The 56785-nt window shown below is 70.8% G+C and carries 50 protein-coding genes and 1 pseudogene (1 of these 51 cut by a window edge); 25 read left to right on the plus strand and 26 right to left on the minus strand.

Annotated features, from left to right (window positions below; genetic code table 11):
* Positions 1–160 precede the first annotated feature (160 nt).
* From stbB to EOINJALH_RS22030, 4 genes are all read left to right on the plus strand, one after another.
* On the plus strand, positions 161–871 hold the full coding sequence (stbB, locus tag EOINJALH_RS22015; RefSeq protein ID WP_088284152.1) for a StbB family protein: 711 nt from the start codon (positions 161–163) through the stop codon (positions 869–871).
* Positions 868–1338, plus strand: a complete 471-nt coding sequence (locus tag EOINJALH_RS22020) for a hypothetical protein (protein ID WP_088284154.1) — start codon at positions 868–870, stop codon at positions 1336–1338. Before stbB ends, EOINJALH_RS22020 begins: the two co-directional genes overlap by 4 nt.
* A 93-nt stretch (positions 1339–1431) precedes the next feature.
* A complete protein-coding gene (locus tag EOINJALH_RS22025; RefSeq protein ID WP_088284156.1) occupies positions 1432–1722 on the plus strand; it encodes a type II toxin-antitoxin system ParD family antitoxin in 291 nt (96 codons plus the stop codon).
* Positions 1719–2042: a type II toxin-antitoxin system RelE/ParE family toxin gene (locus tag EOINJALH_RS22030; RefSeq protein WP_088284244.1), complete on the plus strand. Its 324-nt coding sequence runs from the start codon at positions 1719–1721 to the stop codon at positions 2040–2042. The genes EOINJALH_RS22025 and EOINJALH_RS22030 overlap by 4 nt, the downstream gene beginning before the upstream one ends.
* Before the next feature lie 175 nt (positions 2043–2217).
* Here EOINJALH_RS22030 and EOINJALH_RS22035 read toward each other — a convergent pair whose 3' ends face one another.
* The 3 genes from EOINJALH_RS22035 to EOINJALH_RS22045 form a co-directional block, all read right to left on the minus strand.
* The gene (locus EOINJALH_RS22035; RefSeq protein ID WP_088284158.1) at positions 2218–2574 is read right to left on the minus strand and encodes a hypothetical protein; all 357 of its coding nucleotides are present in this window, start codon (positions 2572–2574) and stop codon (positions 2218–2220) included.
* 113 nt (positions 2575–2687) lie between these two features.
* Positions 2688–3578, minus strand: a complete 891-nt coding sequence (locus EOINJALH_RS22040) for a DUF932 domain-containing protein (RefSeq protein ID WP_088284160.1) — start codon at positions 3576–3578, stop codon at positions 2688–2690.
* A 79-nt stretch (positions 3579–3657) separates the two neighbouring features.
* The gene (locus EOINJALH_RS22045; protein WP_088284162.1) at positions 3658–4140 is read right to left on the minus strand and encodes a single-stranded DNA-binding protein; all 483 of its coding nucleotides are present in this window, start codon (positions 4138–4140) and stop codon (positions 3658–3660) included.
* Positions 4141–5224: 1084 nt separating this feature from the next.
* On the opposite strand from EOINJALH_RS22045, the gene EOINJALH_RS22050 reads away from it, so the two are divergent.
* Positions 5225–5437 (plus strand): hypothetical protein, encoded by a 213-nt coding sequence (locus tag EOINJALH_RS22050; protein ID WP_088284164.1) that lies wholly within the window; start codon positions 5225–5227, stop codon positions 5435–5437.
* Between the two features lie 149 nt (positions 5438–5586).
* On the opposite strand, the gene radC is transcribed toward EOINJALH_RS22050, so the two are convergent.
* From radC to EOINJALH_RS22085, 7 genes and pseudogenes are all read right to left on the minus strand, one after another.
* On the minus strand, positions 5587–6102 hold the full coding sequence (gene radC, locus EOINJALH_RS22055) for a DNA repair protein RadC (protein WP_088284166.1): 516 nt from the start codon (positions 6100–6102) through the stop codon (positions 5587–5589).
* A gap of 922 nt (positions 6103–7024) precedes the next feature.
* Positions 7025–7857 (minus strand): annotated as a pseudogene (locus tag EOINJALH_RS22060) (transporter substrate-binding protein); the annotation flags it as partial.
* 155 nt (positions 7858–8012) lie between these two features.
* Positions 8013–9065: a DMT family transporter gene (locus EOINJALH_RS22065; RefSeq protein WP_234413984.1), complete on the minus strand. Its 1053-nt coding sequence runs from the start codon at positions 9063–9065 to the stop codon at positions 8013–8015.
* A 4-nt stretch (positions 9066–9069) separates the two neighbouring features.
* Positions 9070–9423: a DUF6488 family protein gene (locus EOINJALH_RS22070; protein WP_088284168.1), complete on the minus strand. Its 354-nt coding sequence runs from the start codon at positions 9421–9423 to the stop codon at positions 9070–9072.
* A gap of 40 nt (positions 9424–9463) precedes the next feature.
* Positions 9464–10255, minus strand: coding sequence for a HupE/UreJ family protein (locus EOINJALH_RS22075; protein ID WP_088284170.1), 792 nt, complete (start codon positions 10253–10255; stop codon positions 9464–9466).
* Between the two features lie 158 nt (positions 10256–10413).
* Positions 10414–10767, minus strand: a complete 354-nt coding sequence (locus EOINJALH_RS22080; protein WP_088284172.1) for a hypothetical protein — start codon at positions 10765–10767, stop codon at positions 10414–10416.
* A 76-nt stretch (positions 10768–10843) separates the two neighbouring features.
* Positions 10844–12220, minus strand: a complete 1377-nt coding sequence (locus EOINJALH_RS22085; RefSeq protein WP_088284174.1) for a sigma-54-dependent Fis family transcriptional regulator — start codon at positions 12218–12220, stop codon at positions 10844–10846.
* Between the two features lie 191 nt (positions 12221–12411).
* On the opposite strand from EOINJALH_RS22085, the gene petA reads away from it, so the two are divergent.
* The gene (gene petA, locus EOINJALH_RS22090; protein WP_088284176.1) at positions 12412–13023 is read left to right on the plus strand and encodes a ubiquinol-cytochrome c reductase iron-sulfur subunit; all 612 of its coding nucleotides are present in this window, start codon (positions 12412–12414) and stop codon (positions 13021–13023) included.
* Between the two features lie 67 nt (positions 13024–13090).
* On the opposite strand, the gene EOINJALH_RS22095 is transcribed toward petA, so the two are convergent.
* On the minus strand, positions 13091–14080 hold the full coding sequence (locus EOINJALH_RS22095) for a response regulator transcription factor (RefSeq protein ID WP_088284178.1): 990 nt from the start codon (positions 14078–14080) through the stop codon (positions 13091–13093).
* The gene (locus EOINJALH_RS22100; RefSeq protein ID WP_088284180.1) at positions 14061–17486 is read right to left on the minus strand and encodes an ATP-binding protein; all 3426 of its coding nucleotides are present in this window, start codon (positions 17484–17486) and stop codon (positions 14061–14063) included. The genes EOINJALH_RS22095 and EOINJALH_RS22100 overlap by 20 nt, the downstream gene beginning before the upstream one ends.
* Before the next feature lie 135 nt (positions 17487–17621).
* On the opposite strand from EOINJALH_RS22100, the gene EOINJALH_RS22105 reads away from it, so the two are divergent.
* The 4 genes from EOINJALH_RS22105 to ureC all read left to right on the plus strand — a co-directional run bounded on the left by EOINJALH_RS22105 (position 17622) and on the right by ureC (position 20735).
* On the plus strand, positions 17622–17924 hold the full coding sequence (locus EOINJALH_RS22105) for an urease subunit gamma (protein WP_088284182.1): 303 nt from the start codon (positions 17622–17624) through the stop codon (positions 17922–17924).
* A 32-nt stretch (positions 17925–17956) separates the two neighbouring features.
* Positions 17957–18592: a HupE/UreJ family protein gene (locus EOINJALH_RS22110; protein WP_088284184.1), complete on the plus strand. Its 636-nt coding sequence runs from the start codon at positions 17957–17959 to the stop codon at positions 18590–18592.
* 2 nt (positions 18593–18594) lie between these two features.
* Positions 18595–18900: an urease subunit beta gene (locus tag EOINJALH_RS22115; RefSeq protein ID WP_088284186.1), complete on the plus strand. Its 306-nt coding sequence runs from the start codon at positions 18595–18597 to the stop codon at positions 18898–18900.
* An 80-nt stretch (positions 18901–18980) separates the two neighbouring features.
* Positions 18981–20735 (plus strand): urease subunit alpha, encoded by a 1755-nt coding sequence (ureC, locus tag EOINJALH_RS22120; protein ID WP_088284188.1) that lies wholly within the window; start codon positions 18981–18983, stop codon positions 20733–20735.
* Between the two features lie 22 nt (positions 20736–20757).
* Here the strand turns inward: ureC and EOINJALH_RS22125 are convergent, their stop codons facing one another.
* Positions 20758–22860, minus strand: a complete 2103-nt coding sequence (locus EOINJALH_RS22125; protein ID WP_088284190.1) for an EAL domain-containing protein — start codon at positions 22858–22860, stop codon at positions 20758–20760.
* Positions 22861–23126: 266 nt separating this feature from the next.
* Here EOINJALH_RS22125 and EOINJALH_RS22130 point away from each other — a divergent pair, with 266 nt between their 5' ends.
* A complete protein-coding gene (locus EOINJALH_RS22130) occupies positions 23127–23864 on the plus strand; it encodes an urease accessory protein UreF (RefSeq protein WP_088284192.1) in 738 nt (245 codons plus the stop codon).
* Between the two features lie 93 nt (positions 23865–23957).
* Here the strand turns inward: EOINJALH_RS22130 and EOINJALH_RS22135 are convergent, their stop codons facing one another.
* The gene (locus tag EOINJALH_RS22135; RefSeq protein ID WP_088284194.1) at positions 23958–25418 is read right to left on the minus strand and encodes an Ig-like domain-containing protein; all 1461 of its coding nucleotides are present in this window, start codon (positions 25416–25418) and stop codon (positions 23958–23960) included.
* A gap of 142 nt (positions 25419–25560) precedes the next feature.
* Here EOINJALH_RS22135 and ureG point away from each other — a divergent pair, with 142 nt between their 5' ends.
* The 5 genes from ureG to EOINJALH_RS22155 all read left to right on the plus strand — a co-directional run bounded on the left by ureG (position 25561) and on the right by EOINJALH_RS22155 (position 34619).
* Positions 25561–26226 (plus strand): urease accessory protein UreG, encoded by a 666-nt coding sequence (gene ureG, locus EOINJALH_RS22140; RefSeq protein ID WP_088284196.1) that lies wholly within the window; start codon positions 25561–25563, stop codon positions 26224–26226.
* Positions 26227–26353: 127 nt separating this feature from the next.
* Positions 26354–27259 carry a hypothetical protein gene (locus EOINJALH_RS31915; protein WP_158219848.1) on the plus strand — a complete coding sequence of 302 codons (906 nt, stop codon included), beginning with the start codon at positions 26354–26356 and terminating at the stop codon, positions 27257–27259.
* A 22-nt stretch (positions 27260–27281) separates the two neighbouring features.
* Positions 27282–28835, plus strand: a complete 1554-nt coding sequence (locus EOINJALH_RS22145) for a CHAT domain-containing protein (RefSeq protein ID WP_158219849.1) — start codon at positions 27282–27284, stop codon at positions 28833–28835.
* Between the two features lie 14 nt (positions 28836–28849).
* A complete protein-coding gene (locus EOINJALH_RS22150; RefSeq protein ID WP_144290128.1) occupies positions 28850–32830 on the plus strand; it encodes an FHIPEP family type III secretion protein in 3981 nt (1326 codons plus the stop codon).
* A 79-nt stretch (positions 32831–32909) separates the two neighbouring features.
* Positions 32910–34619, plus strand: a complete 1710-nt coding sequence (locus tag EOINJALH_RS22155; protein WP_088284202.1) for an FHIPEP family type III secretion protein — start codon at positions 32910–32912, stop codon at positions 34617–34619.
* A gap of 84 nt (positions 34620–34703) precedes the next feature.
* Here EOINJALH_RS22155 and apbC read toward each other — a convergent pair whose 3' ends face one another.
* The 8 genes from apbC to EOINJALH_RS31370 all read right to left on the minus strand — a co-directional run bounded on the left by apbC (position 34704) and on the right by EOINJALH_RS31370 (position 42492).
* Complete coding sequence (gene apbC / locus EOINJALH_RS22160; RefSeq protein WP_088284204.1) at positions 34704–35798, minus strand: iron-sulfur cluster carrier protein ApbC; 1095 nt, start codon at positions 35796–35798, stop codon at positions 34704–34706.
* 196 nt (positions 35799–35994) lie between these two features.
* Positions 35995–36987 (minus strand): GGDEF domain-containing protein, encoded by a 993-nt coding sequence (locus EOINJALH_RS22165; RefSeq protein ID WP_158219850.1) that lies wholly within the window; start codon positions 36985–36987, stop codon positions 35995–35997.
* An 85-nt stretch (positions 36988–37072) separates the two neighbouring features.
* On the minus strand, positions 37073–38224 hold the full coding sequence (locus EOINJALH_RS22170; RefSeq protein WP_158219851.1) for a cytochrome-c peroxidase: 1152 nt from the start codon (positions 38222–38224) through the stop codon (positions 37073–37075).
* A gap of 99 nt (positions 38225–38323) precedes the next feature.
* Complete coding sequence (locus tag EOINJALH_RS22175; protein WP_088284210.1) at positions 38324–39058, minus strand: SCO family protein; 735 nt, start codon at positions 39056–39058, stop codon at positions 38324–38326.
* 38 nt (positions 39059–39096) lie between these two features.
* The gene (locus EOINJALH_RS22180; RefSeq protein WP_088284212.1) at positions 39097–40431 is read right to left on the minus strand and encodes a selenium-binding protein SBP56-related protein; all 1335 of its coding nucleotides are present in this window, start codon (positions 40429–40431) and stop codon (positions 39097–39099) included.
* 108 nt (positions 40432–40539) lie between these two features.
* Complete coding sequence (locus EOINJALH_RS31365) at positions 40540–41136, minus strand: TetR/AcrR family transcriptional regulator (RefSeq protein ID WP_144290129.1); 597 nt, start codon at positions 41134–41136, stop codon at positions 40540–40542.
* A gap of 610 nt (positions 41137–41746) precedes the next feature.
* On the minus strand, positions 41747–42178 hold the full coding sequence (gene mscL / locus EOINJALH_RS22190) for a large conductance mechanosensitive channel protein MscL (RefSeq protein ID WP_088284216.1): 432 nt from the start codon (positions 42176–42178) through the stop codon (positions 41747–41749).
* Positions 42179–42270: 92 nt separating this feature from the next.
* On the minus strand, positions 42271–42492 hold the full coding sequence (locus EOINJALH_RS31370; RefSeq protein ID WP_144290130.1) for a hypothetical protein: 222 nt from the start codon (positions 42490–42492) through the stop codon (positions 42271–42273).
* A gap of 317 nt (positions 42493–42809) precedes the next feature.
* On the opposite strand from EOINJALH_RS31370, the gene EOINJALH_RS22195 reads away from it, so the two are divergent.
* Both EOINJALH_RS22195 and EOINJALH_RS22200 read left to right on the plus strand, forming a co-directional pair.
* Positions 42810–43421 carry a chalcone isomerase family protein gene (locus tag EOINJALH_RS22195; RefSeq protein WP_088284218.1) on the plus strand — a complete coding sequence of 204 codons (612 nt, stop codon included), beginning with the start codon at positions 42810–42812 and terminating at the stop codon, positions 43419–43421.
* Between the two features lie 316 nt (positions 43422–43737).
* On the plus strand, positions 43738–45639 hold the full coding sequence (locus EOINJALH_RS22200) for a PAS domain S-box protein (RefSeq protein ID WP_088284220.1): 1902 nt from the start codon (positions 43738–43740) through the stop codon (positions 45637–45639).
* Here EOINJALH_RS22200 and EOINJALH_RS33360 read toward each other — a convergent pair.
* From EOINJALH_RS33360 to EOINJALH_RS22215, 4 genes are all read right to left on the minus strand, one after another.
* A complete protein-coding gene (locus EOINJALH_RS33360) occupies positions 45636–47366 on the minus strand; it encodes a GGDEF domain-containing protein (protein ID WP_088284222.1) in 1731 nt (576 codons plus the stop codon). The two genes, EOINJALH_RS22200 and EOINJALH_RS33360, sit on opposite strands and share 4 nt — an antisense overlap.
* Before the next feature lie 149 nt (positions 47367–47515).
* A complete protein-coding gene (locus EOINJALH_RS22210; RefSeq protein WP_158219853.1) occupies positions 47516–49027 on the minus strand; it encodes a sensor histidine kinase in 1512 nt (503 codons plus the stop codon).
* Positions 49028–49089: 62 nt separating this feature from the next.
* Positions 49090–49467: a hypothetical protein gene (locus EOINJALH_RS31375; protein WP_158219854.1), complete on the minus strand. Its 378-nt coding sequence runs from the start codon at positions 49465–49467 to the stop codon at positions 49090–49092.
* Between the two features lie 42 nt (positions 49468–49509).
* A complete protein-coding gene (locus EOINJALH_RS22215) occupies positions 49510–50328 on the minus strand; it encodes an IclR family transcriptional regulator (protein WP_088284226.1) in 819 nt (272 codons plus the stop codon).
* A 151-nt stretch (positions 50329–50479) separates the two neighbouring features.
* Here EOINJALH_RS22215 and EOINJALH_RS22220 point away from each other — a divergent pair, with 151 nt between their 5' ends.
* The 7 genes from EOINJALH_RS22220 to EOINJALH_RS22250 all read left to right on the plus strand — a co-directional run.
* A complete protein-coding gene (locus EOINJALH_RS22220) occupies positions 50480–51535 on the plus strand; it encodes an ABC transporter ATP-binding protein (RefSeq protein ID WP_088284228.1) in 1056 nt (351 codons plus the stop codon).
* The gene (locus tag EOINJALH_RS22225) at positions 51532–52386 is read left to right on the plus strand and encodes an ABC transporter permease (protein ID WP_404872787.1); all 855 of its coding nucleotides are present in this window, start codon (positions 51532–51534) and stop codon (positions 52384–52386) included. Before EOINJALH_RS22220 ends, EOINJALH_RS22225 begins: the two co-directional genes overlap by 4 nt.
* A gap of 156 nt (positions 52387–52542) precedes the next feature.
* Positions 52543–53334: an ABC transporter permease gene (locus EOINJALH_RS22230; protein ID WP_088284230.1), complete on the plus strand. Its 792-nt coding sequence runs from the start codon at positions 52543–52545 to the stop codon at positions 53332–53334.
* Between the two features lie 73 nt (positions 53335–53407).
* Entirely contained in the window at positions 53408–53698 is a 291-nt protein-coding gene (locus EOINJALH_RS22235; protein WP_088284232.1) for a (2Fe-2S)-binding protein, read from the plus strand.
* Positions 53695–55086 (plus strand): NAD(P)/FAD-dependent oxidoreductase, encoded by a 1392-nt coding sequence (locus tag EOINJALH_RS22240; RefSeq protein ID WP_088284234.1) that lies wholly within the window; start codon positions 53695–53697, stop codon positions 55084–55086. Before EOINJALH_RS22235 ends, EOINJALH_RS22240 begins: the two co-directional genes overlap by 4 nt.
* Positions 55079–56257 carry an FAD-binding oxidoreductase gene (locus EOINJALH_RS22245; RefSeq protein WP_088284236.1) on the plus strand — a complete coding sequence of 393 codons (1179 nt, stop codon included), beginning with the start codon at positions 55079–55081 and terminating at the stop codon, positions 56255–56257. The genes EOINJALH_RS22240 and EOINJALH_RS22245 overlap by 8 nt, the downstream gene beginning before the upstream one ends.
* A gap of 12 nt (positions 56258–56269) precedes the next feature.
* A protein-coding gene (locus EOINJALH_RS22250) for an ABC transporter substrate-binding protein (RefSeq protein ID WP_088284238.1) crosses the window boundary here: on the plus strand, positions 56270–56785 show its 5' end (the start). It continues 537 nt past the right edge of the window; only the first 516 of its 1053 coding nucleotides appear in the window; it begins with the start codon at positions 56270–56272; the stop codon falls past the right edge of the window.

Genomic DNA, 56785 nt, shown 5'->3' on the forward strand with positions numbered 1-56785 from the left:
CCCTGCCCGCCCTGCCAGATTCGACACCGCCGTCGCGCGTCTCGCTCGACGGCCGATCCCCCGGCGACACGCGCAGCGCCAGGGAAGTTGCCGAGGCGTTCATGAGCAGTCAGATCACCAACCCCCTGGTCCGCGCCAGGCACCTCCGAAAGGACCTCAAATGAAGATCGCCGTCATCAACTTCTCGGGCAACGTGGGCAAGACCACGCTGGCCAGGCACCTGCTGGTCCCCCGCATCGACGGCGCGGAACTGGTCGTCGTCGAGAGCCTGAACGCCGACGAGGGTCAGGGGCAGGCCTTGCGCGGCCGGCAGTTCGGGGAGCTGCAGGAGTACCTGCAGACCGTCCACAGTGCGGTGGTCGACATCGGCGCCAGCAATGTCGAGGACCTGCTCGGCCTGATGCAGCGCTACCGGGGCAGCCACGAGGACTTCGATGGCTTCGTCGTGCCGACTGTACCGGCCCTCAAGCAGCAGCAGGACACCATTGCCACGCTGGTCGCGCTGGCGCGGCTGGGTGTGCCGCCGTCCAAGGTGAGGCTCGTCTTCAACATGCTCGAAGACGGCGTTGACGTCCAGCCGACCTTCTTCCTCGTGCTGGCCTTCCTGCAGCAGCAGCCCGTCGCCATCGCGAACCCGGCGTGCCGCCTGGGCGCGAACGAGATCTACGCGCGGATCCGATGCAGCGAAGCCGATCTCGCCACGCTGGCGCGCGACGACACCAATTACAAGTCCCTGATTGTCCAGGCCCCGGACACCGCCACGAAGCTCGACCTGGCCCACAAGCTGGCCACCCGCAGGCTGGCCTGCGGCGTGGTGCCGGAGCTCGATGCGTGCTTTGCCGCGCTCGCGCTGGAGGCGGTGCCAGCATGAACGGCCCGAGCACCGCCCGCGAGGCATTCATCGTCGAGACCCTCGGCGAGGTGGCGGCGCTCGTCGATCGCGTGGAGGCCGTGACCCCCGTGATGGATGCCAGCCGCCACGCACTGGTCAATGCGAGCACGGAGCTCGCAGGCCAGATCATCGCGTTCGAGAACCGCATGGCCGGCATCACCGAGAACGCGAAGGTCCTGGCGGTCAAGCACATCGCCCGCCGCACTGACGAGATGGCCCGCAGTTCATTGGACACACAGGCACGGGCGATGGAAGAGGCGGCACGGACACTGTTCCGGGCCGAGATCGGCCCGTCCATGGCCCGACTCGCCGTCCCATTGCATCACCTGGTGGATCTGGCCGAGCGGGGCGCCCGCCCCTGGGATGTCTGGCTGACGCACGCGGCGACGGCGGTACTTGCCTCTGCCCTGACCTGGGCGCTGGCGGCCTGGCTGTGGGCACGGTGATCGCGGGCGCGCCAGGTGGCACCGGGTTCGCAAAGCCAACGAGCGGGGCGGCCCGGTGTAGGATTGAATCCTACGCAAGCCGCGAGGATCGCCGTGCGCTCGACGCAACAGTTCAGCATCACCCTGCCCCACGAGATGGCCGAGGCCGTGCGGGCGAAGGTCGCGGCCGGCGAGTACGCCACGGAAAGCGAAGTGATCCGCGACGGCCTGCGCGTGCTGCTGGCGCGCGACCGTGCCGTCGACGACTGGCTGCGCAGGGACGTGGCCGCCGCCTGCGACGCGTTGAAGCGCGACCCCTCGCGTGCGGTCGGGGTCGGCGCCGTCAAGGCTCGCCTGGCCGCCGCACACAAGAAGCTGTCGACGAAGGCACCGGCGAAGGCCTGACGTCGTCCCAGGTCGGCTACGCCCCTGAGGCGATCGACCAACTCGAAGCGCTGCTCCTGTACATCGCCGGGCGCTCGTCACTGAAGATCGCGGAGCGCTACACCGGCGCGGTGGTCGAGACCTGCGAAGGCCTGGCGCGGTTCCCGCAGCGTGGCGTGGCGCGGAACGACATTCGGCCAGGCCTGCGGCTCACCCACCACAAGGGGCGGACCGTGATCGCCTATGCCGTGGACGCCGGGGCGCGGACCGTTGCCGTCGTCGGCGTGTTCCATGGCGGCCAGGACCACGAGGCCGCCTTGTCGATCGACGGGGAGGACTGACGCCGAGCGCGACCGCCGACGACACAGAATCTGGAGCGACGGCGGCCTTCACGAACTGCGCGCAGCGCATCGGTGCCGTGCGGCCGAAGGCCAGCGCGGCGCCAGGCATTGCGCGGGCCGGCGAAAGCCGGCCCGCGCGAGACTTCACCCTCCCCGCAGCACCGCGGCCCGGCGCTCAGGCCTCGCTCGGCCAGCGCAGTCCCCAGCGGTCGATCACGGCGCGCAAGCGGGCGTCACCGTCGGGAATCAACGTGTGCAGGTCGGCCCGGCCCCAGCGAAGGGCGTCCAGGCAGCACAGCATGTCGTCGCTGATGGCAATGTCGACGGCGCGCAGCTCGAACAGGTCGAGTTGGAAGGCCTGGCCGTTGTAGGTGGCGGCCAGGAAACGGGCGATGCGCGGGATCTGGCCGGAGTCGCGGGTCTCGGCAAGCTGCAGCAGGCGGGCAAACGCCGCGGCGCCCTTGCGCGTGGCGTCGTCGGACCGGGTCACGAAGGTATCCAGGTCGCCGAGCGGGTCGGGGGACGGGTTCACCTCATCACCTCCGTGCGGTGCGCCCGCGGCGGGCGCTGACTCAATGGTCGGGCTGGTGCGAGGACGTCGGAGCGCAGGATTCGAGGCCGAATCCTGCGCGCAGGGCCAGTAGGTCAGGCCTTGAGCCTGCGCATCTCCTCGGCCAGCATCCACAGCGCACGGTTCAGGCTCACATTGCGGTCGATGCTGCCGACCGGGCGGGTCTGCAGGCGGCGCCCCTGCGCACTGCGCCCGGGCTGTCCACCACGGATCGAGTTCTCCTGCACTCTCATGAATGAGGCCCACAGGCTTCGGCCAAGGTCCTCGGGTCGCCGGGCCTGGGTCAGCTGTTCGGCAGTGATCGGTGCCGCGCTGTGACCACCGCCCTCCTCGACCGCGCGTTCGCCGAAGCGCAGCGCCAGCGCCGCCGTCGCAAACGCGATCTCCTCGGGCGGCTCGAGCTGCAGTGCCTTCATCGCCTCGGTGTGCTCGTCCACCTTCTGGAACTCGTCGAGCACGCGGAAGGCACCGTCGATCACGTCGTGTTGGACACTGCCTTTGTGCGGGATGCGGAGGTCCTCTACCACGTCGCCGACCACCAGGCCGTTGTGACAGACGAAGCGGAGCTTGCCGGCCAACATTTGGTAGCTGCTGGCACCGTCGTGGCTGTTGATCAGGATGATCTCGTTCGCCTCCGGCCGCGTCTGCACCTGGCCGCTGGTGCCACGGTGGTGGCGCATGCGGATCATGTGCTTGGTGAACGCCGCCTTGCCCTCCACGCGGCTGGCGCCCTGCGCGACCATGAAGGGCTCGAAGCCTTCGCGGCGCAGGCCGCGCAGGACGTTGATGGTCGGGATGTAGGTGTAGCGCTCGGAGCGGCTCGCGTGCTTGCCCTCGGCAAAGATCGACGGTGCGGCGTGGCGCATCTGGTCTTCGCTCAGGGGCTGGTCACTGCGCAGCACCCGCGTGCTGGGCGCGAAGCGGGTGGCCAGATTCGGGGTCGTGTGGGTTGGGGTCGCGTACATGATGGGTTCCTTCGGTCGTTGGGTTCGATGCGAAGGGCGGGCGCCAGGCCGTGCCGGGGTTGCCCGCCCTGCTCTGGTGTCAGGCGCCAGCGTGCGCCGGCTGACGGCCATTGCGGGCCCGGTTGCGGTTCGGGTTGCCGGTGGGCGCAGTGCCGGGCCTCGCCTGGCCGGCGGTGTCGTCCGGACTGGTGCCGCGGCCGCGGCGCGCCTCGGACTCCGCCCGGCTGTCGAGGTAGTCGATCTCCTCGGCGGTGAAGGCCATGCCGTAGACGGTCTCGCCGTCCTTCTCGAAGTTGTTGTTGCGCAGCCGCCCGATGATGTTGACGTGGCTGCCCTTGCCCAGGTACTCGGCGGCGTTCTCGGCCTGCTTGCCCCACAGCGTCCACTGGATCGCGGTGGACTCCTCCTCGCGGGCGTCGCCGGAACCCTTGCTCGCGCGCCGGGTGTTGCTGATGGCGGTCAGCACCGCGCGGGCGATCTGGCCTTCGCGGCCGTTGACGAACTCGAGCTTGACGGCGCTGGCCAGGTGGGCGTGGCGCTGGGTGACTTGAACATGGGCCATGACGATCTCCTTGCAGGAGGCCTCAGCCGGGTCCCGGTCCGGGTGTCCCTGGAAACTGATCCTCTCGCTCGGACTCCCTCGCTCCCGCCCTGGGGCGGGCGGGGGGTGGGGACAGCCCCTTCCCTCACGGGAAGGGGTTCGGGATGGGTGGGGTTGCCGGCAGCCGAAGCAGTGAGCCGGTTTCCCGGCCCACCGCATCTGGATCCCCCCACAAGTCCCCCTCACTCGTGGATGGGGGCGCCGTGGGGGGAGCGCGGTGGGACGACCGGCTCACGCGCTGCCTCCTCGGGCGGGCGGCACAGCATGGCGAAGCCGCCCGCCAGGTCACGAGCCGCGGCGGCTCTGCGGCCGACGTGCCACCAAGCGGCCGAAGGCGGCGACTGGCGCGGCGGTCGAGCCGCGGCGAGCACATCACAGAAGTTCAGCGGCCCGGCATCGGGTTCGGCGGGTGACCGGGGCGACGATCTGGCCGGCGCGCAGCGATCGAAGCGCAGCGCCGCGAGCGAAGCGCCGGCCAGTTCGTCGAGCGGGCGTCGTTCACGCGCAGCGTGAAGGAACCCAGGCCCGCGATCCCCGGGCACGGGAACGGGCCGCTGTCGTCATGTTTGCCGGCATCGCCGGCCTGACCGGGTTGCGTAAGGGATGGCAGCCCGTCAGGGGCGAGACGCTGGGCCTTTGCCAGCGGCTCGACGCGCAGCGCAACAGCCCGGCCCCGCGCAGCGGGGACACGCCCAGACCTGACTGCCCAGCCAGTCGAATAACACGCCTACCACTAGGGCCAAACTGAACCGCGCTGCAATCGTGGCGAGTGCCATCGGTGTCCGACAGCAGGACAAACCGTCAACGGCCATTCAATCGCCGCCTCCGCCAGTCAACCCGGTCAATAGACAAATCCTCCGCACGGCTCGCTCAAAGTTCCTCGACGTCCGGCAACCACTGGGCGTGCCTGGTACCCCCACGAACAGACCGCACTTCGGCGACGCCAGCAGGCCATGCTTCGAGCCGCACCGACAGGTCCAGTCGCACTGGAGATACGCGACCCGGACGGCGCTCGCCCGCCTGCCGGACAGGCTACGTCGGCTGAGTGGACTGGGGTGCGAACGGCGCCGATGCCGCGGCCTGCAACGCGGTGACGGTCGACGGTCGCAAGGGTGTGATCGGCGACGACGATCCCACCGGAACATCGTCGCCACCTTCACGCCAAGCCTTGGGATCCGCGAAGACGACGCTGCAGCTCGAGCACTGGTACAGCCCGGTCGGCTTCATGGCGCCGCTGTCGTCGCGCGCGATCACATGACGGTAGCTGGTGGCGCCGCACATTCGGCAGCAGTTCTGAGGCGATGAAGACTTCATGGCTGGTTATTTATACAGCAATCTGCCATGACCCGCCAAGCGCATCACGAGCGGACTGGCAGCGTGCCGCTCGTGAAGGCTGCAACCCAAGCGTCAAAGCAGTCCCATCTCCGCGAAGGATCGCACCTCGGCACCGGCCACCACCATGTGATCGAGCACCCGCACGTCGACCAGCGCGAGCGCGGACTTCAGTGCCTGCGTCAGGTACTCGTCCGAGCGGCTCGGGTCGGCCACTCCCGAAGGGTGGTTGTGCGCCAGGATCACGGCCGCCGCATTCAGCGACAACGCCTTCTTGACGATCTCGCGCGGATAGACCGACGTCTGCGACACCGTGCCCCGAAACATCTCCTCGAACGACAGCATGCGATGCTGCGCATCCAGGAACATGATGCTGAACACCTCGTGCTCCAGGCCGCCGAAGTTCACTCGCAGGTAGTCCTTCACCGCCTGCGGCGAGGATATCGCGGCACCGCGCCTGACCTGCCGCGACAGCACGCACCGCGCCTGGTGCAGCACCTCGTCGGCACGGGCGGGACGGTACTGGCCATCGACATCGCGCACCAGCAGTGCATCGGCTGTGCGGACGGACGGAAGAGTTGACGGCGACATGACGGGCTCCGGTCTGTGTCGGGCGGGATTGCCCGGGACCGGGCCACCACGGCGCAGCGCAAGCCGTCAGGGTTCGCAGACGGCCGAAGGCCGCAAGCGCTCGCCCAGGCGAGCGCGCAGACCTTGACGGCGAGAACGCTGTGGTAGCGTGGACCGACACGGCAAACCCCCAGCGACCATCAACGTCCCATTCACCGCGTCCATCGGCCGCGCCTCGCGCGAGCGACGGCCTGGCCCAAGGCGGTTCTCCGCACGCGGTACAGCGTCCATGGATCTGGCGATCGGCCTGCCGAATCCTGAACGGTGTCGGTCCCGACTCGACAACAAGGCGTCGTCAGCCGTCCTGAATTCAGACCGCCGGACATCGGCCGTGACTGATTCCAGCTTTGGACCATCGCAGCCAGCGACGTTCGTGCAGGCGACCCGGCAGCATCGATTCGGCATGGCGTCATCCTCATCTCGGTTGTCGGAGTCTAGGCAGGGTCCACAGCGTTTCGATCGATGAAATTCGGATGGAATTCGTCAGTGGTCAGGTATCGCGCGAGCCATTGGTCGCGACGACGCGCAATCGACATCAAACCGTGGCGACGCCGGTAGGTCCGACTGGCCTTACGGCATGGCCGACGGGCACCTGGCCGCGATTTGGCGCGAGCGCCCCGCGCCGGGTGATCGCATTCCAGGCATCGCTCAGCTGTCGACTGCTCGATCCCTGCTCGCCCTGCCCGCATTGGCTTGCCCTGCGGTGTCGCCCAGCAGTCTGGCGGCACAGCCGCGATTGCTGGTCCTGAACGCCTGCGCGACCGAGGCCGCTGTCGCTGTCTGCCCTCCCACCTGCTGAATAATCCGCCGCTCAACTAGTGCATCAGGAGCAGCGACCGGTCATGAGCTATGCGGATCTGATCGTCAGCGAGTACGTCGAGGGCACACCGCGCAACTCCTTAACACCCACCGAGAAGGCCACCACCGGCACGTCGGTCGCCTTCAGGCCCTGGTTGCCCAGTTCCTTGTAGAAGGGCACGTTGTCGCCGTTGATGGTCGAGACGATGGCAGTCTTCTTGGCTGCGGAGCTGAATCTTTTGATCTTGGCGAAGATGGACTGGTAGTCGGAGTGGCCGAAGGGCGTGTGCTCCTCCAGGATGTCCTGGTCCTTGATGCCCTTGTGCTGTGCAGGAAGGCGCGCAGGATCTTGTTGGTGGTGCGCGGGTACACGTAGTCGGTGCCCAGCAGCACGAAGCGCTTGGCCGAGCCGCCGTCCTTGCTCATCAGGTATTCCACCGCGGGAATGGCCTGCTGGTTGGGCGCGGCGCCGGTGTAGAACACGTTCTTGCTCAGTTCTTCGCCTTCGTACTGCACCGGGTAGAACAGCAGCGAGTTCAGCACTTCGAACACCGGCAGCACGCTCTTGCGCGACACGCTGGTCCAGCAGCCGAAGACCACGGCCACCTTGTCCTGGCTGATCAGCTGCTTGGCCTTCTCGGCAAACAGCGGCCAGTTCGACGCGGGGTCCACCACCACCGGCTCGAGCTTCTTGCCGAGCACGCCGCCCTTGGCATTGATCTCGTCGATGGCCATCAGCACGGTGTCCTTGAGCACCGTCTCCGAAATGGCCATCGTGCCCGACAGCGAGTGCAGCACGCCGACCTTGATGGTCGACTGTGCGAAGGCCGAGGGCAGGATGCCCATGCCGGCCAGGCCGATGGCGACAGCGGAAAGGGCCTGGCCGACGCGGCGGCGGGTGGGGTGGTTCAAGGACATGGGGTTTCGCTCCTGAGTGCCGTGAGGCATGTGTTGACGACGACGGACGGAGCGTAGGGACCCGGGGCCGGATCAGGAATACGACGGATGGCGTATGCGGCGGTGCAGCAGCGGCGCGACGCCAGCGCACCGGGTCAGCCGCTGGCACCCGCCTTCTAGTGAGGATGCGCGTGATGCACGTCCGGCACATGGGGGTGCGCGTGCCGCACCGGCGCATGTCGATGCCAGTGGCTGTGCCCGCCCTCGACCGCCTGAGTGTGGGGATGGTCGTGGTGGCCGTCGTCGTGTCGATGGGCATGCTCGTGCTCCATCGCGACATGCTCGTGCTCGTGCTCATGGCGCTCCACCAGGTGAAGCGCCACCCCAGCCAGCATGAGGCCTGCGCCGAGCAGCATCCACGGGCCCCACGACCGGTCGCCCAGCGCGGCCGCGATGACCGCGCCGACGAACGGGGCGAACGCGAAGACCGAGCCGGTGCGAGCCGCTCCGAAGGCGCGCTGCGCGAGCAGGTACAGCCGCAGGCTGAGCCCGTAGCCCAGGCCGCCGACGGCCAGCAGGGCCAGGGCCGCGCCCCAGGCCGGCAGCGGCTCGCCGATCAACCAGGCCAGCGCCACCGAGCACAAGGCGCCGAGTGCGGACTTGGCCAGCACGACCTGCGCCGGGTCGCGCTCGGCCAGCGCGCGCGACAAGGTGTTGTCGACGCCCCAGGCGGCGGTGGCCAGGGCCACTGCCAACAGGCCGACGCCGGACGAGGCCCCCACCCGGCCCTGGTCGAACACCAGGCAAGCACCGCCGAGCAAGAGCAGGCCCATGGCGGCCCAGACGCGGCGGTCCATCGTTTCCCGGTACAGGCGCCAGGCCAGCACCGCGGTGAAGAAGGCTTCCAGCGTCAACATCAGCGATGCGCCGGTGCCGCTGGTGCGCTGCAGTCCCCAGGCCAGCGCAGCCGGGCCCACCACGGCGCCGAAGAGGGCCATCGCCAGCAGGCGCCCCCGGTCGCCGCGGCGCAGGCGAGCCTCGCGCTCCGCCGGCTGACGCAGCAGCCAGCCCAGCGAGGCCCCGCCGATGTACAGCAGGCCGGCGGTGGAGAAGGCGCCCAGGCCGGCGCCGAAGTGCTGGACCATCGGCGTGCTCTCGCCGAACAGCAAGGCTGACAGCAGCGCCAATGCGGCGCCGCGCGCGGCGGGCCGGGGCCTGGGCGCCGTCACGACGCTACTGGCCGGTGTGGTTCGCCGCGATGAAGTTGCCGGGCAGCGTGTAGAACAGGTACAGCGTGGCCTTGTCCTTGTCTGCCGCGGCAGGGTTCTTGAAGGCGAGCTTCCACTCCTTGCCGCGCTTGCCGGGCACCTGCTCCACCTTGTCCGCCTTGGCCACGGACTGCCAGGACTTGTCCAGCTTGCCTTGCTTGACCAACAGGTCCTTGTACTGCGCAGCGCACTGCACCACGGTGGCTTCGGCGGCAGGCTTGCTGCCGTGGAAATGGCAACTGGCGTCCTCGCCGGCGAACGCGGCGGCGGGCACGAGCAGGCTGGCGGCCAGCGCCGAGGCAGTGAGGATGGTCTTCATGTGGACTCTCCTTTGAATGGCTTGTGGGGGTAGGGGCGTGTCAAAGCGTGTTGCGGCTGGGGTCCACCGACTTTTCCACATCCATGTCTTCGTGGAGGTGGCGATGCTCCTCGGCGGGAAACCGGAAGCCATTCGGGTCGGAGTCGTGCAGGTAGCCATGCAGTTGCATCAGAAAGAGCAGCCCGCCCGCCACGATCAGCGCCAGGTTGGCCACGCGGCTGATGCGGCGGAACGAGTGCGTGTGGCGCCAGTACGCCAGCACGGCCACCATGACGGTCAGGGCAGCGATCTGCCCCAGCTCCACCCCGAGGTTGAAACTCAGGATGCGCCAGAGGATGGCTGCGGAGTCATCGCCGAGGGGAACCTGCTGCAGGCGCGTGGACAGGCCGAAGCCGTGCAGCAGGCCGAAGCCGAACACGGCCGCCAGCTGGTTGGGCGACTTCTCCATCTCGAAGACACGCTGGAAGCCACCGAGGTTGTCGAAGCCCTTGTAGATGACGCTCAGCGCGATCACGGCGTCGACCAGGAAGTAGTTCCAAGTGATGCCGTAGAAGGTGGCAAAGATCAACGTGATGCAGTGGCCGACGGTGAAGACGGTGACGAACTTGGCGATGTCCTTGAAGGTCGTCAGAAAGAACACGACACCGAACAGGAACAGCAGGTGGTCGTAGCCCGTGAGCATGTGGCTGGCGCCCAGCCCGACGTACTGCAGGTAGCCGCCGTCGAGCATGCGCTGGCGGTCTTCGGCGGAGATGCCGTGCGCCCAGAGCAAAGGCGGCGTCAGCAAGAGCGCCAGCGCCCAGACTGCGCGGATGAAATGAGACTTGGCCATGGAGCTCCGTGCAAGGAGGCTCGACGTCGGCTGTGCCGACGCACGAGCGGGCGGATCCTTGGGGGTGTCCACCCGGTCCGGCCTGCCAGCCGCGCGGGCGTCAGCAGCCAGACCGATGGTGAACCTCGAGCCGCACCCGTGCGGGCGCAGCAGACGGATCACTGGCGTTGGCGAGGCGGGCGCAAGGGCCCTTCGAGATGGGGATCCGGCAGCACTCCGCGGACAAACGCCGCCCGAGCGTCCGGCGCACCCATCGCCACGCCCGTCACCGCCACGGGCGGCAGCAGCGCCGAGTGGTGTCCACCGTCATGGTGGACATGCAGCGTGGCCGCAGCATCGTCGTCGTCGAGCTGAACGCCCAGGCCATCGTCGTGATGGTGAGCCTGGCCAGCCTGGTGAATGGCGCCATGGTCGATCTCGGCCGCCAGCGCGCTCACCCGATCAGGCATGAACGCCAGCGCCGGCTGCAACTGCAGCAGCAGCAAGACCAGGGCAATCCAACGGCGCAGCATCGCGGAATTCTAAAGGTGAGCAACTCGAGTCGTCTTGTGGTGCCGATGTCGACACACGAGCCAGGCCGCTGCCGGCTCAAGCCCCGTCGCCGAGGGCCTTCAGCTTGCGGTACAGGGTGCGCTCGCTGATGCCCAGCGTGCGCGCCAGGTCGGCGCGGCTGCCGCCGTGGGCGGCCAGGCCGGCGCGAAGGGCCTCGCGCTCCAGTTCGCGCAGCGGCCTCATCGCCCTGGCGGCCTCAGACGCCGGCGGCGCTGGCGAGCCCGGCCGCGGCACCGGCGACGGCACGGCCGACACCGGTCCGCCCGCCCCCAGCGCCCGGTCGACATGGGCCAGCTCGATCACCGCCCCGTCGCACAGCAGCGATGCCCGCTCGAGCACGTTGCGCAGTTCGCGCACGTTGCCCGGGAACGGCTGCTGGCGCAGGTGCGCCAACGCGGCGGCGGACAGGGAAAGGCGGCGCTGCGGCGCCACGCGGGCCAGCAGCGCGGCGGCCAGCAGCGGGATGTCGTCGGCGCGCTCGCGCAGCGCCGGCACATGGATCGGGAAGGTGCCCAGGCGGTGGTACAGGTCTTCGCGGAAGCGGCCATCGGCCACCATCGCGCGCAGGTCGCGGTGGGTGGCAGACACCACCCGCAGGTCGGTGTGCCGCAGCTCGGTGCTACCCACGCGGCGGTAGGTGCCCGATTCCAGCAGGCGCAGCAGCTTCACCTGCATCGGCAGCGGGATGTCGCCCACCTCGTCGAGGAACAGCGTGCCGCCGTTGGCCGCCTCAGCCAGGCCAGTGCGGGCCACGGCAGCCCCGGTGAAGGCGCCTCGCTCGTGGCCGAACAGCTCGCTCTCGAACAGCGACTCGGTGAGGCTGGCGCAATCCACCACCACCAGCGGCCGCGCCACGCGCGGGCTGGCCTCGTGCAGCGCATGGGCCACCAATTCCTTGCCGGTGCCCGATTCACCCAGCAGCAGCACGCTGGCGCCCGACGGGCCCACCCGCGCCACCAGTTCCAGCATCTGCCGGAAGGCCGGGGCGCGGCCGATCAAGCCCTCCACCGCGGGCCGGCCGTGCGCCACGCGCAACGGCGCCATCTTTTCGATGAAGTAGCTCAGCTCGCCCTGCGCGTCGCGCAGCGGCACCAGTTCGATGTCGACATAGGCCTCGCCCTGGGGCGTGTGGTGCAGGTGCATCACCCGCTCGCGCTGGCCCGATTCGCGCGCCCGCGCCAGCGGACAGCTCTCGCCGGCCTGGTCGCAGGGCACGCTGAAGTGGTGCGACACCTCGTGGCAGGTGCGCCCGACCACCGGCACCGGCCCGCCATGCGCCTGCCGGTAGGCGGCGTTGGCCGCAAGGATGCGGTAGTGGCGGTCGAACAGGATGTGAGGCTCGGGCAGGCCTTCGAGGTAGGACACCAGTTCGGGCAGCAACCCGGCCGGTGCGGGCGACTTGGCGCGGGGCATCGATGGTCCTCCTTGCGGGGCTGCCATTGTGGCCGCTGCGACGGATTGGCAGTGCACTGACTGCCATTGATGACAGCTTCTGCCCATGGCGCGCGGCCAAGTGGCTGTTTCGACTCGGTTTTTCACCCGGCCGGCGCATGGCACGCATCGTGAGTGCATTCACCGCTTCCACCGTCCACCCACCCCACGCAATGAACCCAACCCTGCTGCTCACCCCGCCCCTGGCCGACGACCCCGAGCGCCGCAAGTGGGTGATGGCCACGGCCAGCGCAGGCGGCATCGCCGTGGTCGGCACCGCGGTGCCCTTCGTCTCGACGCTGACGCCCAGCGAACGCGCCCGCGCGATGGGCGCTGCCGTGGAGGTGGACATCGGCGACATCCCGCCCGGCGGCACCAAGACGGTGGAATGGCGCGGCAAGCCGGTGTGGATCATGCGCCGAACCGCCGAGATGCTGGCGGCGCTGCAGGGCCAGGACGCGCAACTGGCCGACCCGCAGTCGGCCCGCGAGCAGCAGCCCGACTACGCCCGCAACACGGGCCGCTCGATCCACCCCGAGATCTTCGTTGCGGTGGGCATCTGCACCCACCTGGGCTGCTCGCCCACCGGCGTGCCGAAGGAAAGCGCCAACCCCAGCGTCGGCGACGACTGGCACGGCGGCTTCTTCTGCCCCTGCCACGGCTCCACCTTCGACCTGGCCGGCCGCGTGTTCAAGAACAAGCCGGCGCCGACCAACCTCGAGGTGCCGCCGCACCGCTACCTCACCGACACGCGGCTGGTCATCGGCGAAGACAAGACGGCCTGAGCGGCGAGGGCAAGGCGGCCCGAGCGGCGAGGACAAGGCGGCCCGAGCGGCCCGTCGCCGACGCCCCTCACCCCGGGTTCAGCGCCCGCACCTTCTGCATGGCCAGCGCGGCCGCTGCGGTGCGCGTCTCGACGCCCAGCTTCTCGTAGACGCGCTCGAGGTGCTTCTTCACCGTGGCCGGGCTCGAGCCGAGGATGTCGCCGATGTCGCGGTTGGTCTTGCCCTTGGCCACCCAGTACAGCACCTCGCTCTCGCGCAGCGTCAGGCGGAAGGCCAGCATGGTGGCTTCCACCGTGGCCGCGTCGCTCACTTCGCGCAATACCACCAACCAGTCCTCGTCGACGGTGCGGCCCTGCAGCGTGCACACCAGTTGCCGGGCGCCACGGGCCAGCGTCAGCGGCCGCACCTCGCGGCCCTGCTCGGCGGCGCGCAGCCAATCCAGCAGCGCGGCGGGCACCTCGTCGGGCACGGTGTCGAAGTAGGCCGGCAGCCACTGCCGCGCCAGCGGCGTCTGCCACACCAGCTGCGCGCGGCCGGCGCCCACGCGCAGCGCGATGGTGGCGTGGCCGTAGGCGTCCAGCGCATTGCGCGCCTGCCGGGCCTGACGCGCGGCCTGCATGTGCGCGGCCATGCGCGCCAGCACCTCGGGCGGGCGGATCGGCTTGGTGACGTAGTCCACGCCACCGGCGTCGAAGGCGGCCAACACGTGCTCGGTGTCGGTCAGGCCGGTCATGAAGACGATCGGGATGTGCGCGGTCTCGGGCCCGGCCTTCAGGCGTCGTGCCACCTCGAAGCCGTCGATGCCGGGCATCACCGCGTCGAGCAGCACGATGTCGGGGTCGGTCTCGGCGGCGCGCCGCAAGGCGCTGGCCCCGTCAGTGGCCACCAGCACGGTGTAGCCGGCCTCGTCCAGCGCGTCGTGCAGCACGGCCAGATTGTCGGGCACGTCGTCGACGATCAGCACCACGCCGGCGCGCGAGCGGTCGATCGGGCCGCCCGGGCCGGGCGGTTCGACGCGGCCCGGCGTGTCCTTGGGGTCAGCCGGCAGGGGTTTCATGGAGGGCCTCGCGGATCATCGGGCTCATGCGGTCGAACTGGAAGGCCTGGGCCAGCGCGCGCAGCGGCGCCAGCCAGAGGATGCATTCGGGGTGCTCGGCCTCGATCTGGTCGAGCAGGCGCTGCACGCCGCGCGGGTAGCCCAGGCGCACCACCTCCTGCAGCGCCAGCAGGTGCTCGCGGCTCGGCGCCACCGCGCCGGCCGGGCGGGTGGGCGGCGGCGGCACCGGTGGCGCCGCCTGCCATTGCAGGCCGAGCCGGGCGCCCAGCCAGTCGAGCAGTTCGTCGAAGCGCACGGGCTTGGTGACGAAGTCGGCCGGGCCGATGCCGACGTCGTTGTCCAGGCCCTTGTCGAAGGCGTTGGCCGAGACGATGGCCACCGGCGCGGCGCTCAGGTCCAGCCGACGCAGCGAGCGGATCGTCTCCCAACCGTCGATGCCGGGCATGGCCAGGTCCATCAGGATGGCGTCGACCGTGCCCTCGCGCAGCAGGCCCAGCGCGGCCGCGCCCGAGCCGGCCTGCAGCACGTCGAAGCCCACGGCCTCGAGACGGCGCGCCAGCAGCGTGCGGTCGACCTCCTCGTTGTCGACCACCAGCACGCGGCGCCGATCGCCGGCATAACCATTGCGTGGCGCGGCCGGTTGCGGTGCGCGCACGCCCTGCAGCTCGGGCAGGAAAAGTCGGATGCGGAACAGCGTGCCCGCGCCCGGCCGCGACGACACCGTCATCTCGCCGCCCATCAGGTCGGTGAGCATCTTGGCGATGGTCAGGCCCAGGCCCGTGCCCCCGGAGCCGCCGGGTGCGGTGCCCGAGGAATGCTCGCCGCGCGAGAACGGCTCGAAGATGCGCTCGATGTCGGCCGCCGCGATGCCCGGGCCGGTGTCCTCGATCTCGAACACGGCCATCTCGCGCACGTGCGTGGCGCGGAAGCTCACCCGCCCGGCCTGCGTGAACTTGACGGCGTTGCCCAGCACGTTGATCAGGATCTGCGTCAGCCGCCGCTCGTCGGCGCGCACCAGTTGCGGCGCCGAGCCGATGTCGTGCTCGAAGCGCAGGCCCTTGCCCAGCGCCTGCAGCTCGAACATCTGCACGATCTGCTCCAGCGCCTGGTGCAGCCGCAGCGGCTTGGGCTCTAGCGTGAGCTTGCCGCCTTCGATGCGGGCGATGTCGAGCGTGCCCTCGATCAGGCTCAGCAGGTGCTCGCCGCCGCGGCGGATCACGCCCACCGCCTGCTTGCGGTGGGGCGGCATGGCGGGGTCCTCGTCCAACAGCTGCGCATAGCCCAGGATGCTGTTCAGCGGCGTGCGCAGCTCGTGGCTGACGGCCGAGATGTAGCGCGTCTTGGCCTGGTTGGCCGCGTCGGCGGCCTGCTTGGCGCGCTGCAGCTGCTCGTCGGTGCGGCGGTGCGAGTCGATCTCCTTCACCAGCGCCTCGGTCTGGCGGTTGGATTCCTCCTGCGCCACGCGGCGGCTGGTCTGCGTGAGCACCAGCCACCAGCCGATCACGCCGCCCAGCAGCAGCAGAGCGCAGTAGGCCTTGACGAAGGCCGCGCGCAGGCCCGGCACCAGGGCCGGCGCGGCATCGCCCATCTGGCGCAGCTCGACGTGGTAGATCGCCGTCAGCAGCCCGGCCAGCGCCGGCGCCACCACCGACATCAGCAGCAGGTAGCGGCCCAGGCCGGTGTCGAGCTGCGGCCACCAGCGCTGCGGCGTCAGCCGCCGCAGCACGGCGTTGAGCTGGGCCCGCGCGCGCGTGGCCTCGGGCTTGCACAGGTCGTGGCAGCGGGCATCCAGCGAGCAGCACAGCGAGCAGATCGGGCCGCCGTAGGCGGGGCACTGCGCCATGTCGTCGCCTTCGTAGTCGCGCTCGCAGATCACGCAGGAGCGCAGCACGCGGGCCCCCAGGTACGCGCCCTCCGGCGCCGTGCGCGCCAGGTAGTACCGGCCCTTCGTCGCCCAGGCGATCAGCGGCGCGGTGACGAAGGCCACCGCCATCGCGATGACGGCCGAGAAGGCCTGCGCCATGGCGCCGAACACGCCCAGGTAGGCCAGCATCGACAGCACCGAGGCCGCGCCCATCGCGCCCACGCCCACCGGGTTGACGTCGACCAGGTGCGCGCGCTTGAACTCGATGCCCTTCGGGCTCCAGCCCATCGGCTTGTTGATCACCAGGTCGGCCACCACCGCCATGATCCAGCTGATGGCGATGTTGGCGTACAGCCCCAGCACGCCACCGATGGCGCGGAACAACTCCAGCTCCATCAGCATCAGCGCAATCAGCGTGTTGAACACCACCCACACCACCCGCCCGGGGTGGCTGTGCGTCACCCGCGCGAAGAAGTTGGACCAGGCCAGCGACCCCGCGTAGGCGTTGGTCACGTTGATCTTGAGCTGCGACACCACCACCAGCAGCGCCGTGGCCGCCACCGCCCAGCCGTAGCGCGGGAACACCAGCTCGTAGGCGGCCAGGTACATCTGGTTGGGGTCGACCGCGCGGTCGGGCGGCACCGACAGCTGCAGCGCCAGGCAGGCCAGCAGCGCACCGCCCAGCATCTTCAGCACACCGGGCACCACCCAGCCCGGGCCGCCCACCAGCACGCCCATCCACCAGCGGCGGCGGTTGGCAGCCGTCTTCTCGGGCATGAAGCGCAGGTAGTCCACCTGCTCGCCCATCTGCGTGATCAGCGCGATGCCCACGGTGAGCGCGGCGCCGAAGCGCAGCGCGTCGAACTGGCCGCCGCCACCGTCCAGCCCCGCATAGGCGCGCAGGTCGGCCACCAGCGTGGGGTGCGCCTGAAAGACGTAGACGTACGGCACCACCAGCAGCACCAGCCACAGCGGCTGCGTCCACACCTGCAACTGCCCGATGGCGGTGACGCCGTGCGTGACCAGCGGCACCACCACCAGCGCGCACAACAGGTAACCCCAGGCCGGCGGGATGTCGAAGGCCAGCTCCAGCGCGTAGGCCATGATGGCCGCCTCGAGCGCGAAGAAGATGAAGGTGAAGCTGGCGTACACCAGTGACGTGATGGTGGAGCCGATGTAGCCGAAGCCGGCGCCGCGGGTGAGCAGGTCCATGTCCAGCCCGTGGCGGGCAGCGTAGATGCTGATCGGCAGCCCGGCCGCGAAGATGATCAGCCCGGTGGCCAGGATGGCCCAGAAGGCGTTGACGAAGCCAAACTGCAGCAGCAGCGTGGCGCCCAGCGCCTCGAGCACCAGGAACGAGGCCGCCCCGCCGAGCGCGGTGTTGGCCACCCGCCATTCGCTCCATTTGCGGAACGAGCGCGGCGTGAAGCGCAGCGCGTAGTCTTCCATCGTCTCGCGCGCGACCCAGGCGTTGTAGTCGCGGCGCACCTTGATGACGCGCTGCTGCGGCGGCGGATCGATGGGGCGGGCGGCGGCGTCCATAGATGCGCAGGGATGCACGATGCGCGCCACCGCGGTGCACGGCGGCCGGTGCGCCGGCGCCCTGCCCCCCGAACCCGATGCCCACCCGGGCGGCGCGCGCGGCGACGGTGGCACCGAATGTGCTGATGCCGCCGCATGGACCTGACCCCGCGCGAAAAGGACAAGCTGCTGATCTTCACCGCCGCGCTGCTGGCCGAGCGCCGGCGCGCCCGCGGGCTGAAGCTCAACCACCCCGAGGCGATCGCGCTGATCACCGCCGCCATCATGGAAGGCGCCCGCGACGGCCGCACCGTGGCGCAGCTGATGAGCGAGGGCAAGACGGTGCTCGGTCGCGGCGACGTGATGGAAGGCGTGGCCGAGATGATCCCCGAGATCCAGGTCGAGGCCACCTTCCCGGACGGCACCAAATTGGTGACCGTGCACCAACCCATTGCATGACGCACCAGTTCGAGACCTTTCGGAGAAGCCCGATGCACGCACCTGCCCCACGCGCCCGAACGGCTCGCCCGCCGGCCTCGCCCTCCCGCTGGGCGCCGGCGCTGGCCGCCGCGCTGCTGTTGGCGGCCCCCGGCCTGGCGCTGGCCCATGCCGGCGCCGATGGCGCCGCGCACCATGGCGCCGCCTCCGGTTTCGCCGCCGGCTTCGCACACCCGTTCAGCGGCCTCGACCACCTGGCCGCGATGCTGGCCATCGGCGCCTGGGGCGCCACCGCGGTGCGGCGCTGGTGGGCCGCGCCCGCAGCCTTCGCCGTGATGGTGCTGCTGGGCGCGCTGCTGTCGGCCGCCGGCTTGAAGGCGCCGATGGTCGAGCCAGCCATCGCCACCTCGCTGGTGGTGCTGGGCGCGGTGCTGGCGGGACGGGCCATCTGGCCGGTGGCGCCGATGGTGGCGGTGGCCGCGTGCTTTGCCATCTTCCACGGCGCGGCGCATGGCACCGAACTGGGCGGCCCCGCGGCGCTGGCCGGCATGGTGGCGGCCACCGCGCTGCTGCACGCGATGGGCCTGGCCATCGGCTTCGCGATGCGTGGCCAGAGCGCCTGGTGGCCGCGGCTGGCAGGCACGGCGGTCACGATGTTCGGCACCGCCCTGCTGATCGGCTGGATGTGAGCATGGTGCCCGGCGAACTGCTCACCGACGGCCCCGACCTGGCGCTGAACCCCGGCCGCCGAACCACCACGCTGGTGGTCGAGAACGCCGCCGACCGGCCGATCCAGGTGGGCTCGCACTACCACTTTGCCGAGACCAACGCGGCGCTGCGCTTCGACCGCGCCGCCGCACGCGGCATGCGGCTGAACATCCCGTCGGGCACCGCGGTGCGCTTCGAGCCCGGCCAGCAACGCACGGTGGAACTGGTGGACTACGCCGGCGACCGCCAGGTCTGGGGCTTTCGCGCCCTGATCCAAGGAAATCTCTGAAATGAACCGACCCCAAGCTCACTTCGTTCGCTGCCCCCGAGGGGCGCGTCAGCCCCTTCGGGCGGCCGGGCGGGTCTGACATGGCCACCATCGGCAGACGCGCCTACGCCGAGATGTTCGGCCCCACCGTGGGCGATCGCCTGCGCCTGGCCGACACCGCCCTCGTCGCCGAGGTGGAACAGGACTTCACCCTGCGCGCCGGCGGCTACGGCGAAGAGGTCAAGTTCGGCGGCGGCAAGACCATCCGCGACGGCATGGGGCAGAGCCAGCGCGTCAACGGCCCCGGGCCGGACGACGCGGTCGACTGTGTCATCACCAACGCCGTCATCATCGACCACTGGGGCATCGTCAAGGCCGACATCGGCCTGCGCGGACAGCGCATTTGCGCGATAGGCAAAGCCGGCAACCCCGACGTGCAGCCGGGCGTGGACATCGTCATCGGCCCGGGCACCGAGGTCATCGCGGCTGAAGGGCTGATCGTCACCGCCGGCGGCATCGACAGCCACATCCACTTCATCTGCCCGCAGCAGATCGACGAGGCCCTGGCCAGCGGCGTCACCACCATGCTGGGCGGCGGCACCGGGCCGGCCACCGGCACCTTCGCCACCACCTGCACGCCGGGGCCCGAGAACCTGGCGCGCATGCTGATGGCCGCCGAGGCCTTCCCGATGAACCTGGGCTTCCTGGGCAAGGGCAACGCCAGCCGGCCCGAGGCGCTGCGCCAGCAGGTGCAGGCCGGTGCCATCGGCCTGAAGCTGCACGAGGACTGGGGCACCACGCCCTCGGCCATCGACTGCTGCCTGGGCGTGGCCGAAGACACCGACACGCAGGTGTCGATCCACAGCGACACGCTCAACGAGAGCGGCTTCGTCGAAGACACCATCGCCGCCACCAAGGGCCGCAGCCTGTGCGCCTTCCACACCGAAGGCGCCGGCGGCGGCCACGCGCCCGACATCCTGCGCGTGGTGGGCGAGGCCAACTTCCTGCCCAGCAGCACCAACCCGACGATGCCCTACACCGGCAACACGGTGGACGAGCACCTGGACATGCTGATGGTGTGCCACCACCTCGACGCCGGCATCGCCGAAGACCTGGCCTTTGCCGAGAGCCGCATCCGCCGCGAGACCATCGCCGCCGAAGACGTGCTGCACGACCTGGGCGCCATCAGCATGATGAGCAGCGACAGCCAGGCCATGGGCCGGGTCGGCGAGGTCGTCATCCGCACCTGGCAGACGGCGCACAAGATGAAGCTGCAGCGCGGGGCGCTGGCCGGCGACACCCGGCCCGGAGGGCTGGCGGGAGATTCCTCGCGCAACGACAACCAGCGCATCAAGCGCTACATCGCCAAATACACCATCAACCCGGCCATCGCCAACGGCATATCGCATGAAGTAGGCAGCATCGCGGTGGGCAAGTGGGCCGACCTGGTGTTCTGGAAGCCGGCGTTCTTCGGCGTCAAGCCCAGCCTGGTGCTGAAGGGCGGCTTCATCGCCACCGCCGCGATGGGCGACCCCAACGCCAGCATCCCCACGCCGCAGCCGGTGCACCAGCGGCCGATGTTCGGCGGCTTCGGCGGCGCGCTGTCGCGCGGCTCGCTCACCTTCGTCAGCCAGGCCGCGCTGGCCGACGGCGCGGTGCAGTCGCTGGGCCTGCGCAAGACGCTGTCGGCGGTGAAGGGCTGCCGCACGGTGCGCAAGCAGCACATGCTGCTCAACGACTACACGCCGGCGATGGAGATCGACCCGCAGACCTACGCCGTGCGCGCCGACGGCCAGTTGCTCACCTGCGAGCCGGCGCTGGTGCTGCCGATGGCGCAGCGCTACTTCCTGTTCTGAGCGCCCCAGGTCGGGCCCCCACTCAGGTCAGGCCTGACACCGGCACCTCGACGGTGTCGTCCACCCGCGGCGCGTGCGCCAGCAGATAGTCCACGCACGCCGCCGACGGCAGCGGCGCGCTGTGCAGGTAGCCCTGGAACACATCGCAGCCCAGCGCGGCCAGGGCCTCCTGCTGCTCGGCCGTCTCGACGAACTCGGCCACCACCTCCACCTGCTGGGCGCGGCCGAAGGCGGTGATGGTGGCGATGATGTCGCCGCAGATCGGGTTGTGCAGCACGTCGCGGGTGAGCGAGCCGTCGATCTTGATGGCGTGCACCGGGAAGCGCCGCAGGTGCAGCAGCGACGAGTAGCCCATGCCAAAGTCGTCCATCGCCAGCGTCACGCCCATCGCCACGATCTGGCCCAGGTTGTCGTCCACCCCCTGGCCCGCCGGCACGGCGTGGCTTTCGGTGATCTCCAGTTCGATCTCGCCGGGCGACAGGCGGTGCTGGGCCAGGCAGAAGGCCAGTTGCGCCGGAAGTTGCGGGTCCAGCAACTGCAGCGGCGACACGTTGATGGCCATGCGGATGCGCGACAGGCCGAGGGCGTTCCACTGCGCCTTGCGGGCGCAGGCCTCGTCCAGCACCCAGGCGCCCAGGCGGCGGATCAGGTCGCCGTCCTCGGCCAGCGTGACGGCCACGTCGGCACGGATGGGGCCGTGGCGCGGGTGCGTCCAGCGCAGCAGCGCCTCGACGCCCACCGCAGCGCCGCTGCGGTCGTGCTTGGGCTGGAAGGCCAGCGCCAGTGCGGGGCTGCCGATGTCGCGGGCCAGGTCGGCGAACAGGCCGCGGGCGATCAGGCCCACCTCGTCGTTGCGCCGCAGCGACGACACGTGGCGCTGTCCCTGCGCGACGATGGCCTCGCTGGCGGACTGCAGCGCATCGGCCTGGCTGCGCAGGCGCTGCGCCTCCACCCGCCGCGCGAACGGCAGGTAGATCAGCGTGCTCAGCAGCAGGCCGGCCGCCTGCAGCGCCACGCCGCGCCACGAGCCGGTGATCAGGTAGCCCGACAGCAGCGGCGGTGTCGTCCAGGGCACGGCCACGTTGTGCAGCGGCACCAGCCCGGCGTGCACCGCGGCCAGCGACAGCCAGGCCAGCGCCAGCGGGGCCAGCAGGAAGGGCAGCAGGAACATCGGGTTCAACGCGATCGGCAGGCCGAAGATCAGCAGCTCGTTGATGTTGAAGATCGACGGCAGCACCGACATCTGCGCCACGCGCCGGTGCGGGCCCTCGCGGGCGACGATGAACAGCGCCACCATCAACCCCAGCGTGGCGCCGGTGCCACCCAGCAGCACGAAGTTGTCGATCAGCGGGCGCCAGGCCAGCGCCGGGTCGAAAGCCGCGCCGGGGGCGCCAAAGACCTGCGGCCCCAGCTGGTCCAGCACCTTGCCGCCGTGGATGCCTGCGAACCACAGCCCCTGGTTGATCAGCACCGCGGCGCTGGTGAGCAGCCAGTCGGCGTCCATCCAGCGGTTGATGGCCGGTGCCAGCCCGGACAACCACTGCGTGCCCGGCGCCGGCAGCGCCACCACGGCCTCGGCCACCAGCATGGCGGCCAGGCCGGCCACCACCATCGCCGGGGTCAGTCGCGTGGCGTGATAGAACAGCGGTGCGCTCTCATAGCCCAGCGCCATCCATCGCATCGACCGCCGGGCGGCCAGGGCCCGCAGCAGTTCGGGCGTGGCGATGCCGACGGCGATGCCCAGCAGCATGGAGGCATGGCCCAGCGCGGCGATGTCGGGCCCCTCGCTGACCACCAGCACGAGCATGAAGTTGGCCATCGCCGAGATGCCGGCCAGCAGCGGCAGCAGCGGTTCCTCGCCCTGCGGCACGGGCATGCGTCGCGCCAGCTGGCTGCTCAGCACCATGGCCAGCGCCAGGCCGAAGATGCCGTAGGTGCCCTGCACCACGCCCTGGGTGGCCGCCTGCCAGCCGGTGCCCAGCAACCGGGTGAGCCACTCGCTCCACCCCGGGATCGGCAGGTTGCCCAGCAGCACCGCGGCAGTGCCGAAGATGGTGAGCGGCAGCAGCGCGACGAAACTGTCGCGCACGGCGATGGCCCAGAGCTGGGAACGGTTCAGCAACATCGGTCAGTGGAATGGCATGGATCGGTCCGGATTCACGGCCCGTCGGTGCTGCCGCATTTCAGGTGTTATCGGATGCTGGCCGGGGCGCTTGAGCACGGCCCGGGCACGCCGCGCGCCGATCTGAGGGCCGACCGCCGCGGCCGGTTGGTGAATGGTCTGCATGAACACCCCTGCCCCCGGTATGCCGCCGGCCCGCACCATTCTGGACTGGGAAGGCGGCCCCGGATTGCGCGGGCGCAAGCCGGGCCGGTGTCACACTGCACGCCATGCGCGATGCCCCTGCCACCCCCGCCGACACACCCACGCGCGCCGACGCCCCGGCGCTGCAGCCCCGCGGTCTGCTGGGCCTGATCTGGCTGGCCTCGCCGGCGCTGCCGGTGGGCGGCTTTGCCTATTCCGAAGGGCTGGAGGCCGCCATCGAATCGGGCCAGGCCGCGGGCGAGGCCGGCGTGACGACCTGGCTGCTCGACCAGCTGGTGCTGTCGCAAGCCCGTGCCGACCTGGCCGTCACCGCCCGGGCCATCACCGCCTGGCGTGACGGCGACCTGGCCGGCATCGCCCGCCTGAACGACTGGGTGCGCCAGACGCGCGAGAGCGCCGAACTGCGCGGCCAGACCGAGCAGATGGGCCGCTCGATGCACGAATGGCTGCGCCTGCGCGGCGCGCAGGACACGGCGGTGCAGGCCTTGGGGGCCCTGCAGCCGGCCCCCACCTGGCCGGTGGCCTGGGCGCTGGCGGCGGCACAGACAGGCGCCCCGCTGCGCGACGCGCTGCTGGCGCATGCCTTCGGCTGGGCCGAGAACATGGTGCAGGCCGCGCTGAAGGCCGTGCCACTGGGCCAGACCGCGGGGCAGCGCGTGCTGCAGCGGCTAGCCGATGCCATCCCGGCGGCGGTGGACTCGGCCATCGCCCTGCCCGACGACGCCCGGCAGGCCTTCACGCCGATGCTGGCCATCCTGTCGGCGCGGCACGAGGTGCAGTACTCGCGGCTGTTCCGGTCCTGAGCGAGCGCAGGCCGATTGGCCGGTCTGTGGCGAACCCAGCCGGGCGCCGCGCGGCGGCGAACCCAGGCGGGCGCCGCGCGGCGGCGCGAGTGGTCAGGGCAGGTTGGTGGGCGAGGTGATCGGCGCCGGCGGGCTGCCGTGGCCCTGCTGACCTTCGGCGTTGCGCCCCCAGGTCCACAGCGTGCCGTCGGCGCGCAGGCCGAAGGTGCCGAGCGCTCCGGCGGACATTGCCGTCCAGTTGGCCACGCTGCCGATCTTCGCCGGCACGGTCGGTGCTGCCACGCCGCCATCGCCCAGCTGGCCATCGCTGTTGGAGCCCCAGGTCCACAGGGTGCCGTCGGACTGGATGGCCACGCTGTGCGCACCGCCCGCGGCGATCACCATCCAGTCGGTGGACAGGCCCACCTGGGCCGGCGCCAGGGCGTTGGTGGCGGTGCCCAGGCCCAGTTGACCGGCCGCGTTGGCGCCCCAGGCGAACAGCGCGCCGTCGGAGCGTACGCCCAGCGTGTGCTCGCCACCGGCCGACACCGCGGCCCAGGCCGAGGTGCTGGCCAGCTTGGTCGGCACCAGCACGCGGGTGGTGGTGCCCAGGCCGAGCTGGCCCTTGGCGTTTTCGCCCCAGGCCCACAGCGCGCCATCCTTGCGTCGCGCCACGGTGTGGCCGGCGCCGGCCGCCACGTTCAGCCAGTCGACCGACTGGGCAATGATGCGCACCGGCGCCGAGCGGTCGATGGTGGTGCCGTCGCCCACCTGGCCGCTGAAGTTGCGGCCCCAGGCCCACAGGCTGCCGTCCTTCTTGATCGCCAGCGTGTGAGCCACCCCGGCGGCGATGGCCTTGAAGTCGGCCTTGTCGGTGACACGCACCGGCGACGCGCGGTCGATGAAAGTGCCGTCGCCCAACTGGCCGTTGAGGTTGGCACCCCAGGCCCACAGCGTGCCGTCGCTGCGCAGCGCCACGGTGTGGAATTCGCCGACGGCCACCGCCGTCCAGGTGTTGACGGTGCCCACGCGCACCGGCGCGATGCGGTCGGTGGTGGTGCCGTCGCCGAGCTGGCCCGAGCGGTTCCAGCCCCAGGCCCACAGGCTGCCGTCGGTCTTCAAGGCCACGCTGTGGTTGTGGCCGGTGGCCACGGCGACGTAGGGCCCACGCACCGTCAGGCCCAGGCTGCCCGAGACGGTGCCCACGGTGGCGGTGGCCGTGCCGGCGCCCGCGGCCCGGGCCGTGGCCAGGCCCGTGCCCGACACCGCCACCTGCGTGCCATCGCCCGCCCAGGTGACGCCACTGGTCAGCGCCGACGTCGTGCCGTTGTCGTAGGTTCCGGTGGCGGCGAGTTGCAGCGTGCTGCCGACGGTGGTGGTGACGGTGGCCGCGCTCACCGCGATCGAGCGCAGCACCGGGGCGGCGGGCGTGCCGGTGGTGCCGGTGGTGCCGGTACCGCTGCCCGTGCCGGTGGCGGGGGTCGAATCGCCGCCGCCACCGCCGCAGGCGGCGATCGCCAGGATCGTCAGCAGCGGCATCAGCCAGCGGGAGAGGGCAGATCGAAAAGCGTGCATGGTGGTCGAGCGTCCTGGAGGTGATCGGTCCGCCGGCGCACACGGCCCGCGGCCGGATCCAGTCTAGGGACGGCCCGCCACCGGCCATGCGTCGAATAAGATCGACTCGACCCCCCAGACCTGCCCACCGGACACCCCCACGATGAGTTCAGCACTGCACCACCTGCCCGGCCGCACCAAGAAGCTGCCCCCGCTGCGCGTGGGTGTGGGCGGACCGGTGGGCTCGGGCAAGACGACGCTGGTCGAGATGCTCTGCAAGGCCATGCGCGAGCGCTGGGACCTGGTCGTCGTCACCAACGACATCTACACCAAGGAAGACCAGCGGCTGCTCACCGTGGCCGGTGCGCTGGAACCCGACCGCATCATGGGCGTGGAGACCGGCGGCTGCCCGCACACCGCGATCCGCGAAGACGCGTCGATCAACCTCGAGGCGGTCGACCGCATGCTCGAGAAGTTCCCGAACGCCGACATCGTCTTCATCGAGTCGGGCGGCGACAACCTGGCCGCCACCTTCAGCCCCGAACTCAGCGACCTGACGCTCTACGTCATCGACGTGGCCGCCGGCGAGAAGATCCCGCGCAAGGGCGGCCCCGGCATCACCAAGAGCGACCTGTTCGTCATCAACAAGACCGACCTCGCACCGCACGTGGGCGCCGACCTGGCCGTGATGGAGGCCGACACGCGCCGCATGCGGCCCGACCACGCGAACTCGCGCCCCTACGTGATGACCAACCTGAAGACCCGCGAGGGCCTGGCCGAGGTGGTCGACTTCATCGAGCGGCGCGGCCTGCTGGTGGCCGGCGCCTGAGGCACGGGCGCGGCCGCCGCCCGAGGCAGGCGGCTCACCCGCACGACAGGGGATGCGGGCCCGCCGAGGCCGCGCGTATCATCGTTCGGCACAGGACCAGCAGGGGCACGGCATGGCAGGCGACGGCATGTTCGACTTCGACTTCAAGGGGCTGTCCCGGACCGAGTTGCTGGGCCGCTCGGCCAAGGCCATCGGGGCCGGCGCCTCGAACCTGGGCGTCGGCGATGCCGCCGCCCCATCGGCCGCCGACGCCGCCCGCACGGCGGCCACCGGCCTGCTGGCCGCCCTCGACCAGGAGGTGGCCGAGTTCGCCGGCTTCCCCGAGATCGTGCCGCTGGAAGCGCGGCACTTCGAGGCGCACGGCATGAAGCCGCCCGCGCGCTTCGAAGACCTGAGCCGCCAGCACCGCTTCTACTGGCTGCGCATCCCGATGACGCTGCGCCCGCTGCAAGACCGGCCCTTCGTCAAGCTGCAGTGCGCGGTCGAGTTCAACCCCGGCGTCGCGGCGGCCCACCTGCGGCCGGTGGCGCAGATGATCCTGCCCGACCGCAAGTTCCAGCAGATGCTCGCGGCAAACACTTCGCTCACGCTGGGCATCGGCGAAGACTTCGAGTTCGAGGCCAAGGGCCAGGCCGACGTGGGCACCGCCGACACGCTGTCGGCCAATGGCAAGGCCAGCGTCGATGCCAAGGCCGCGGCCAGCGCCGGCATGACCGTCGGCCCCTTCCAGTATTCGTTGAAGAAGGCCGTGGTCAACCACAGCGGCACCGGCACCGAGAAGGTGTTCTGGACGCTCGATGGCGCCGAGTTCTTCGAAGAGCAGGAGCCCGTGCTGGTGGTCGTGCTGCGCGTGCCGAACGAGGTCACCGAACTGCACGTGGCCGCGGCACTGCAGGCCTTCCACGACATCCATTGGCTGGTCTCGTCGGTGGGCAACTTCTTCACGCTGCTGGGCGACCGCATGGCCGGCTTCTTCAAGAAGGGGGCGCCGGCCACGCACACCCAGGTGTGGAACCTCACCCCCCGGCTCTGAGCGCCGCCACCGCCTGCCGCCCATGGGAACCATGACCGTGACGGTGCTCGACCTGACGCGGGTCGAGGTGCTCACGGACGATGGCGCCCAGGCCTCGGGCCGCCTGCGCTGCGACAAGCTGCGCGAGGCCACGATCGAGGTGCTCGAGGCCTGGGTGCGCAAGAGCTCGGCCGTCACCCGCGCCGAGCTTCAGGTGCTGGGCGAGCACCTGTTCGAGATGCTGTTCGACGGCGAGGTGCGCCAACTGCTGCTCGAGCGGCTCGACCTGGCCGAGCCGCGCCACCCGCTGCACCTGCGCCTGGTGTTCGACGAGCCCGCCCGCATGCTGGCGCGCTACTCGTGGGAATACCTCTACATGCGCGAGGGCGGCGGCACCGCCTTTTTCCTGTCCACCTACGTGAAGCTGGCCCTGTCGCGCTACATGCCCAGCCGCCGGCGCGCAGAAACCCTGGCGCCCGCCGAGGGCACGCTGAAGATCCTGATGGTGGTGGCCGAGCCCAAGGAACTGGCGCTCGGCGCGGTGGCTGCCTCCGTCGTGATCGACGCGGTGAAGGGCGTGGCCGAGGCCATGAGCCGCGGGCAGCAGGTCGAAGGCCGCGGCCTGCTGCGCTGCGCCACCGAGGTGAGGGAACTGCACGAGGCCACCAGCCGCACGCTGTTCGACGCGGTGGCGGCCTTCCAGCCGCATGTGCTGCACCTCGTCGGCCACGGCCGCTTCGACCGGCTCAACAACCGTGGCGAGGTGGCGCTGCTCCGTGAAGACCTGACCACCACCGACTGGGTCGACGACCAGGACTTCAAGGACCGGGTGCAGGCGCTGGACCACCCACCCAAGGTGGTGGTGCTGCACCTGTGCCAGGGCGGCGAGGTGGCCTTCGAGCGCAATTTCGCCGGCATGGCGCCGCAGCTCGTCACCGCCGGCGTGCAGGCGGTGATCGCCATGCAGCACCCCATCTCCAACAACGCCGCCACCTGCTTCGCGCGCGATTTCTACGAGCGGCTGGGCCGGGGCGAGCCGGTGGACCGGGCCGTGCACGCCGGGCGCCGGGCGGTGTCCATCAGCGACCGCGAGCTGGTCGCCGCGCACGCCTTCGGCACGCCCGTGCTGTACCTGCGGGCCTCGGACGGCATCATCCTGCCGCAGGACCAGCCGACGCCGCCGCCGGCCGGGGCGCCCGGTGGCCGCGCGGGCAACCGGTCCACCGCCGGTGGGCCGCTGCCGGCCACCCGGCCCACCGCCGACGGCGGCTACACCGATCTGGCCGCGCCGGCACCCGACGCCGCCCTGCCGCCCATGCCCACCGTGGGCGGCACGGTGGCCAACGTGCTGCTGCTGCAGCCCGGCTCGGCGCCGGGCGGCGATACCGACCCGCTGCGCCGCATGCGCAAGGCCGGCCTGCTCGAAGCGGCACAGCGCCGCGTGGGCACCGACAGCGTCAAGGCCATCACCGCCCTGGGCAAGCTGCCCGGCGGCGACGAGGCCCGCGCGGCGCTCGAGCGGCTGATCGACGACAGCAGCGACGACGACCCCCTGCTGCCGGTGTGGGTGCGCATGCTCGGCGCCCTGGACGGCTGACCACCGAGACCGCCGTGCCGAACCCCGTCGTCCCGCCCACCGTCGCGTCGCGCGCCGACGCCTGGCTGGCCGGCGAGCCATCGCTGGGCGCGCCTGGCGACGCGACGGGCTGGCGGGCCGAGGTCGGCGCGGCCACGGTGCGGGCGCTGCGCGAGGCCTGGCGCGCCCCGCCCGAGTCGCTGTCGTCGGCGCGGTCGGCCGTAGCGCAGCGCCTGGCCGAGCTGGAGGACCTGCGCGCCGCGCTGCAGCGCGTGGCCGAGCGCATCGACCGCGACGCCCGCGTCGCCGCGCAGCTGGCACGCTTCGATGACGCCTGGCGGGCGCAGTGCCGGCAGCGCTGGGGCCGCGTGCCGTCCGACCCGGCCGACGCCGCCGCGCTGCTGCGGGGCTGGCAGCGCGAGCTGGGCGAGGCCCTGGCGGGATGGCGGCTCGACGCCTGCCACTGGCTGGTCGACCAGCCCTGGCCGGCCCTGCCCGCAGAGCCGGTGGCGCGCGCCGCCCGGGCGCTGCGTGCGCTGGCCGACCACGGCGACGCCACCGGCACCGTGGCCTGGCTGGACGGGCTCACCACCCGCGACGGCCCACTGGCCGACGGCGCGGCGGCCGAGTGGCGCGGCGCGCTGCTGGTGCTGAAGGCCCGCGTGCAGATGCAGGACCCGCCCACCCGGGACGCGGCCCTGGACGCCGCCCACGCCACGCTGGAGGCCGCCACCGCCGCCGCGCGCGGCGCCGGCACCGCAGCACTGGTGGACGCCGCCTGGGGCGAGCTGCTGGTGCGGCGCCAGCGCCCGTCCGACGCCCAGGCGGCCTTCGACCGCGCCCTGGCCGCGGCGCCCGACCGGCCCGACGGTGCCCTCGGCCGTGGCCAGCTCGACGCCGCCGAAGGCCGGTGGGCCGACGCCGACCGATGGTTCGACCTCGCCGTGCGGCGGGCGCTGGACACGCTCGACCCGCTGGCCACCCTGCAGCGGCTGCGCCTGCGGTGCCCGGCGCGGGCGCTGCTGCGCCTGGCCGAGGCGCTGGCCGGGCAGCCTGGCCTGGACGCGTCGATGGCGCGTCAGGCGGTCGACCTGGCGCTGGCCCGCACCGATGACGGGCTCGATGACGCGCTTCGCGCGCGCGCGCTGCGGTTGCGCGCCGACGCGCTGGCGGCCGACCCGGCCGCGGCCGGCGCTGCGGCGGCCGACCTGCGCGAGGCGGCACGCCTGCTGGTGGCCACCGATGCGGCCGGGGCGGTGGCGCTGTTCGAGCGCGCCGAGGGGCTGGCGCCGGGCGATGCCGAGGCCGGCTGGCGCCGGGCCGACGCGCTGCTGATGGCCAGTCACCGACCCGTGTGGCCCTATGTCGACCCGGCACAGCTCGAGGCGGCGCGCGCCGCCTGGCAGCGGCAGGCGGCGCTGGCCAAGCCGCGCGCGCCCTTCGGCTGGGCCTACCTGACGCGGGCCGTCGTCGCCGAGCGGCAGGCCGAACTCGCGCAACCGTCGCGCGACACCCTGCTGTGGCAGGCCGTCGAACTGGCCGAGAGCGCCCTGCTCTTCGACACCCGCCACGGCTATGCCTGGTCCACCCTGGCGCGGCTGCACCGCGGCCTCGACAACGCCGAATGCGCCCTGCAGGCCAGCGGCCAGGGCGTCGAGCACTACGCGGCCGACGTCTACACGCTCGAAGAGCGTGTGATCATGCTGGTCAACACCTGCCGCTATGTGCAGGCGCTGCCGGCCATCCAGCGCTTCCGCGAACTGGGCGGCAGCGGCGACTGGGTCAACGCCGCGCAGGCCCATGTGCTGCTTCACACCCACGACGGCCTCGAGGGCACGCCCAACCCCGGCGTGCTACGGCAGGCCCTGGCGCTGACCGACGGCATGGGCGAGGAGATCTGGCGCTGGCCCTGGATCGTGCGCGACCGCGCCCGCATCCTCGAGCGCCTGGGCCGCCCCGCCGACGCCGACGCGCAATGGCGCCGCCTGCTCGACCCGCGCATGGAAATCACGGCGGGCGACCGGTCCGACCGGGCGCTGGCGCTGCTGTTGTGCGGCGAGATCGAACCGGCCCTCAGCCTGATCGGCGAGTTGCTGGCCGACACGCAGCCCTCGCAGCGCGAGTCGAGCGAGCGCCTGCTGTCGCTGGCGCTGCTGCTGCGCCAACAGCCGGGCGATCTGGCGCAGGCACAGGCGCATTTCGATGCCGCGCTGGCGCTGTCCACGCCGCTGAGCCTGCGCGCCTGGCTGGTCGGCGTGGGCGCCGACGCGATGGTGCGGCTGGGCCGCGACCCGGCGGCCACCGATGCGCAGCGCACGCTGCTGCGGCAGATGATCGACCAGGCCACCCGCGCCATGCACAGCCTGCCGCGCCACGACAACCCGGTGGCCGAACTGCGCCACTTGCTGGCCGAAGAGCCGGCCTTCTTCGCCGCCGGCTCGCTGCCGCGGCGCGGCCTGCTCGCGACACTGGGGCGAGCCTGCGCCGAGGCCGGCGATTTCGCCGCGGCGCTGGACTGCCATGCCGAACTGGCCCGCCTCGAGCCTGACCCGTGGCAGCAGGCCGTCGAGGCCACCGTCGAGGGCTGGGCGGCCTCGCTCGGGAAGGGGGGCGACCACGCCACCGACGCCGAGGTGGCCGACGCGGCGCTGCGGCACCTCGCCGCGCACGGGCTCGACGACATGGCCGCGGCGCAGGCACTGCGCGCCCGGCGGGCCCGTGCCATGTCCGCCCCCCGCGGTGCCGACGGCCCGGCGGCCGGCCGCCGAACGGTGGAAGGCCTCGCGGCCAAGTTGTTCGGCGAGGCCGCGGTGGCGGCCAGGATCGAGTCGCTGGCGGCCCAGGTGACGGCCGCGCCGCAGGCCGACCCGGCCGACCTGATCGATTTGCTCGACCCGCTGCAGCGCGACCTGCGCCTGCACGCGTCGGCGTCGCGCAGCGCCGGCTACGGCCTGGTCGTCGCGCCGCTGCGGCTGTACCTGGGCGCGGCCGTCGGCGCGCTGGCCAGCCCCGACACCTTTGCCGCCGAGGCCTGGGCGCCACTGCGCCACCGCGTGCTGCAGGCCACCGGCCTGCGGCTGCCCGACGTGGCGCTGCAGGAGCTCAACCCCGAATCGGGCCACGACAACGCCTACCTCATCGCGATGGACGACCTGGGCCTGGCGCTGGGCCAGGTGCGCCCCGGCGAGCGCTTCGCGCCGGTGCCGATGCGCCGGCTGCTGGCCGCGGGCGTGCCGGCGGCTCTGCTCACAGAAGCCACCGATCCGCGCGGCGGCGGGTGGGGCTGCTGGGTGCCGCCCGCGGCCTGGCCGGCCGCCAGCGACGCCGGCATCGAACTGTGGGCCGACGAACTGGCCTTCATCGTCGAGCATGTCGACGCCGTGCTGCGGCCGGTGCTGGCCGAACTGTTCACCCTCGAGCAGGCCGTAGCCTGGCTGCGCCAGGACGGGCGCGGGCCGGGCGGCGACGACGGCCCGCTGCGCCAGCAGATCAGCGCCGACCCGACCGACCTGCTGCTGCTAACGCCACTGCTGCGCTCGCTGCTCGCCGAAGGCGTGTCGATCGACGACCGCGAGGCCATCGTGTCGGCCTTCGTGCGCGCCCGCGGCGACGGCCTGGATGCCCTGCTGCGCCAGGCGCGCCAGGCGCTGCGCGCCGCCCTGCCCGGCAACGCCACCGGCGTGCGGCGCCTGGCGCTGCCGTCCGAGCTGGAGTTCGAGCTGCTGGCCTGGCTCGACACCGAGCGCGGCCGCAGCTGGATCGCCATGCCCGCCGCCGACACCCAGGCCATGCTGGCCGCGCTGCGCGACCTGCTGCCGGCCGACGGCATGCGCCGGGCGCTGGTGGTGCAGTCGCCCGAACTGCGGGCGCCGCTGCAGCGCCTGGCCGCGCTCGAGCACCCGGGCGTGCTGCTGCTGTCGCGCGACGAGGTGATCGGCGACGTCGAAGGCGACGACGGCGCGGACCGCGCGCAGGCGGGCGGGGCGGCCACGGCGGCGGCCGGAGGTGCGGCATGAACCTTCCCGCCCAGCCGCCGTGGGACCGGCATGCGCGTGCCTCGCGCAGGGGGTCGCCGGGCCACCGGAGGCTTGCGCCATGACGGCCGCGCCGCGCCCGCTGCTGCTGGCCGAGTTGACGCTGCCCACGCGCTGGCGGGCGCTGGGCGAGCCCGCCGCGCGCGACGCCGCGCGGCAGGCCTGCGTGGCCGCGCTGCAGGCCGTGCTGGACGACTGCGGGCTGCCCGCCAGCGCCGACGTGATCCTGCATGCGGCGCCCGCCGACGCCCGGCGGCTCGGCCCCGCCCGTGCGCCCATGCTGCGCGTGGGCAGCGCGCACTGGCACGGCGCCGCCGCCCGGCAGGCCGAAGTGCACGCGTCGGTGCTGGGCCAACCGCTGGCGGCGGCGCACTTCGACACCCCCGACTGGCTGGAAGACGCGTCCGCCGTGGCCGACCCTCGGTTGCCGGCGTTCGTCGGGGCGTTGTGCGAGACCATGGCGCGCCGCCACCCGTCGGCCCTGCTGACGCCGCCGGTGGCCGCCGCGGTCGCCGATGCGCTGGCACGCCGCGGGCTGGCGATCGAGCCCGCCCGGCTGCCGCGCCTGCGCGTGGCGCTGCAGCGCGTGCTGGCCATGCACCTGCCGGTGGACGACCTCGACCGCATCGCCGAGGCCTGGCGCGAGGCCGAGGCCGGCCGCTCGGGCGACGACGCGCTGGCCGAGGCCCTGATCGACCGCCTGGGGCCGGCGCCCATCGCGCTGCACCTGTCGCGCCGCACGCTGCAGGCCTGGAGCACGGCCTGCGCCAGCGACCGCGACCTGGCGCCCAGCCTGCGCGAGGCGATGTACTTCGACCTCGGCCTGCACACCGCCGACTGGACCCTGCGGCCCGACGACACACTGCCCGACGGCAGCTTCGTGCTGCAGATGGGCACCTGCCGGTCGCCGCGCCTGCAGGGCCTGGCGGCCGACCAGCGGCTGCTGGGCGGCCTGGCGGCGGGGCCGGCCACAGCGCACCACGCACTGCACCCGCTGACGCGGCAACCCATGCGCCTGGCCGCGCTGGCCGACGAGCCCGCCAGCGCCGCACTGGGCCCGCTGGGCCATGCGCTCACCTACCTGGCCGCCCTGCTGCGCGAGCTGGCCCCCTGCGCGCTGCTGCGCCAGCGGGTGGCCGAGGCGCTGCGCGCGCCGACGGTCGTCGGGCCCGAACTGGCCCGCGCCTTCCTGGGCCGCCATTCGCTGGAAGGCCTGACACGCGTGTTGCGCGGCCTGCTCGACGAGCAGGTGTCGATCCGTCACCTCGCGCGCATCGTCGAGGCGCTGTGCGATGTCGACTGCATCGTCGCGGACGGCACCGGGCTGATCGTCTTCGACGACCGCCTGCCGGTGCGCGAACGGCCACCCGAGGGCCAGGCCCTCGAGCCGGGACTGCTGCTGGCGCAGGCGCGGCGGGCGCTGAAGCGCCAGATCACCGCCGCCGCCCTGGCCGGCCGCAGCCAGTTGCCCTGCCACCTGATCGACCCCGAGGTCGAACGCCTGCTGGCCGGGCCGCGCGCTGCGGACGCCGACGACGTGTCGGGCCCGCTGACGCTGGCGCAGCAGCAGTCGTTGCTGGACACGCTGCACGCCGACCTGGACGCGCCCGTGGGCGAGCCGCCGCCGGTGCTGCTGACCAGCGCCGAGGCTCGCCCCGTGCTGCGCGACCTGCTGCGCCACGCCTGGCCGCACGCGAAGGTGCTGGCCTTCAACGAACTGCGGCCCGACATCTCGCTGCAGCCCCTGACGCGCAGCGGCCTGGCCGACTGACGCGCAGCGGCCCGAGCGACTGACGCGCAGCGGCCCGAGCGGGGGCCGACCGACGCGGGGCGGGACGGGCCCGCCCCGGGGCGATCAGGTGCCCTTGCTCACCGTGATGGTGGGGAACTTGGCGCTGAAATCCTTGGCCTTGTCGGCGATCTTCACGGCCACCTGGCGGGCCACGGCCTTGTAGATGGCGGCGATGTCGCCGTCGGGGTCGGCCACCACGGTGGGGCTGCCCGAATCGGCCTGCTGGCGGATCGACATGGTCAGCGGCAGCGCGCCCAGGTAGTCGAGGCCATGGTCGGCGGCCATCTTCTTGCCGCCGTCGGCGCCGAAGATGTGCTCGGTGTGGCCGCAGTTGGGGCAGCAGTACACCGCCATGTTCTCGACCAGGCCGAGGATGGGCACGCCCACCTTCTCGAACATGGTCAGGCCCTTCTTGGCGTCGATCAGCGCGATGTCTTGCGGCGTGGTCACGATGATGGCGCCGGTGATGGGCACGCGCTGGCTCAGCGTGAGCTGGATGTCGCCGGTGCCGGGCGGCATGTCGACGATCAGGTAGTCGACGTCGCGCCAGTTGGTCTGGCGCAGCAGTTGGTCGAGCGCCTGGGTGGCCATCGGGCCGCGCCAGATCATGGCCTGGTCGGGCTCGACCAGGAAGCCGATCGACATCACCTGCACGCCATGGCCGACCATCGGTTCCATGGTCTGGCCGTCGTTGCTCTCGGGCCGGCCGGTCACGCCCAGCATCATCGGCTGGCTGGGGCCGTAGATGTCGGCGTCGAGCATGCCCACCGTGGCACCCTCGGCGGCCAGCGCCAGCGCCAGGTTGACGGCCGTGGTGCTCTTGCCCACGCCGCCCTTGCCCGAGGCCACCGCGATGATGTTCTTGACGCCGGGCAAGAGCTGAACGCCGCGCTGCACCGCATGCGCCAGGATCTTGACCGACACCGTGGCGCTGACGTTGCCCACGCCGGGCACCTTGCGCGCCGCATCGATCAGCGCCTTGCGCAGCACCGGGATCTGGCTCTTGGCCGGGTAGCCCAGCACGGCCTCGAACGACACCTCGTCGCCCTCCACCCGCAGGTTCTTGATCTGCTTGGTGCTGACCAGGTCCTTGCCCGTGTTGGGGTCGATGACGGTCTTCAGCGCGTCGAGCAGGGCGGTGTCGGTGGGAGCGGACATGGATGGGGGTCTCTCGGGGAGGGGAAGCGCCGGGCCGGCATGACTTGGCGCCCGAAGGCGCCAGTGGATGCGAAGTCTAGCGGAGCGCCCGGCGGCCATCGGGTGGTGGGTGTACTGATGGACCCAACATCGGCCGCAGCGGAGGGCCTGCGCGGCGCCTGCCGACGACCGGCCGCACGCCAAGATCGCCCGCGTTCTACAGGGCAACCCTCACGCAGTTGCGGCCTTCGCGCTTGGCCTCGTACATGGCGCTGTCGGCGCTGTGCAGCCAGCGGTCGGGGTCGAAGCCCGCCACCAGGGGGCTCACGCCGAGGCTCACCGTCACCGGCTGGTCGTCCAGCAGCGGGGCCTGCTCGATGCGCTGGCGCAGTTCTTCGGCGACGTGCATCGCGGCGTCCACCGTGATGCCGTCGAGCACCAGCACGAACTCCTCGCCGCCGACACGGAACAGCCGGTCGGTGCCTCGCACGCACGACTGCGCCAGCGCCACCACGTCGCGCAGCACCTGGTCGCCGACGGCATGGCCGTGGCGGTCGTTGACGGCCTTGAAATGGTCGATGTCGAACAACAGCAGCACGGCGCGCCGGGGTGCCTTGGCAGAGGTCAGGCGCTGCAGCGCGGCCTGCAGATCGCGCCGGTTGAAGGCGCCGGTGAGCGGGTCGGTGACGCTCTGCGTCACCAACTGCTGCTGCAACTCGCCGATCACGCCCAGCACCACGTTGAGCAGCACCAGCATCAGGCCGGCCGAGCCGACGAAGCGCAGGCTGGTCGGCCCGCCGAACTGGAAGTAGCCGATCAGCGCCGACCCCGCCACCAGCAGCAGGCAGAACAGGTGCGCCTGGCGGCGCGGCAGCACCATGTAGAAGTACATCGACGCCGGAAAGGCCCAGTACAGCGGCGGCGCGCCGATGAAGTGCACCGACGCCACCACCGCGGCCAGGATCGAGGTCGCCAGAACGATGTAGGGCACCAGGGGCCGGCCGCGCGCCATCAGCGACCAGGCGTTGCCGCCGAACAGCACCGCCGCCAGCAGGTCCACCGCGGCCAGGCTGTAGCGGCCGCTCGTCACGTGGTACACGCTGAACGGCAGGATCAGCGCGAAAGCGATCAAACCGACGCGCGCAGTGATGCTCCCGCGCAGGCCCAGCAAGGCGTCGTGGGTGGACGCCGGGCTGTCCGCAGGTTCCACGCGCTCGCTCATCCCTTGGTTTTCGGCCCGCGGCCGGCCGAAGCAAGCGGCCAGCACCTGGCAGGCTCGGCGAGCGTGACCCCGGTCACGGTCCGCGGGCCGGGCGGTCGGGCTGGCGGGCCGGCGCGCAGGCGCGTCGATCGGGGGCTGCGTTGGCGCAATCGGGCAGGCGTGGCGAGGTCAGCGCGCGCAGGAAGGCCACGATCGCGTCGCGGCCGTCATGGCCGACCGGCTGGGGCCGGAGGCGCGGATCCTGCAACGGGTCGGCCGGCCAGCCGCCGGCCAGGTAGTGATCGAGCACGTCTTCCAGCGTGTCGAACGAGCCGTCGTGCATGTAGGGCGCGGTGAGCGCCACGTTGCGCAGGCTGGGCGTGCGAAACGCCCGCGCGTCCGCCGCCTGCCCGGTGACCTCTTGCCGGCCCAGGTCGGCCGCGTCGGCAACGCCCACCCGGCGCAGCTCGTCGGGCGACAGCACCGCGTGCACGCCAGGGATCAGCTGCACCTGCACCTCGCGCTGGCGCAGGGCGTCGGTGCGCGCCTGGACGCCCGTGTTGTGGAAGTGTTGGTCGGTGAACAGCGCGTCCTGCGCGCCCACCGGGTGGCAGGACGAGCATCCCAGCGACACGAAGAGCTCGAAGCCACGCCGCTGCTGCGCCGTCAGCGCATCGGCCTGGCCGCCAAAGCGCCAGCGGTCGAAGGGCGAGTCGGCCGCCAGCAGCGTGCGCTGATAGGCCGCCAACGCAGCGGCCATGCCGCGGGCCGTGGGCTGCGCCTGGCCAAACGCACGGCGGAACAGCCCGCGGTATGGCGGCCATCGCGCCACGCGCGCCAGCACGCCGGCGATGTCGGGGTTGGCCATCTCGTCCGGGTGCAGCATCGGCATCAGCGCCTGCTCTTCCAGCGTGCCCGCGCGGCCATCGTGGAACAGCCGCTGCACGTGGGCCACGTTGAGCAGCGTGGGCGCGTTGCGGCGCAGGCTCACGCCTTCCATGCCGACGGACGTGCGCAGCTCGTTGACCGTGAAGGCCTGCTCCGGCACATGGCACATCGCGCACGACAGCGTGCCGTTGACCGACAGCCGGCGCTCGAAGAAGAGCGCCCGCCCCAGGGCCACCTGCGCCGCGGCCGGGGCCGGCGCGGCCAGTGGCGGCAGGCCCAGAGTCGCCCCGACGGCAGCCGCCGTGGCGGCCAGCGGCGCCGCGAGCGGCGTGCCGTTGACCGCCGCGCTCGCTGACACGCCGACGGCCACGCCGATTGCCACAAACCGCGCCCCACGCATCGCGGCACGCCGTGCCGCCCGGCCGCTTCGAACGTCGCGCATCGCCACGGCACCCCGTCAGCGCCGCCAGCGCGGCAGCGCCTCGGCCTCGATGCGCAGCGTGTGCAGGTCGTTGACCACGGCCACCGGCTCCAGCGTGGCCACGCTGTACACCTCGCGCACCTGCCGCTGTGCATCGACGAGAACGATCTTGAGCAGGTGGTTCAGCGTGCGGGTGGCGTGCCCCTGGGCATCGGTTTCCACCGTGACGTCCTGGCCGAAGCCGGACAGCAAGGGCAACAGCCGCGGCACCGAGGCGGTGGTCAGGAAGCGCCAGCGCACGCGCTCGTCCCGGGCCCGCTCGCCACCGTACAGCGCCATCTGCGCCGGCGTGTCGTTGGTCGGGTCGAAGCTCAGGCTGATGAGTTGCGCGCGGGCGGCCAGCGCCGCGTCGCGCCGCACGGCGTCGTGAACCACCTCCATCGCGCGCCAGGCCAGGGGGCAGCCCTCGGGGTCGCGGCAGTAGGTGTACATGAACGACAGCACCGTCAGGCGCCCGACCAGCAAAGCGTGCAGCCGACGGGCCCGGCCGTCGCTGTCGATGACCTGGCCGTCGGGCGCCGCGAAGAGCCGAGGCAGGCGGTAGCTGCCGGGCGCCGGCAGGCGCGCCGTGTCCACCGCCGGGCGCCCACCGGCCAGGCGCGGCTGGTCGGCGTCTTTCGCGGCCCAGGCGGCCGGCCCGGTCACCCAGCCCAGCAGACCCAGGGCCCCCACCCGCACGCGCCACAGGCGCGCGGCGCTGTGCACAGGCATCGCGATACCGGCCCTCGTGCCAGCGGCCCCCGTGCGCTTCAACGCGCCTGCGCCACGCGCAGCGTGCCGGCGGCCGGGGCCACCTCGGCCAGGCTCTTGCCGGACGGCCGCGCGGTGAACTTCATGTGGTGCGCCCGACCGAGCTTCAGCTTGGCAAAGTCGACCTCGAACTTCTGCACCAGCGCCTTGCCGTCCCAGTCGTAGGCGCGCAGCACCTGCTCGTTGTCGTCGCCCTTCTTGTCCCAGTTGGCCAGCAGCGACGAGGTGATGTACACGCGCTTGCCATCCCAGCTTTGCGACACCATGTTCACCTGCTTGCCGGTGACCAGGGTGTAGGTTTCCTTGGGCGCCTCGGGGTTGCTCATGTCGAAGTAGCGCGTGGTGCCGTCCATGAAGGTGTTGACCCACAGGCCCTTGCCGTCGGCGGTGATGGAGATGTCCACCGGCAGCGGGATCTTGGCCGGGTCGCCGATGGTGGCCACGTCTTTTGCCTGCCATTGGCCCTGCGCATCCTGCTTGACGAGCCACAGCTTGCTGGTCAGGGCGGTGGCGGTGACGGCCCAGTTGTCGCCCTCCTTCAGCGACCAGCGGATCTCGAGCGGCGCACCCGGCACGCTCAGCACCTTCAGCGGCTTCATCGCCTTCACGTCCCAGGCCACCATGGTGTTGCCGAAGCGCTTCATGGCTTCGCCGTCCTTCACCAGCTTGCCCAGGTCCATCATGTAGTTGTTCCAGCCGGTGAAGCTGGAGGTGAGCATGGTGTTCTTGGCCGGGTTGATGGCGATGTCGTAGCCGTAGCCGTCACCCTTGGCGCCGCCCAGCTCGCCAACCGGCATGGGGTACTTGTCGACGATGTCGCCCTGGTTGTTGAACAGCACCAGGCCGGTGACGCCGCCGTGGTCCTTGGCGTTGGACAGCGCCTGCACCAGCATGCGCCCGGGCATGGCGTAGAAGGTGTGCGGTCCGACGAAGCCGGTCTTGGCCGCCAGGTTGGAGATGGTCTTGGCAAGCTTCGGCTTCTCGGGGTTGGCCATGTCGAAGACGAAGATCTTGTTGTCGTCCAGCCGGCCGGCCCACAGGAAGCGCCGGTCGTCGGTGAAGCCCATGTGGTGTGCCTCGCCGCGACCGGGCAGCACGATCTTGTGGATCACCTGGCCGTAGCGCGGGCTCTTGGGGTTGGCATCCACGGTGACGAGCTTGTCGTTGCCGTCGCCCAGGCCCTTGATGCCCAGCGTCCAGACATGGACGAAGTCTTCCTGGCCCTTGATGAGCTTGGCCATGTACGGCGAGTTGCAGGTTTCGTCGGCCGCTGCCGACAGGGGCAGGCCGATGACCGCCGCGGCGACGGCGTTCATGATCCAGAGCTTGGTCATAGGGTGTCTCCTCGTGGGGTGTACCGCGGCGAGAAGGACCTGGGCCCGCGGCTGGCTTATCACATACCGAAAGGTATGTTTCGCCATCGGGCCTGGTTTGTCAATGCTTCATTCGATGTGCAGTGCAGCACGGGCATAGCGCTCGAATTGCTGCAGTGCACGCCGGATGCTGCCCGTCACTTCACGTGCACGGCCCACGTGCAGGGCCCCTTCGATGGTGTACAGCAACTGCTCGGCCAGTTGCCGCTCGCTGGTCAGCGGACGCTGCCCGGTGCGCCGCGCGATGCGCCTGAACTCGGCGGTGGACGCCTTGAGCCAGCGCTCCAGGCCCTGCTCGCATTGGCGCCTGATCGGCGAGCCGTCCTCGTATTCCTGCGCCACGATCAGGAACAGGCAGCCGCGGCGAAACCACGGATCGCGTCCGTAGATGTGCCCGAGCGCCCCGAGGTAGGTCTGCAGGTGCTCCAGCGCCGTGGGCTGGATGGCCAGGTCCACCGCCGCCAGGCTGGCCGCGCCGCGATCGCCGAAGTGCTGCAGCATGGCCGAGACGAAGGCGTCCTTGTCCTGGAAGTGATGGAAGAAGGCGCCCTTGGTGACGCCGACCTCGGTGCACACGCTCTCCAGCGTCGTCTGCGTGGCGCCCTGGTTCAGCACCGCCGCGACACCGGCATCCAGCAGATCGTTCTTGCGCGACGGGCGGGGCATTCGGTCTCCGGGATTGTGGCGGGAAGCGCTGCGCGGCGAAGCACGAATTGTGCGTGCGGGCCAGTTTCGGTGCTCGCGAGGCAGCACGGGCCGAACCGGTTCCGGCGCCCGGACCGTACCACTGCACCCATGCCCACCCNCCCCGCCCCTTCGCACCCCTGCGCCGGCCTGCGGGTGTTCATCAGCTACCCCCGCGGCGGCGCGGCCCACGCCTGGGCCAAGCGGGTGCATCCGCACTTGCGTGACGGCAGCGCCGATGCCTTCCGTGACCCACACGCCACCATCGCCGATGGGCGATGAGGACAGGTAGCTGCACTTCGCACTCGGGCTGCGGCCTGCCAAACTGCTGGCCCGCATCGCCAACCACCGAATTGGTGGCCGGCGCCTGCAACACCTTGGATTTCTGTATACCGTCCGGCCGGGGTTGCCGGTGGTCACGTTCAGCGTCAAAGCGGTGACCTACAGGCCCGCCGTGCGCTGCCGCTGCAGCGCCACGGGAGCCCGTGCCGACGGCGCGCCAAGCTTGCGCACACCCGGGAGCGACTCGAAGTCAGCCGCTTCCGTGCTGGAGGCGATGAACCCGGGGTATCGGCCCTGCGCCGGCAGATGCCTACTTGCGCGCCAGCGTGTCGCGGATCTCACGCAACAGGAGCACGTCCTCGGCCGGCGGTGCCGGAGGCGCGGGCGGCGCGGCGGGCTCGGCACGCTTGAGGCGGTTGATCTGCTTGATCATCATGAAGATCACGAACGCCAGGATGATGAAGTTGAAGACGATCGTGATGAAGCTGCCATAGGCAAACACATTGCCCACCTTCTGGGCTTCGACGAGTGGCGCTCCCGCGGGCACGTTGCCGGCCAGCACCAGGTACTTGCTGGTGAAGTCGGCCTGACCGCCGAGGATCAGATTGACGATGGGCATGATGAGGTCCTTGACCATCGAGTCGACGATCTTGCCGAACGCGCCTCCGATGATGACGCCGACCGCCAGGTCGACGACATTGCCCTTCATGGCAAATTCTTTGAATTCGGTTGCGATGCTCATGGTTGTTCAGTTCGGTGGTTTGGTCGGTGATGACTCGAGGTCGGCAACGGGACTGCAGGTCCTCGACGGGGACCGTCAGCCGCCGGCGGGCCTCAGGGCCGATGGGCGGACAGTGGTGGCTCGCCGGTCTCGGCGTTCGGTGACGTTGCGCGCTCGTCCGTCGACACGGCATGCCGCACGCCAACGGGTTCCGCACCACCCCTCGACTGCTCGCCGGCCTGCGAAAGCGCCGCCAGGCCCATGGCCGCGGCCAGCAGAGCGGCGAACATGACCAGGAAGCGGAGTATGGGCGGGGGATCCGAGGTGCGATTCATTGGGTGGGGGTGCCGCTGGGTTTGGTGCCAGGGGCTTGGGTGAACAGTGGCCTGATTCTTGGTTCGAATCTCGTCGAACTCCATCAGGGACTGGCGGAAAGGACGCTCAGGCATTCCCCTAGACGCGCCGAAGGGCACACCATCCGATGGACACGGTTTGGTCGAACTGCCGCCGCGGGGACGTGGCTCCGCCGCTCCCGACCATCTCAGGGATTCTCTGACCCCAGATTCGGCCGGACCCTGGTAGCCGACGATCGAGATGCCCCCTAGATTAGGCATCTCCACCATCCGGTCGGACATTGGCACAGGGAACGAACATGCGCATCGACGCGATCACGAAGTGGCTGGTGATGCTGTTCCTGACCCATGCGTGCGTGTTGTCGCCATCCATCGCGGCGCCATCCGATTTTCCGTCGACGCTGGATGTGGCCGGCAGGCGGCTCGGCCTGAACGGTGTCGGCGTCCGCTACAAGGCCATCTTCAAGGTCTACGAGGCCGGGCTTTACGTCACCAGCCCCGTGCACTCGATGGATGAGTTTGTCGCACTGGATGGGCCGAAACGTCTGCATCTGGTAGCCAGTCGCGACATCAATGCCAGCGAACTCGGCCGCATGCTCGTGCGCGGCGTGGCAGATGCCAACCCACGCGATCAGGTGACCCGCCAACTCGTCGGCATCGCCCAAGTGGGCGAACTGTTCGCATCGCGACAGGACATCCGGCGCGGTGAATCGTTCGGCTTCGAATACGTCCCCGGCGATGGAACCCGGCTGCTCATCAATGGCAAGGCGATCGGCAAGGCGGTTCAGGACGCCGAGTTCTTCACGGTGGTCATGCGCATCTGGTTGGGGCCGTTGGCGCTGGATCCACGCCTGAAGGCCGCATTGCTGGGCCTGCCTGAGGTCGTTGCCTCTGCCACCACGCCGCAATGACCCCAAGTGGGCGATACCACCGCCCCTTGTCGGCATCGGACGGCGCTTGGTGACGGACATTGCGCGGATCGAAGCGCCACGCGTGGTCTCTACGTGTCCTTCGGACGGCCCGTGACCGCACTCGAGGGCAACATCCTCACGCCTGGTTTCCCGCACGCGCGGACAGGCTCGATCCGGGTCACGCGTCGCGCCGGCAGCCACCGCGGGGCAGCGCCCACGGCGTTGACGGTGCGCATGACGCCATGGATCGCCTCATGTCATCGTGCGGCCGTGATGCTGCAGAGATAAAGACTGGTTCACCTGGGAGTGCTGGCGAATGAAAAGACCCTCGATCCTGATCGTGGAAGACGAGGCGATCGTTGCGCTCGACCTGCGCTTGCAGTTGCAGGACCTCGGCTATGACGTCGTGGGCGTGGCTGCCAGCGGCGAGGAGGCGATCGCTGCCGTGGACACACTGGTGCCGCAACTGATCCTGATGGACGTGCGTCTTCAGGGCAAGGTGGATGGCATCGAGGCGGCGCATTGCATCCGCAAACGGCACGACATACCGCTGATCTTCCTGACCTCGCACAGTGACAACGACACCGTTCAACGCGCCGCGCACACGGCACCCTACGGTTACCTGACCAAGCCGTACCAGGTCAAGGAACTGCGGGCCGGCATCGAGGTGGCGCTGACCAAGGCGCGGATGGAGCGGCAACTCCGGGAGGCCGATCGGTGGTTCGCCCACACCTTGCGGTGCGTGACCGACGGGGTGATCGTCACCGATCTCGAGGCCAGGGTCCGCTTCCTCAACCCCACCGCCGAGGCGCTGACCGGATGGTCGCTGGACGAGGCAGTGGAGCGCGACGTGGGCGAGGTTGTGTGCACCGCGGGATCAGACGCCGAATCGTCCGGGACAGACCGCGGTTCGGGTCTGGTGTCGGCCGTGTTGCGGTCGGGGCGGCCGATGCCGGTGGCGCACGGCATACCCATCGTGTCACGGGATGGCGCCACGCGCGTCGTCGATGAGACCGCCGGTCCGGTGGACGACGACAGCGGCCGAAGGCTCGGGGCCGTCCTGGTGCTTCGCGACGCCGCGCAGCGCCTTGCGCACGAAGCCTTGTTGCGCGCGAGCGAGGCCCGTTTCCGCAGTGCCTTCGACCACGCGCCCCTGGGCATGGCGCTCGTGTCGTACGCTGGCGAGTTCATCCAGGTCAACGATGCGTTGTGCCAACTGCTCGGCATGACCCGCGATGAACTGTGCGCGTTCACGCAGACCGAGCTGACCGCCGAGGCCGATCGAGACCATGAGATGCACAGACTGCGCGACCTGATGCGCTTGGACGTCGGTGTCGTGCAGTTCGAGAAGCGGTACGTGCGGCCATCGGGCGAGCCTGTCTGGACCTTGGTCAGCGTGTCGCTGCTGCGCGATGGTGGGCAGGCAGCCTGCCACCTGTACCAAGTCCACGATCTGACCGAACAGAAGAGGGCAGCGGAACACCTGGCCATGCTGGCCGACGAGCGGATGCAGCGCAAGGCCAGCGAGCTGGCGAATGCGTCGAAGACCGAGTTCCTGTCGAGGGTCAGCCACGAAATGCGCACGCCGCTGAACGCGGTGATGGGATTCGCCCAGCTGCTGCAATTGCAGCAGCTGACCCCCGATCCGGAGCGGATCGGAAAGTACGCTCAGCACATCCATGCCGCCGGTGAGCACCTGTTGGCGCTCGTGACCGACCTGCTGGACCTGAATCGAGCCGCGCAGGGCACCCTCAGGATCGAGAACTCGCCAGTGGCGCTGGCACCAGTCGTCGCCGACGCGCTCCGCCTGATCCAGGGCCAGGCCGCAGCGCATGGGATCCTCCTCGATGCCGAGATTGCCGACAGCCTGCGGGTCCTTGCCGACGCTCAGCGCCTGCGGCAGGTGCTGCTGAACCTCGGCTCAAACGCCATCAAGTACAACCGCCAGGGTGGCACGGTGCGGATCCGGGCCGCACGTGGAGAGGACGAGGCCGTGGCGCTGACGATCGAGGATGGCGGCATCGGCATGACGCCGGAGCAACTGGATCGACTGTTCCATCCGTTCGATCGGCTGGGCGCCGAGCGCACGGCGATCCCCGGCACGGGGTTGGGATTGGTGATCGCTCGCAGCCTGGTCGTCGAGATGGGCGGAACGCTGAAGGTCCACAGCACCTCGCGGACAGGAACGACAGTGACTGTGCAATTGCGGCCTGCCTAGCCCTGTGGTGCCGAGGCAGTTGGCTTGCGAGCATACATGTCGCGGTCGGCGGCCTCGATCAATGCGTCCGCGTCGGCGCCGTCGCGAGGGTAGATGGCCAGACCGATGGTGCCGCCGACAACCACCATCAGGTGTGCAGGAGCGATGTCCAGCGGTTCTCGCAGGCGGTGCTCGAGTTGGGTGCGAATCTGTTCGGCGCCGTCGACCGAATCGATGCCGTCCAGCAGCACGACGAACTCGTCCCCAGCCCAGCGCGCGACCAGATCGGTGTCGCGGACGCCTTGACGCAACCGAAGCCCGAGCATCGACAAGACCCTGTCGCCTGCCTCGTGGCCGAACGAATCGTTGATGCTCTTGAAGCGATCCAGGTCGACGAACAGCACAGCGAGCGCGCGTTCGTCGGCCACGCGCCGGCTGTGATGGGTGCGCTCGGTCAGTCGCTGCATCACGCCTTCGCGGTTGGCCAGGCCGGTGAGGCGATCGGTGCGAAGCTTGATCTGCATCCGTTGAAAGCTGTCGGCCAGCATGCCCAGTTCCTTGGTGCGCTGTGCGCCCATGGGGGTGTCCAGATCGCCGTCGCCGATTCGCTGCGTGGCGTCGGACAGGCGCCGCACGTCGTCCGTGACCCAGCGCACGATCCACAGGCCGATCACCGCGACCGCCAGCGCGGCAATGGCGCCGGACAACGCCGTCCGCGTCACGTTGGCGCTCACCCCCGCCATGAAATCATCGCGTGGCAGTGCTACCACGACGGACCAATCGAGTCCTGCGCTGTCGACCACGCGCGCATAGCCGGTTTCGATCGTCCTGCCATCGGGTCCGGTGAAGCTCAATGACCCCGGTTTGGCCAATGACGAGTCAGACAGGCGATCGCGCAGCTTGAGATAGGTCGCCTCCAGCAGGGGCTCACCGGAGCCGAGCGCGGCGACGCGGTCGGCGGATCCGTCGGCCTTGCGCCGAAGGTTCGGCGCATTCGACGCAGCGATCAGTTGCCCGTTCGGTTCGACGATGAACGCAATCCCGTTCGCAGAGACCTTCAATCGGCGAACGAAGTTGTCGAGTGCGAGCAAGGAAACGTCGGTGGCAACGACGCCCTCGATCACCCCCGTCGGGCCCATGACCCGTCGGGCCCGGGTCGCCACCAGTTCCAGCGTTCGGAAATCGACGTAGATCGAGGTCCAGGTCTGTAGGTCGCTGTTCACGCCGGCCAGGTACCAGGGCCTGTGGCGCGGGTCGAACACGCGGGCTTCGCGCAGCGGTGGCTGCAATTCGCCCGCAATTCCCTTGAAGTGCTGGATCGAGCGCGGCGCGTCGGCCTCGAACTTCAGGCGCAGTTCTGCCTCATCGGCGGAGTGCCTCCACAAGCCCATGAACTGGCCACTGCGATTGCCATAGTAGACATAGTTGTTTGGATCGCGATGAAGCGAGGTGGCGATCCAGAACCGCGTGCGCAACGGACCCACCTCCTGGCGCAGATCGCTTGCCGCCGGTACCCCGTTCGGGAACGCGGCCTCCAGCACGGCGCCCGAACCCACCACGTGGCGTTCGATCGCCTGGCCAATGCGTTGCACGGTCTCTTCCAGGAGGCGGGCAGACAAGGTGTCGACGGCACTGCTGCCGGCCGAATACGACAACGCGCCGAGTGTCATGGCCAGCCCAATCACCAGGCCGACAAAGGGAATCGTCAACAGGCGCTGGAGCGAGCGCTGGCCACGTGTTGTCTTCATCCGGCCAATGATAGGAGGGCGAATCCAGGGTCGGTGCTTCGCGTCGCGGCCACCCGCTCCGACCTGGTACCGATTGGCGTCGACGGTGAGTCGTTTCCACGTGGCCTCGTCGTCGCGAGCCCATCTGGCCTTCTGACCGTGGCTGATGGTCAGAGCCGTGGCAGCGCGGTACTGAACACCGCTCCACCATCGCTGTGAGCCTGCAGCGTACCCCCAAGTTGAATGGACAGTGCGCTCGCCAGTTGTAGCCCCATGCTCGCAGCGGTGCCCAGGTCGAAACCCTGCCGCAACCCGACACCGTTGTCCGAGACGATCAACCATGGTGTCTGGCCACGCGTGCTGAGCGCGACCCGGATCTCGCCCCCTTGCTGATCGTCGAAGCCATGCTCCAACGCGTTGAACACGAGTTCCGTGACCAGCAGGCTGAACGGGATGGCACTGTCCAGGCGGCAGGGCCTGTCCTCGATGGCGGCGACGAGGCGGATGCCGCGTGCGCTGGCGCCGGCAGATTCATCGATCTGTCGAAGCAGGTCACGCGCGTAGTCGTCGAGCGACACTTCCGTGAGATTCCCCGACTGGTACAGCTTCTCGTGAACCAGCGCCATGGCCCGTATCCGTCGGGCACTCTCGGCAAGCGCCAGCCGGACGGAATCGTCTTTCGAGCTGCGAACCTGCAGGCTGAGCAAGCTCTGCACCAGTTGGAGGTTGTTCTTGACGCGGTGGTAGACCTCCTTGAGCAGGACTTCCTTCTCGCGCAGCGCTGCGCGGAGTTCGATGTCGGTCGAGCGCTGCTCGGTGATGTCCCGCCCGACGGAATGGATGAGCACGGCCCGGTCCGCATCCTCCGTCAAGGCCCGGCTGGTCCAGGCCACCCAGCGGACGTCGCCGCTGGCCGATCTCGATCGATGGCTGGCCGACAAGGACGTCCCCGCGGCGGCCACGGACTTCACGTGCTCCCGAACCGTGTCGTGATCTGCAGGGTCGACGAACTCGAAGAGTGGGCGGCCGATCATCTGGGCGCTATCGAGCCCGACGTGCCTGGCGTACGCGCCGTTGACGAACACCAATGTGCCGTCGGGCCGGGTCAACGCGATGAATTCAGTCTGATCCTCGACGATCGCGCGGTAGCGCGCCGCGCTCAGGGCCAGTTCCCGGTGCATCGCCACCTGCCGCTGACGGTCGACCAGAGCCACACTGGCCACCCGGGCCAGACCGAGGAGCATGGCACGCTGCGCCTCCGTCAGCTGTCGGGGCTGCCGATCGATCACACAGACGGTGCCGACGCGCTCACCGCCCTGCAGCACGATGGGGGCGCCGGCGTAGAAGCGGATCAGCGGATCCCCGGTCACCAGCGGGTTGCTCGCAAATCGACCATCGACGCGGGCGTCGGCGATCTCGAGGAGCTCTTCCTGGCGGATGGCATGGTCGCAGAACGCCACATTGCGGGGCGTCTGCTCCACGCCAGGCAATCCGACGTTCGATTTGAACCATTGGCGGTCGATGTCCACGAGCGACACCAGCGCAATCGGCATGCCGCAGGCTTGTGCCGCCGTGGCAGTGATCGCATCGAACACCGGCTCTGGCAGGCTGTCGAGCACATTCAGACTGGCCAGCGCCTCGAGGCGGCGCTGCTCGGCGTGCAGGGGAGGCTCGGGTGTCATCACCATGGTCCTTGGTCACCGACGACAGGCCGCAGGGCTCGATCGGCTGCGGCTTGCGGAGGTCAAGGCCGGATTGTTGCCTGAACCACCGCGCTGAATGGAAGCGGCTCGCACATCGCGCAGATTGCCCGGCATGGGAGGCAACGATCTGCACCACTGCAGACGAAGGTGCCTGCCGCATGGGCGTCATTCAAGATCTCACTTCGATGGTCGCTTCTTTTGCCTGCCAGACACCCGGGGGATTGCACGCGGGCATCAGGAACAGCCACGGCGGACTCAAGCGTTTCCAAGTATCCGAAAGATCTCTGCTCCTGCCGCAGGCAGTGCTTCTGCTCACGGCCGGGCGGCATGTCGAACGGCACCAGCATCTGCGAGCACAGCACCGAAGCCGTCGGCAAGCGGCCCTGGTTGGTCCAGCGGTGCATCGAGCCATCGACCATCACGGTCAGCCGCTGTGACGCCACACGGCGCAACCACCTCGCTCACCTCCCCACCCCCAACCCCTCCGCCGGCCTTCGCAGCGTGCGGTCGAACGGGTTGATCTGCGCCGCCAGCGCGCGCGCCTCGCGCTGCAGCAGGTCCACCACCACCGGCAGGCGCTCGCCTTCCAGCCGGGCGGTCAGGGTGCCCACGCTCAGCGCCGCGGCCACGCGGCCGTTGGCGTCGAATACCGGCACCGCCACGCCGGCCATGCCGTCGATCAGGCCCGAGTTGGTGTTGGCATAGCCCTGGCGCTGCACGCGGGCGACCTCGGTGCGCAGGTACACCTCGTCCAGCGCGCCCAGGTGGCGGATGCGTGGCACGTTGTGGCGCATCACCTCGTCGCGCTCGCCTTCGGGCAGGTGGGCCAGGATGGCCATCGCGCCCTGCCCCACGCCCAGCGGCACACGCCCGCCGATGTCGCCGGTGAAGCTGCGGATGGGAAACGGGCCCTCCCAGCGGTCCAGGCACATCGCGTCGAAGCCGGCGCGCACCAGCAGGAACACGCTGTCGCCCAGCGACGCACCCAGGCGCAGCAGCGCCGGCCGGCAGCGTTCGCGCAGGCCGCCGGTGTCGCCGGCGCGGGCGGCCAGCGAGAAGAGCACCAGGCTCAGCGCATAACGCTTCGTCTGTGCGTCCTGTTCGACCAGGCCCTCGTCCACCAGTTGCTGCAGCAGGCGGTGCGTGGTGGCCTGGGTAAAGCCCACGGCCTTGGCCAGGTCGATGACGCGCTGGCCGCCGTCGTCGGCGCTGGCGGCCAGGGCTTTCAGGATCGTCACCGCCCGGTGCAGGCTGGACACCGAGGCTTCGGCGCTGGGCATGATCTTGTTCCGCGAAATGGAATGAACCGATATTACCCACAGGATTCCGACATGTGGGTCGCTACGGACTTTCATTCCGCCGATTGGGTTTCCATCCTTGACGCGCGGCCCGCTGCATGCCCACACTGCGCCCAACGCGAGGCCCCCTGCCATGCCCTTTCTCGTGATCGACGGCCTGTCCAAGTCCTACGGCGACGTGCACGCGCTGGTGGACTTCCACCTGTCGGTCGAGCAGGGCGAACTGATCAGCCTGCTGGGGCCGTCGGGCTGCGGCAAGACCACCACGCTGCAGGCGCTGGCCGGCTTCGTGCTGCCCACGCGCGGGCGCATCGTGCTCAATGGCCGCGACATCACCCAGGTGCCGCCCGAAAAACGCGGGCTGGGCATCGTGTTCCAGAGCTATGCGCTGTTCCCGCACATGACGGTGGCACAGAACGTGGCCTTCGGCCTGGAGATGCGCGGCCTGCCCCGCGCCGAGCGCGACCAGCGCGTGGCCCGCATGCTCGACCTGGTGCACCTGCCCGACCTGGCGCAGCGCTACCCGCGCGAACTGTCGGGCGGCCAGCGCCAGCGCGTGGCAGTGGCCCGCGCGCTGGTGATCGAGCCGCCGGTGCTGCTGCTCGACGAACCGCTGTCCAACCTCGACGCGCAGTTGCGCGAGGCCATGCAATTCGAATTGCGCCGCATCCAGCGCAAGCTGGGCACGACCACGCTGATGGTCACGCACGACCAGGCCGAGGCGCTGTCGATCAGCGACCGCGTGGTGGTGATGCACGCCGGCCGCGTTCAGCAGATCGACGCGCCGCACCGGCTGTACGAGCACCCGCAGAGCCGCTTCATCTCCAGCTTCGTCGGCAAGACCAACCTGCTGCGCGGGCGCGTGCGCGGCCGCATGGTCGAGCTCTCCACCGGGCTGCAGCTGCCGCTGGGCCCCGCCGCCGCGGCCGACGGCAGCGAGCTCACGCTGTGCCTGCGGCCCGAGAAGCTGGTGCTGTTGCCGGCCGGGGCCGGCCGGCTGCCGGCCCGCGTGACCGAGCGCTTCTTCCTGGGCAGCCAGTGGCTGTACCGCGTGCATTGCGCGTTGGGCGACCTGGAGGTGGCCACCGCCAACGACGGCCGCGAGCCCTGGCCCGAGCAGGCCGAGCTGGGCCTGGGCTGGTCGGACGACGTGGCTCGCGTGCTACCCCCCGAAGCGAGCGCTCCGTGAGCAGCACGCGGGCCACGCCCTATGTGCTGAGCGCGCCGGCGCTGGCCCTGTTCGGCCTGATGGTGCTGCTGCCGCTGGGGCTGACGCTGCTGCTGTCGTTCCAGCGCTTCAGCCACGAGACGGGCGTGCAGGGCGGCTTCACGCTGGCCGCCTACGCCACCGTGCTGGGCGACAGCTACTACTGGGAGGTGTTCGGCCGCACCGGCTGGGTGGCGCTGCTGACCACGCTGATCTGCGTGGCCCTGGGCGCGCCCGAGGCCTACATCCTGAGTCGCATGCGCGCGCCCTGGCGGTCGGTGTTCCTGCTGGTCATCCTGGCGCCGCTGCTGGTGTCGGTGGTGGTGCGGGCCTTCGGCTGGAGCCTGGTGCTGGGGCCGGCCGGCTTCGTCAACCAGTTCTTCGAGTGGGTGGGCATCGGCCGCCAGCGCATGCTGTACACGCCCATCGCGGTGGTGGTGGCGCTGGTGCACGTGATGCTGCCCTTCATGGTGATCCCGGTGTGGACCTCGCTGCAGAAGCTCGACCCGCAGGTGGAGAACGCCGCGCTGTCGCTGGGCGCGTCGCGCTTCACCGTGTGGCGCCGCGTGGTGCTGCCGCAGGTGACGCCGGGGCTGCTTTCGGGCGGGCTGATCGTGTTCGCGCTCAGCGCCAGCGCGCTGGCCATCCCCGGCCTGCTGGGCGGGCGCCGGTTGAAGATGGTGGCCACGCTCATCTACGACGAGTACCTGCACGAGCTGAACTGGCCGCTGGGCGCGGCCATCGCGCTGGCGCTGCTGATGGTGAACCTGGCGGTGATGCTGGGCACCCAGGCCCTCCTCGAAGGCCGCTATCGCAAGCGGATGGGTGCATGAGAGCCCCCACGCTCACTCTGTTCGCTGCCCCCCGAGGGGGCGTCGGCCCGCTTGGGGCGGCCCGGCGCTGGCCGATATGAGAGCCCCCACGCTCACTCTGTTCGCTGCCCCCCGAGGGGGCGTCGGCCCGCTTGGGGCGGCCCGGCGCCGGCCGATATGAAGAACGGCCCCTTCGCGATGCTGTTCAACGCCCTGGTGGTGGCCTTCATGCTGGCGCCGCTGGTGGTGGTGTGCCTGGTGGCCTTCACACCCAGCGACACGCTGCAGGTGCCCTGGGGGGCGTATTCGCTGCGTTGGTTCCGCGCGGTGTTCGAGCACAGCGACCTGGTGCAGTCGTTCTGGAACAGCCTGGCCGTGGCCGCCGTGGCCGCCACGCTGTCGGTGGCGCTGGCCATTCCCGCCGGGCTGGCCATCGCGCGGCACGATTTTCCCGGCCGGCAGGCGCTGAACGGCCTGCTGATGAGCCCGCTGATCGTGCCGCACCTGGTGCTGGGCGTGGCCATGCTGCGGCTGTTTGCCCTGCTCGACGTGCGCGGCTCCAGCCTGTGGCTGACGCTGGCGCACGTGGTCATCGTCACGCCCTATGCGCTGCGGCTGATGGTGTCGGCGCTGGCCGGCAGCGACCGCAGCATCGAGCAGGCCGCGCAGTCGCTGGGCGCCGACCGCGCCACGGTGTTCCGCCGCATCACGCTGCCGCTGATGCTGCCGGGCATCACCGGCGGCTGGATGCTGGCCTTCATCAACAGCTTCGACGAGGTGACCATGTCGATCTTCATCACCTCGCCGCAGACGGTGACGCTGCCGGTGCGCATGTACATGCTGGCCACCGAGTCGATCGACCCGATGATGGCCGCGGTGTCGGCACTGATCGTCGGCCTGACCGCCGCGGTGATGGTGCTGCTGGACCGGCTCTACGGGCTGGATAAGGTGTTGGTGGGCCAACAATGAGCACGTCGCCCGGCCGTCCGAAGACGTGCTCGCTCCCGTCCGGCGGGACAGCGCGAAGCGCAAGGGTGCAGGCATGACCAAGCCGCTGCTCACCCGCCTGGCGGCGCTGCCGCGCACCCGCGTCGACTTCGAACTCGACGGCATGCCCTGCACCGGCTTCGACGGCGACACCGTGCTGACCGCCGTGCTGGCCCAGGGCCAGCGCCTGCGAGAGACCGAGTTCAGCGCCAGCCCGCGCGCCGGCTTCTGCCTGATGGGGGCCTGCCAGGACTGCTGGATGGACAGCGCCGACGGCCCGCGCCTGCGCGCCTGCAGCACGCCGCTGCAGGCCGGCATGCGCCTGCTGACGAGGCGCTTGCCATGAGCACCGTGGCCATCGTCGGCGCCGGCCCGGCCGGCCTCCGCGCGGCCGAGCAACTGGTGGGCGCCGGGCTGCGGCCGGTGCTGATCGACGAATCGCCGCGCGTCGGCGGGCAGATCTACCGCCAGCCGCCGCCGGCCTTGCAGCGGCCGGTGCGCGCGTTGTACGGCTTCGAGGCCGGCAAGGCCACCGCGCTGTTCCATCGGTTTGCGCAACTCGCGCCGCAGGTCGACCACCGCCCCGACACCCTGGTGTGGCAGATCGAGGGCCGCACGCTGCACCTGCTGTGCGGCGACCGCGCTGACTCACTGGCCGTGGACGCGCTGATCCTGGCCACCGGCGCCACCGACCGCGTGCTGCCCTTTCCAGGCTGGACGCTGCCGGGCGTGTTCACGCTGGGCGCGGCGCAGGTGGCGCTGAAGGCGCAGGCCAGCCTGGTGGGCCCGCGCGTGGTGTTCGCCGGCACCGGCCCGCTGTTGTACCTGGTGGCCTGGCAATACGCGCACGCCGGCGGCACGGTGCAGGCGGTGCTGGATGTCGCCCCGCCCGGCAGCCGCGTGCGCGCCCTGCCCGACCTGCTGGCCCGCCCCGAGGTGGCCGCCAAGGGCGCCTACTTCCTGGCCCAGCTGCGGCTGGCCGGTGTGCCGGTGCACCAGGGCGCGCAGTTGGTGCGCGCCGAGGGCAACGGCTGCGTGCAGCACATGCACTGGCGGATCGGCCCGCGCCGGCACGTCACCGCCTGCGACGCCATCGCCTTCGGCCACGGCCTGCGCAGCGAAACCCAATTGGCCGACCTGGCCGGCTGCGCCTTCGAGTTCAGCGCCATCGACCAGGCCTGGCTGCCGCGGCAGGATGCGCAGGGCCGCAGCAGCGTGCCGGGCGTCTACCTGGCCGGTGACGGCGCCGCCATCCTGGGCGCCGACGCGGCCGAGCTGAGCGGCGCGCGGGCCGCACGCGCGCTGCTGCAAGACCTGGGGCGGCCCGCGCCCGCCCGCGACGACGCGGCCGCGATGGCCATGCACCGGCGCTTCCGCCAGGGCCTGGAGGCGCTGTGCCCGCTGCCCGCCGACTGGGCCGCGCAAGCGCCCGACGATCTGATCGTCTGCCGCTGCGAAGAAGTCACCGCCGGCACGCTGCGCGCCTGCGTGCACGACACCGGCACCGACGAGCTCAACCGCCTGAAGGCGCTCACGCGCATCGGCATGGGCCGCTGCCAGGGCCGCATGTGCGCGCCGGCCGCGGCGCGGCTGCTGGCCCACGCGGCAGGACGCCCCCTGGCCGAGGTGGGGCGCCTGCGCAGCCAGCCGCCGGTCAAGCCGGTGCCGGTGGCCGTGCTCGGCGCGGCCGCAGCGGCCGTGGCCCCCGTGCCGTCGGACGAACGCGATGACTGAGCGCCTCGATACCGACGTGGCCATCGTCGGCGGCGGCATCGTCGGCAGCTCGGCGGCGCTGTTCCTGCGCCGCTTCGGCTTGCGGGTGGTGCTGCTCGAGCGCGGGCTGTGCGGGGCGGCGGCCAGCGGCGTCAACTACGGCGGCGTGCGCGTGCAGGGCCGCGCCCTGTCGCAACTGCCGCTGGCGCTGCGCTCGCGGCAGCTGTGGCAGCAACTGCCCGAGCTGATCGGCATCGACGGCGAGTACGTGCGCTCGGGCCACCTGAAGCTGGCGCGCACCGACGACGACCTGGCTCGGCTGGAAGACTACGCGCGGCGCGTCGACGGCCAGGGGCTCGACCTGCAGCTGATCACCGGCGCCGCCTTCCGCCAGCGCTACCCCTGGCTGGGCCGCACGGCGATGGGCGGCTCGTGGTGCCCCGGCGACGGCCATGCCAACCCGCGCCTGGTGAGCCCGGCCTTCGCCCGCGCCGCGCGGGCCGCCGGGGCCACGGTGATCGAGCACTGCGAGGTCACCGAGCTGGGCCACGACGGCCAGGGCTTCGTGCTCGGCAACGGCCGCGGCCTGCACGTGCGCGCGCCGCGCCTGCTGAACTGCGCTGGCGCCTGGGCGCTGACGGTGGCGCGGGCCTTCGGCGACGACGCGCCGATGGAATCCATCCACCCAGGCATGGCGGTCACCGAACCGATGCCGCGCTTCATGGACATCAACATCGGCGTCGAGGGCGGCGGCATCTACGGCCGGCAGACGGCGCGCGGCAACTGCGTGATGGGCGGCAGCCGCGGCGCGCCCGGCACGCCGCTGCACGCCAAGCCGCGGGCGCAGGCCATCGGCGAGCTGTGCCAGCGCATGGCCGAGCTGTTCCCGCCGCTGGCGCATGCGCAGGTGCTGCGCTTCTGGAGCGGCGTGGAAGGCTCGCTGCCCGACCACCAGCCCGTCATCGGCCCCGGCACCCGGCAGCCGCAGCTGTTGCACGCCTTCGGTTTTTGCGGCGCCGGCTTCCAGACCGGCCCGGCGGTGGGTGAGGCGCTGGCGCAATGGGTGCACCATGGCCGCTCCGACGTGCCGCTGCAGGCCTTCTCGATCGACCGTTTCACGCCACACCTCACGCCGCACCTCACGCCCAACGCGGCGCCCGCGCCGCACCACGATCCCATTTCCTCCCACTGAAAGGACGCGACCATGTCACACCATCGAACCCCGGCCCTGCTGTTCACCCTGTCGGCGCTGGCGCTGGCCACGGCGGCTTCGGCCCAGGCGCCCAAGACGATCTATATCGGCATGAACGGCGGCGACATGGAGCGCTCGTACACCAAGTACGTGTTCCCGGCCTTCGAGAAGATCCACAACGCCAAGGTGGTGGTGGTGCCCGGCACCTCGTCCGACATCCTGGCCAAGGTGCAGGCCAGCAAGGAGAAGCCGCCGGTGCACGTGATGTTCCTGGACGACGGCGTGATGATCCGCGCGATGAAGATGGGCCTGTGCCAGAAGATGGCCGATTCGCCCGTGCTGCAGGACCTGTACCCCTCGGCCCGCATGCCCGGCGGTATGGCCGCGGGCGTGAACGTGGGCATGACCGGCATCGGCTACAACAAGAAGCTGTTCGACGAGAAGAAGTGGGCCGCACCCACCTCGTGGCTCGACTTCGCCGACCCCAAGTTCAAGGGCAAGGTGGTGTTCCAGTCGATGCCGTCCAGC

Source organism: Ideonella sp. A 288 (assembly GCF_002198735.1).
Taxonomy (GTDB): domain Bacteria; phylum Pseudomonadota; class Gammaproteobacteria; order Burkholderiales; family Burkholderiaceae_C; genus Pseudaquabacterium.

Coding starts and splice junctions, on each gene's coding strand:
- stbB (WP_088284152.1), top strand. CDS start 161: ATGAAGATCGCCGTCATCAACTTCTCGGGCAACGTGGGCAAGACCACG.
- EOINJALH_RS22020 (WP_088284154.1), top strand. CDS start 868: ATGAACGGCCCGAGCACCGCCCGCGAGGCATTCATCGTCGAGACCCTC.
- EOINJALH_RS22040 (WP_088284160.1), bottom strand. CDS start 3,578: ATGTACGCGACCCCAACCCACACGACCCCGAATCTGGCCACCCGCTTC.
- EOINJALH_RS22045 (WP_088284162.1), bottom strand. CDS start 4,140: ATGGCCCATGTTCAAGTCACCCAGCGCCACGCCCACCTGGCCAGCGCC.
- radC (WP_088284166.1), bottom strand. CDS start 6,102: ATGTCGCCGTCAACTCTTCCGTCCGTCCGCACAGCCGATGCACTGCTG.
- EOINJALH_RS22070 (WP_088284168.1), bottom strand. CDS start 9,423: ATGAAGACCATCCTCACTGCCTCGGCGCTGGCCGCCAGCCTGCTCGTG.
- EOINJALH_RS22075 (WP_088284170.1), bottom strand. CDS start 10,255: ATGGCCAAGTCTCATTTCATCCGCGCAGTCTGGGCGCTGGCGCTCTTG.
- EOINJALH_RS22080 (WP_088284172.1), bottom strand. CDS start 10,767: ATGCTGCGCCGTTGGATTGCCCTGGTCTTGCTGCTGCTGCAGTTGCAG.
- EOINJALH_RS22085 (WP_088284174.1), bottom strand. CDS start 12,220: ATGCCCCGCGCCAAGTCGCCCGCACCGGCCGGGTTGCTGCCCGAACTG.
- petA (WP_088284176.1), top strand. CDS start 12,412: ATGAACCCAACCCTGCTGCTCACCCCGCCCCTGGCCGACGACCCCGAG.
- EOINJALH_RS22095 (WP_088284178.1), bottom strand. CDS start 14,080: ATGAAACCCCTGCCGGCTGACCCCAAGGACACGCCGGGCCGCGTCGAA.
- EOINJALH_RS22100 (WP_088284180.1), bottom strand. CDS start 17,486: ATGGACGCCGCCGCCCGCCCCATCGATCCGCCGCCGCAGCAGCGCGTC.
- EOINJALH_RS22105 (WP_088284182.1), top strand. CDS start 17,622: ATGGACCTGACCCCGCGCGAAAAGGACAAGCTGCTGATCTTCACCGCC.
- EOINJALH_RS22110 (WP_088284184.1), top strand. CDS start 17,957: ATGCACGCACCTGCCCCACGCGCCCGAACGGCTCGCCCGCCGGCCTCG.
- EOINJALH_RS22115 (WP_088284186.1), top strand. CDS start 18,595: ATGGTGCCCGGCGAACTGCTCACCGACGGCCCCGACCTGGCGCTGAAC.
- ureC (WP_088284188.1), top strand. CDS start 18,981: ATGGCCACCATCGGCAGACGCGCCTACGCCGAGATGTTCGGCCCCACC.
- EOINJALH_RS22125 (WP_088284190.1), bottom strand. CDS start 22,860: ATGTTGCTGAACCGTTCCCAGCTCTGGGCCATCGCCGTGCGCGACAGT.
- EOINJALH_RS22130 (WP_088284192.1), top strand. CDS start 23,127: ATGCGCGATGCCCCTGCCACCCCCGCCGACACACCCACGCGCGCCGAC.
- EOINJALH_RS22135 (WP_088284194.1), bottom strand. CDS start 25,418: ATGCACGCTTTTCGATCTGCCCTCTCCCGCTGGCTGATGCCGCTGCTG.
- ureG (WP_088284196.1), top strand. CDS start 25,561: ATGAGTTCAGCACTGCACCACCTGCCCGGCCGCACCAAGAAGCTGCCC.
- EOINJALH_RS31915 (WP_158219848.1), top strand. CDS start 26,354: ATGTTCGACTTCGACTTCAAGGGGCTGTCCCGGACCGAGTTGCTGGGC.
- EOINJALH_RS22145 (WP_158219849.1), top strand. CDS start 27,282: ATGGGAACCATGACCGTGACGGTGCTCGACCTGACGCGGGTCGAGGTG.
- EOINJALH_RS22155 (WP_088284202.1), top strand. CDS start 32,910: ATGACGGCCGCGCCGCGCCCGCTGCTGCTGGCCGAGTTGACGCTGCCC.
- apbC (WP_088284204.1), bottom strand. CDS start 35,798: ATGTCCGCTCCCACCGACACCGCCCTGCTCGACGCGCTGAAGACCGTC.
- EOINJALH_RS22175 (WP_088284210.1), bottom strand. CDS start 39,058: ATGCCTGTGCACAGCGCCGCGCGCCTGTGGCGCGTGCGGGTGGGGGCC.
- EOINJALH_RS22180 (WP_088284212.1), bottom strand. CDS start 40,431: ATGACCAAGCTCTGGATCATGAACGCCGTCGCCGCGGCGGTCATCGGC.
- EOINJALH_RS31365 (WP_144290129.1), bottom strand. CDS start 41,136: ATGCCCCGCCCGTCGCGCAAGAACGATCTGCTGGATGCCGGTGTCGCG.
- mscL (WP_088284216.1), bottom strand. CDS start 42,178: ATGAGCATCGCAACCGAATTCAAAGAATTTGCCATGAAGGGCAATGTC.
- EOINJALH_RS31370 (WP_144290130.1), bottom strand. CDS start 42,492: ATGAATCGCACCTCGGATCCCCCGCCCATACTCCGCTTCCTGGTCATG.
- EOINJALH_RS22195 (WP_088284218.1), top strand. CDS start 42,810: ATGCGCATCGACGCGATCACGAAGTGGCTGGTGATGCTGTTCCTGACC.
- EOINJALH_RS22200 (WP_088284220.1), top strand. CDS start 43,738: ATGAAAAGACCCTCGATCCTGATCGTGGAAGACGAGGCGATCGTTGCG.
- EOINJALH_RS33360 (WP_088284222.1), bottom strand. CDS start 47,366: ATGAAGACAACACGTGGCCAGCGCTCGCTCCAGCGCCTGTTGACGATT.
- EOINJALH_RS22210 (WP_158219853.1), bottom strand. CDS start 49,027: ATGACACCCGAGCCTCCCCTGCACGCCGAGCAGCGCCGCCTCGAGGCG.
- EOINJALH_RS31375 (WP_158219854.1), bottom strand. CDS start 49,467: ATGGTCGATGGCTCGATGCACCGCTGGACCAACCAGGGCCGCTTGCCG.
- EOINJALH_RS22215 (WP_088284226.1), bottom strand. CDS start 50,328: ATGCCCAGCGCCGAAGCCTCGGTGTCCAGCCTGCACCGGGCGGTGACG.
- EOINJALH_RS22220 (WP_088284228.1), top strand. CDS start 50,480: ATGCCCTTTCTCGTGATCGACGGCCTGTCCAAGTCCTACGGCGACGTG.
- EOINJALH_RS22230 (WP_088284230.1), top strand. CDS start 52,543: ATGAAGAACGGCCCCTTCGCGATGCTGTTCAACGCCCTGGTGGTGGCC.
- EOINJALH_RS22235 (WP_088284232.1), top strand. CDS start 53,408: ATGACCAAGCCGCTGCTCACCCGCCTGGCGGCGCTGCCGCGCACCCGC.
- EOINJALH_RS22240 (WP_088284234.1), top strand. CDS start 53,695: ATGAGCACCGTGGCCATCGTCGGCGCCGGCCCGGCCGGCCTCCGCGCG.
- EOINJALH_RS22245 (WP_088284236.1), top strand. CDS start 55,079: ATGACTGAGCGCCTCGATACCGACGTGGCCATCGTCGGCGGCGGCATC.